Origin of the sequence: Comamonas endophytica (genome assembly GCF_023634805.2) — a bacterium.
GTDB lineage: Bacteria > Pseudomonadota > Gammaproteobacteria > Burkholderiales > Burkholderiaceae_C > Comamonas > Comamonas endophytica.
In genome coordinates this window covers 565,399-620,286 of sequence record NZ_CP106882.1, presented here as the reverse complement: position 1 = coordinate 620,286, position 54,888 = coordinate 565,399, and the positions used below count along the sequence as shown (strand labels likewise).

General features: G+C 67.6%; 52 protein-coding genes and 4 pseudogenes (1 of these 56 only partly in view). 31 read left to right on the top strand and 25 right to left on the bottom strand.

All coding sequences use genetic code 11. The features are described from left to right. The 6 genes in view from M9799_RS19745 to M9799_RS19720 are tightly spaced (at most 16 nt apart) and all read right to left on the bottom strand, a layout consistent with a single transcriptional unit that may run on beyond the window. A protein-coding gene (locus M9799_RS19745) for an ABC transporter ATP-binding protein (protein ID WP_231044824.1) crosses the window boundary here: on the bottom strand, positions 1-582 show its 5' portion. It extends 159 nt beyond the left edge of the window; the window shows 582 of its 741 coding nt (coding positions 1-582); its start codon is at positions 580-582; its stop codon lies off the left edge, out of view. Next, complete coding sequence (locus M9799_RS19740) at positions 566-1,414, bottom strand: ABC transporter ATP-binding protein (RefSeq protein WP_263726082.1); 849 nt, start codon at positions 1,412-1,414, stop codon at positions 566-568. The genes M9799_RS19745 and M9799_RS19740 overlap by 17 nt, the downstream gene beginning before the upstream one ends. Beyond that, positions 1,411-2,382, bottom strand: coding sequence for a branched-chain amino acid ABC transporter permease (locus M9799_RS19735; RefSeq protein WP_231044822.1), 972 nt, complete (start codon positions 2,380-2,382; stop codon positions 1,411-1,413). The genes M9799_RS19740 and M9799_RS19735 overlap by 4 nt, the downstream gene beginning before the upstream one ends. A gap of 9 nt (positions 2,383-2,391) precedes the next feature. Then, the gene (locus M9799_RS19730; protein WP_231044821.1) at positions 2,392-3,255 is read right to left on the bottom strand and encodes a branched-chain amino acid ABC transporter permease; all 864 of its coding nucleotides are present in this window, start codon (positions 3,253-3,255) and stop codon (positions 2,392-2,394) included. A 16-nt stretch (positions 3,256-3,271) separates the two neighbouring features. After that, positions 3,272-3,802 carry a 3-isopropylmalate dehydratase small subunit gene (locus M9799_RS19725; protein ID WP_231044820.1) on the bottom strand — a complete coding sequence of 177 codons (531 nt, stop codon included), beginning with the start codon at positions 3,800-3,802 and terminating at the stop codon, positions 3,272-3,274. Continuing rightward, positions 3,799-5,097: a 3-isopropylmalate dehydratase large subunit gene (locus M9799_RS19720; RefSeq protein ID WP_263726079.1), complete on the bottom strand. Its 1,299-nt coding sequence runs from the start codon at positions 5,095-5,097 to the stop codon at positions 3,799-3,801. Before M9799_RS19720 ends, M9799_RS19725 begins: the two co-directional genes overlap by 4 nt. Positions 5,098-5,233: 136 nt before the next feature. Here M9799_RS19720 and M9799_RS19715 point away from each other — a divergent pair, with 136 nt between their 5' ends. Then, on the top strand, positions 5,234-6,067 hold the full coding sequence (locus tag M9799_RS19715) for an IclR family transcriptional regulator (protein ID WP_231044818.1): 834 nt from the start codon (positions 5,234-5,236) through the stop codon (positions 6,065-6,067). 135 nt (positions 6,068-6,202) lie between these two features. Here the strand turns inward: M9799_RS19715 and M9799_RS19710 are convergent, their stop codons facing one another. Then, positions 6,203-6,496, bottom strand: a complete 294-nt coding sequence (locus M9799_RS19710; RefSeq protein ID WP_231044817.1) for an H-NS histone family protein — start codon at positions 6,494-6,496, stop codon at positions 6,203-6,205. A 72-nt stretch (positions 6,497-6,568) separates the two neighbouring features. After that, positions 6,569-7,033: a hypothetical protein gene (locus M9799_RS19705; RefSeq protein WP_250621347.1), complete on the bottom strand. Its 465-nt coding sequence runs from the start codon at positions 7,031-7,033 to the stop codon at positions 6,569-6,571. A gap of 171 nt (positions 7,034-7,204) precedes the next feature. On the opposite strand from M9799_RS19705, the pseudogene M9799_RS19700 reads away from it, so the two are divergent. After that, positions 7,205-8,049: pseudogene (locus tag M9799_RS19700) on the top strand (fumarylacetoacetate hydrolase family protein). A gap of 370 nt (positions 8,050-8,419) precedes the next feature. On the opposite strand, the gene M9799_RS19695 reads toward M9799_RS19700, so the two are convergent. Beyond that, positions 8,420-8,590: a hypothetical protein gene (locus M9799_RS19695; RefSeq protein ID WP_231044814.1), complete on the bottom strand. Its 171-nt coding sequence runs from the start codon at positions 8,588-8,590 to the stop codon at positions 8,420-8,422. Positions 8,591-8,725: 135 nt separating this feature from the next. Next, positions 8,726-9,943 carry an alpha-hydroxy acid oxidase gene (locus M9799_RS19690; protein ID WP_231044944.1) on the bottom strand — a complete coding sequence of 406 codons (1,218 nt, stop codon included), beginning with the start codon at positions 9,941-9,943 and terminating at the stop codon, positions 8,726-8,728. Between the two features lie 254 nt (positions 9,944-10,197). On the opposite strand from M9799_RS19690, the pseudogene M9799_RS19685 reads away from it, so the two are divergent. The 3 genes and pseudogenes from M9799_RS19685 (at position 10,198) to M9799_RS19675 (ending at position 14,179) form a co-directional block, all read left to right on the top strand. Beyond that, a pseudogene (locus M9799_RS19685) lies at positions 10,198-11,882 on the top strand (thiamine pyrophosphate-binding protein). Between the two features lie 147 nt (positions 11,883-12,029). Then, positions 12,030-13,052, top strand: coding sequence for a Bug family tripartite tricarboxylate transporter substrate binding protein (locus M9799_RS19680; protein WP_231044812.1), 1,023 nt, complete (start codon positions 12,030-12,032; stop codon positions 13,050-13,052). Between the two features lie 80 nt (positions 13,053-13,132). Then, the gene (locus tag M9799_RS19675; protein WP_263726075.1) at positions 13,133-14,179 is read left to right on the top strand and encodes a LysR family transcriptional regulator; all 1,047 of its coding nucleotides are present in this window, start codon (positions 13,133-13,135) and stop codon (positions 14,177-14,179) included. A gap of 173 nt (positions 14,180-14,352) precedes the next feature. Here the strand turns inward: M9799_RS19675 and M9799_RS19670 are convergent, their stop codons facing one another. Continuing rightward, entirely contained in the window at positions 14,353-16,107 is a 1,755-nt protein-coding gene (locus M9799_RS19670; protein WP_231044810.1) for a RecQ family ATP-dependent DNA helicase, read from the bottom strand. A gap of 171 nt (positions 16,108-16,278) precedes the next feature. On the opposite strand from M9799_RS19670, the gene M9799_RS19665 reads away from it, so the two are divergent. Then, entirely contained in the window at positions 16,279-16,776 is a 498-nt protein-coding gene (locus M9799_RS19665; RefSeq protein WP_231044809.1) for a hypothetical protein, read from the top strand. 26 nt (positions 16,777-16,802) lie between these two features. Here the strand turns inward: M9799_RS19665 and M9799_RS19660 are convergent, their stop codons facing one another. Next, positions 16,803-17,492, bottom strand: a complete 690-nt coding sequence (locus tag M9799_RS19660) for a GntR family transcriptional regulator (RefSeq protein ID WP_231044808.1) — start codon at positions 17,490-17,492, stop codon at positions 16,803-16,805. A 152-nt stretch (positions 17,493-17,644) separates the two neighbouring features. Between M9799_RS19660 and pcaC the strand changes: the two genes are divergently transcribed. The 3 genes from pcaC to M9799_RS19645 all read left to right on the top strand — a co-directional run bounded on the left by pcaC (position 17,645) and on the right by M9799_RS19645 (position 20,061). After that, the gene (gene pcaC / locus M9799_RS19655) at positions 17,645-18,043 is read left to right on the top strand and encodes a 4-carboxymuconolactone decarboxylase (RefSeq protein ID WP_231044807.1); all 399 of its coding nucleotides are present in this window, start codon (positions 17,645-17,647) and stop codon (positions 18,041-18,043) included. 10 nt (positions 18,044-18,053) lie between these two features. Continuing rightward, positions 18,054-18,917 (top strand): NAD(P)-dependent oxidoreductase, encoded by an 864-nt coding sequence (locus tag M9799_RS19650; RefSeq protein ID WP_231044806.1) that lies wholly within the window; start codon positions 18,054-18,056, stop codon positions 18,915-18,917. A 175-nt stretch (positions 18,918-19,092) separates the two neighbouring features. After that, entirely contained in the window at positions 19,093-20,061 is a 969-nt protein-coding gene (locus M9799_RS19645) for a tripartite tricarboxylate transporter substrate-binding protein (protein ID WP_231044805.1), read from the top strand. A gap of 16 nt (positions 20,062-20,077) precedes the next feature. On the opposite strand, the gene M9799_RS19640 is transcribed toward M9799_RS19645, so the two are convergent. Continuing rightward, complete coding sequence (locus M9799_RS19640; RefSeq protein ID WP_231044804.1) at positions 20,078-21,031, bottom strand: D-2-hydroxyacid dehydrogenase; 954 nt, start codon at positions 21,029-21,031, stop codon at positions 20,078-20,080. Positions 21,032-21,280: 249 nt separating this feature from the next. Between M9799_RS19640 and M9799_RS19635 the strand changes: the two are divergent. Both M9799_RS19635 and M9799_RS19630 read left to right on the top strand, forming a co-directional pair. Continuing rightward, positions 21,281-22,261: pseudogene (locus M9799_RS19635) on the top strand (acyl-CoA dehydrogenase family protein); the annotation flags it as partial. After that, a complete protein-coding gene (locus M9799_RS19630; protein WP_318530294.1) occupies positions 22,254-23,573 on the top strand; it encodes an acyl-CoA dehydrogenase family protein in 1,320 nt (439 codons plus the stop codon). The pseudogene M9799_RS19635 and the gene M9799_RS19630, both read left to right, overlap by 8 nt. Positions 23,574-23,945: 372 nt before the next feature. Here M9799_RS19630 and M9799_RS19625 read toward each other — a convergent pair whose 3' ends face one another. Then, on the bottom strand, positions 23,946-24,551 hold the full coding sequence (locus M9799_RS19625; protein ID WP_231044802.1) for a glutathione S-transferase family protein: 606 nt from the start codon (positions 24,549-24,551) through the stop codon (positions 23,946-23,948). Between the two features lie 82 nt (positions 24,552-24,633). Then, the gene (locus tag M9799_RS19620) at positions 24,634-25,872 is read right to left on the bottom strand and encodes a CaiB/BaiF CoA transferase family protein (RefSeq protein WP_231044801.1); all 1,239 of its coding nucleotides are present in this window, start codon (positions 25,870-25,872) and stop codon (positions 24,634-24,636) included. Between the two features lie 176 nt (positions 25,873-26,048). Between M9799_RS19620 and M9799_RS19615 the strand changes: the two genes are divergently transcribed. From M9799_RS19615 to M9799_RS19585, 7 genes are all read left to right on the top strand, one after another. Next, positions 26,049-27,017, top strand: coding sequence for a Bug family tripartite tricarboxylate transporter substrate binding protein (locus tag M9799_RS19615; RefSeq protein WP_231044800.1), 969 nt, complete (start codon positions 26,049-26,051; stop codon positions 27,015-27,017). A 4-nt stretch (positions 27,018-27,021) separates the two neighbouring features. Next, positions 27,022-28,089 carry a mandelate racemase/muconate lactonizing enzyme family protein gene (locus M9799_RS19610; protein WP_231044799.1) on the top strand — a complete coding sequence of 356 codons (1,068 nt, stop codon included), beginning with the start codon at positions 27,022-27,024 and terminating at the stop codon, positions 28,087-28,089. Positions 28,090-28,132: 43 nt separating this feature from the next. Then, on the top strand, positions 28,133-29,134 hold the full coding sequence (locus tag M9799_RS19605; RefSeq protein WP_231044798.1) for a Bug family tripartite tricarboxylate transporter substrate binding protein: 1,002 nt from the start codon (positions 28,133-28,135) through the stop codon (positions 29,132-29,134). A 12-nt stretch (positions 29,135-29,146) separates the two neighbouring features. Next, positions 29,147-29,980: an alpha/beta fold hydrolase gene (locus M9799_RS19600; protein ID WP_231044797.1), complete on the top strand. Its 834-nt coding sequence runs from the start codon at positions 29,147-29,149 to the stop codon at positions 29,978-29,980. A 105-nt stretch (positions 29,981-30,085) separates the two neighbouring features. Further along, positions 30,086-31,054 (top strand): LysR family transcriptional regulator, encoded by a 969-nt coding sequence (locus M9799_RS19595; protein WP_231044796.1) that lies wholly within the window; start codon positions 30,086-30,088, stop codon positions 31,052-31,054. 77 nt (positions 31,055-31,131) lie between these two features. Then, on the top strand, positions 31,132-31,707 hold the full coding sequence (locus M9799_RS19590; RefSeq protein WP_231044795.1) for a carboxymuconolactone decarboxylase family protein: 576 nt from the start codon (positions 31,132-31,134) through the stop codon (positions 31,705-31,707). After that, complete coding sequence (locus M9799_RS19585) at positions 31,704-32,522, top strand: amidohydrolase family protein (RefSeq protein ID WP_231044794.1); 819 nt, start codon at positions 31,704-31,706, stop codon at positions 32,520-32,522. The genes M9799_RS19590 and M9799_RS19585 overlap by 4 nt, the downstream gene beginning before the upstream one ends. A 349-nt stretch (positions 32,523-32,871) precedes the next feature. Here the strand turns inward: M9799_RS19585 and M9799_RS19580 are convergent, their stop codons facing one another. Continuing rightward, entirely contained in the window at positions 32,872-33,657 is a 786-nt protein-coding gene (locus M9799_RS19580) for an enoyl-CoA hydratase/isomerase family protein (RefSeq protein WP_231044793.1), read from the bottom strand. 227 nt (positions 33,658-33,884) lie between these two features. On the opposite strand from M9799_RS19580, the gene M9799_RS19575 reads away from it, so the two are divergent. Continuing rightward, positions 33,885-34,868 (top strand): Bug family tripartite tricarboxylate transporter substrate binding protein, encoded by a 984-nt coding sequence (locus M9799_RS19575; RefSeq protein ID WP_231044792.1) that lies wholly within the window; start codon positions 33,885-33,887, stop codon positions 34,866-34,868. A 6-nt stretch (positions 34,869-34,874) separates the two neighbouring features. Here M9799_RS19575 and M9799_RS19570 read toward each other — a convergent pair whose 3' ends face one another. From M9799_RS19570 to M9799_RS19550, 5 genes are all read right to left on the bottom strand, one after another. Then, entirely contained in the window at positions 34,875-35,828 is a 954-nt protein-coding gene (locus M9799_RS19570; RefSeq protein WP_231044791.1) for a D-2-hydroxyacid dehydrogenase family protein, read from the bottom strand. A 6-nt stretch (positions 35,829-35,834) separates the two neighbouring features. Then, complete coding sequence (locus M9799_RS19565; RefSeq protein WP_263726063.1) at positions 35,835-36,806, bottom strand: Bug family tripartite tricarboxylate transporter substrate binding protein; 972 nt, start codon at positions 36,804-36,806, stop codon at positions 35,835-35,837. Between the two features lie 36 nt (positions 36,807-36,842). Then, positions 36,843-37,307: a MaoC family dehydratase gene (locus tag M9799_RS19560; RefSeq protein WP_231044789.1), complete on the bottom strand. Its 465-nt coding sequence runs from the start codon at positions 37,305-37,307 to the stop codon at positions 36,843-36,845. A 1-nt stretch (position 37,308) separates the two neighbouring features. Then, positions 37,309-38,529, bottom strand: coding sequence for a CaiB/BaiF CoA transferase family protein (locus M9799_RS19555; RefSeq protein ID WP_231044788.1), 1,221 nt, complete (start codon positions 38,527-38,529; stop codon positions 37,309-37,311). 124 nt (positions 38,530-38,653) lie between these two features. Then, positions 38,654-39,847, bottom strand: a complete 1,194-nt coding sequence (locus tag M9799_RS19550) for a CaiB/BaiF CoA transferase family protein (protein WP_231044787.1) — start codon at positions 39,845-39,847, stop codon at positions 38,654-38,656. A 331-nt stretch (positions 39,848-40,178) separates the two neighbouring features. Here M9799_RS19550 and M9799_RS19545 point away from each other — a divergent pair, with 331 nt between their 5' ends. Both M9799_RS19545 and M9799_RS19540 read left to right on the top strand, forming a co-directional pair. Further along, positions 40,179-40,838 carry a flavin reductase family protein gene (locus M9799_RS19545; RefSeq protein ID WP_231044786.1) on the top strand — a complete coding sequence of 220 codons (660 nt, stop codon included), beginning with the start codon at positions 40,179-40,181 and terminating at the stop codon, positions 40,836-40,838. A gap of 30 nt (positions 40,839-40,868) precedes the next feature. Next, on the top strand, positions 40,869-41,846 hold the full coding sequence (locus tag M9799_RS19540) for a Bug family tripartite tricarboxylate transporter substrate binding protein (RefSeq protein ID WP_231044785.1): 978 nt from the start codon (positions 40,869-40,871) through the stop codon (positions 41,844-41,846). Positions 41,847-41,898: 52 nt separating this feature from the next. Here M9799_RS19540 and M9799_RS19535 read toward each other — a convergent pair whose 3' ends face one another. After that, positions 41,899-42,405, bottom strand: a complete 507-nt coding sequence (locus tag M9799_RS19535) for a YciE/YciF ferroxidase family protein (RefSeq protein WP_231044784.1) — start codon at positions 42,403-42,405, stop codon at positions 41,899-41,901. Positions 42,406-42,690: 285 nt separating this feature from the next. On the opposite strand from M9799_RS19535, the gene M9799_RS19530 reads away from it, so the two are divergent. Beyond that, positions 42,691-43,443, top strand: a complete 753-nt coding sequence (locus M9799_RS19530) for a glutathione peroxidase (protein ID WP_231044783.1) — start codon at positions 42,691-42,693, stop codon at positions 43,441-43,443. A 116-nt stretch (positions 43,444-43,559) separates the two neighbouring features. Continuing rightward, on the top strand, positions 43,560-43,796 hold the full coding sequence (locus M9799_RS19525; RefSeq protein WP_231044782.1) for a hypothetical protein: 237 nt from the start codon (positions 43,560-43,562) through the stop codon (positions 43,794-43,796). Position 43,797: 1 nt separating this feature from the next. Here the strand turns inward: M9799_RS19525 and phnX are convergent, their stop codons facing one another. Further along, positions 43,798-44,637, bottom strand: coding sequence for a phosphonoacetaldehyde hydrolase (gene phnX, locus M9799_RS19520; protein WP_231044781.1), 840 nt, complete (start codon positions 44,635-44,637; stop codon positions 43,798-43,800). Between the two features lie 23 nt (positions 44,638-44,660). Continuing rightward, the gene (locus M9799_RS19515) at positions 44,661-45,785 is read right to left on the bottom strand and encodes a TIGR03364 family FAD-dependent oxidoreductase (RefSeq protein WP_231044780.1); all 1,125 of its coding nucleotides are present in this window, start codon (positions 45,783-45,785) and stop codon (positions 44,661-44,663) included. A gap of 221 nt (positions 45,786-46,006) precedes the next feature. Between M9799_RS19515 and M9799_RS19510 the strand changes: the two genes are divergently transcribed. From M9799_RS19510 to M9799_RS19485, 6 genes and pseudogenes are all read left to right on the top strand, one after another. After that, a complete protein-coding gene (locus tag M9799_RS19510; protein ID WP_231044779.1) occupies positions 46,007-46,573 on the top strand; it encodes a phosphonate degradation HD-domain oxygenase in 567 nt (188 codons plus the stop codon). Further along, positions 46,564-47,430 carry an EamA family transporter gene (locus M9799_RS19505; protein ID WP_231044778.1) on the top strand — a complete coding sequence of 289 codons (867 nt, stop codon included), beginning with the start codon at positions 46,564-46,566 and terminating at the stop codon, positions 47,428-47,430. The genes M9799_RS19510 and M9799_RS19505 overlap by 10 nt, the downstream gene beginning before the upstream one ends. 93 nt (positions 47,431-47,523) lie before the next feature. Beyond that, a pseudogene (locus M9799_RS19500) lies at positions 47,524-47,655 on the top strand (YnfA family protein); the annotation flags it as partial. Between the two features lie 427 nt (positions 47,656-48,082). After that, positions 48,083-48,349 (top strand): hypothetical protein, encoded by a 267-nt coding sequence (locus tag M9799_RS19495; RefSeq protein ID WP_231044777.1) that lies wholly within the window; start codon positions 48,083-48,085, stop codon positions 48,347-48,349. A gap of 24 nt (positions 48,350-48,373) precedes the next feature. Next, entirely contained in the window at positions 48,374-48,667 is a 294-nt protein-coding gene (locus tag M9799_RS19490) for a hypothetical protein (RefSeq protein ID WP_231044776.1), read from the top strand. Positions 48,668-48,884: 217 nt separating this feature from the next. Next, positions 48,885-49,163 carry an EamA family transporter gene (locus M9799_RS19485; RefSeq protein ID WP_231044775.1) on the top strand — a complete coding sequence of 93 codons (279 nt, stop codon included), beginning with the start codon at positions 48,885-48,887 and terminating at the stop codon, positions 49,161-49,163. Between the two features lie 63 nt (positions 49,164-49,226). On the opposite strand, the gene M9799_RS19480 is transcribed toward M9799_RS19485, so the two are convergent. After that, positions 49,227-50,777 carry a GGDEF domain-containing protein gene (locus M9799_RS19480; protein WP_231044774.1) on the bottom strand — a complete coding sequence of 517 codons (1,551 nt, stop codon included), beginning with the start codon at positions 50,775-50,777 and terminating at the stop codon, positions 49,227-49,229. A 368-nt stretch (positions 50,778-51,145) separates the two neighbouring features. On the opposite strand from M9799_RS19480, the gene M9799_RS19475 reads away from it, so the two are divergent. Together M9799_RS19475 and M9799_RS19470 are read left to right on the top strand one after the other, a co-directional pair. Beyond that, on the top strand, positions 51,146-51,934 hold the full coding sequence (locus M9799_RS19475) for an SDR family NAD(P)-dependent oxidoreductase (RefSeq protein ID WP_231044773.1): 789 nt from the start codon (positions 51,146-51,148) through the stop codon (positions 51,932-51,934). Between the two features lie 915 nt (positions 51,935-52,849). Continuing rightward, a complete protein-coding gene (locus tag M9799_RS19470; RefSeq protein ID WP_231044772.1) occupies positions 52,850-54,382 on the top strand; it encodes a replication initiation protein in 1,533 nt (510 codons plus the stop codon). The last annotated feature ends 506 nt before the right edge of the window (positions 54,383-54,888 follow it).

The following is a 54,888-nucleotide window of genomic DNA, read 5'->3' as shown; positions in this document are numbered from 1 at the left end:
GCGGTCGCGGATGGCGCGCAGCGTCTCGAAGATCGCGTCCTTGAGGATCGGCGCCACGCCCATCGAGGGCTCGTCGAGCATCAGCAGCCGCGGCTTGGCCAGCAGCCCGCGGGCGATGGCCAGCATCTGCTGCTCGCCGCCCGAGAGCGTGCCGGCGCGCGAGGCGATGCGCTCCTTCAGGCGCGGGAAGTACTCCAGCACGCGGTCGATGTCGCCGCGCACCTCGGCCGCCGGGCGGGTGTAGCCGCCCAGCACCAGGTTGTCGCGCACGCTCAGCTGCGCAAAGACCATGCGGCCCTGCGGCACATGGGCGATGCCGCGGCGCACCAGCGCCTCGGCCGGCACGTTGGCGATGGACTGGCCGTCGAAGAGCAGCTGCCCCCCGCTCACCGGCAGCAGGCCCGAGAGGGCGCGCATCAGCGTGGTCTTGCCCGCGCCATTGGCGCCCAGCACGCAGACGATGCTCGCCTGGGGCACGCGCAGGCTCACGCCGTGCAGCGCGCGGATCTTGCCGTAGCCCGCAGTCAGGCCGTCGACGCTCAGCAGCGCCGCCGCCGTGGATGTTTCAACGCCGTTTGCCACTCTTGCCTCCTCCGAGATAGGCCTCGATCACTGCGGGATGGGTTTCGATTTCCCGGGGCGTGCCCTGGGCCAGGAAGGCGCCGTTGTGCATGACGGTGATGCGGTCCGAGATGGACATCACCAGCGGCATGCTGTGCTCGATCAGCAGCAGCGTGGCGCGGGCGCTGGCCTGCAGCCGCTTGAGCGTCTCGCCCAGCGCGTCGATCTCGCGGTTGTTCATGCCGGCGGCGGGCTCGTCCAGCAGCATCAGCCGCGGCTCCAGCGCCATCGCGCGCGCCAGCTCGACGAGCTTTTGCGTGCCGTAGGGCAGGTCGCGCACCACCGCATGGGCATGCGCCTGCAGATTCAGGTCTTCGAGCAGCCGCTGCACATGCTCGCGTTCGGCGCGCTCTTCGCGGCGCTGGCGCGGCAGGCCCAGCAGCGCCTCGGCCAGCGTCGCGCGCATGGCGATCGAGCGCGCGATCAGCACGTTGTCGAACACCGTCAGCTCGGCGAACAGCTCCAGGTTCTGGAAGGTGCGGGCAATGCCCAGCCGCGCCACCTGGTGCGCCTTGCGGTCCAGCAGCTCGACCTCGCCGTTGGCGGTGCGCAGGCGCATCGAGCCCTGCTGCGGCGTGTAGAAGCGGCTGATGCAGTTGAGCATCGTCGTCTTGCCGGCGCCGTTGGGGCCGATCAGCGCGTGCACCGTGCCGGGCATGACGTCGAAGCCCACGTCCTGCACGGCAACGATGCCGCCGAAGGCCATGCGCACGTTCCTGATGCTCAGCAGGGGGGCGGCGGCCTGCGCAGCCGCCGGAGCCGAAGAGGATCTCATCTGAACGACGGTGCTCATTTCGCCACCCCGCTGTCCGCGATATCCGCCGCGGGCAGGCGCCGGCGCTTGAACAGGCTGGCCAGCCCGTCGGGCAGGAACATCAGCGCCAGGATCATGGCCACGCCATACAGCGCGCGCTGGAACTGGTCGAAGCCCAGGTAGGTCAGCAGCTGCGGCGCGCCGATCACGAACACCGCGCCCAGCACCGAGCCCAGGATCGAGCCCAGCCCGCCGACGATGACCATCGAGACGAAGCTGATCGAGACCATGATGCCGAACAGCGAGGGGTCGATGAAGCGCACCAGCGGCGCGTAGAGCGCGCCCGACAGGCCGGTGTAGAAGGCGCACACGCCGAACGCCACCAGCTTCAGTGCCGTGGTGTTCAGGCCCAGGGCGCGCGCGGCGGTGTCGCTGCCCTTGATCGCCAGGAAGCCGCGCCCGAAGTGGCTGCGCGCCAGATTGCGCGCCACCCACAGCGCGCCCGCCAGCACGACGGCGGCAAACAGGTGATAGCCGCGTTCGTCCAGCGCCCAGCCGAACAGCGTGGGCCCGGGCGCGCCCATGCCGTTCTCGCCGCCCGAGAGCTCGCCGCCGGACTTGGCGATCTCCACCGAGATCATCACGAAGCCCAGCGTGGCGATCGCCAGGAACACCTCTTCCAGCCGCAGCACCGGCAACGCCAGCAGCAGGCCGACCACGGTGGCGATGGCCGCGGCAATGAACATCGACAGCACCAGCGGCACGCCGAAATGGGTGGTGAGGATGGCCGAGCCATAGGCGCCGATGCCGAAGAACACCGCGCCGGCCATCGAGATCAGGTTGGTGTAGCCCGTCAGGATGTTGGTGCCGAAGGACGCCAGCGTGTAGATGATCACCAGCGTGAAGATGTAGAGCACATAGCCGCCCGGCACCAGCGGCGCCAGCACGAACAGCAGCACGAAGAGCAGCGGCCCGAGCCAGGGGAATTGGTCGAAGACTTTGGTCATGGGGCCTCCTCAGACTTTCTTGACCTGGGCGCGCGCCAGCAGGCCGTGCGGCCGCAGGATCAGGATCAGCAGCATCACGATGAAGGGCACCGCGTCCTTCCACGCCGAGGACACATAGGCGCCCGTGAGGTTGGAGGTCACGCCGATGATCACGCCGCCCAGCAGCGCGCCGGGCATGCTGCCGATGCCGCCGAGCACCGCGGCGGCAAAGGCGAAGTGCAGGGCGTGCTGCATCATCGAGAAGTGCACGAAGGTCAGCGGCGCGATCAGCAGGCCGGCCAGCGCGGCGATCACATGCGACAGTGCCCAGGCCAGCGCGTAGATGCGCTTGATGGGAATGCCCATCAGCCGTGCGGCCGTCGGGTTCTCCATGGTGGCCTGCATGGCGATGCCCAGGCGCGTGAAGCGAAAGAACGCGAACAGCAGCGCCGCGAGCGTGGCGCAGACGGCAACGATGCCCAGGTCCAGCCCCGAGACGATCACGCCGCCGACATCGATGGGGGCGGAGGGGAAGATGCCGGGCAGCTCCTGCGTGTCCTTGCCCCAGACCCAGATCGCCAGGTCGCCGAACACCAGGAACAGCCCCAGCGTGCAGATGGCCGAGGACAGCAGCGCCTTGCCGATGAAGCGGCGGATGATGAAGCGCTCGATCGCCATGCCCAGCGCCGCGCCGAAGATGAGCGTCAGCGGCACCACCGCCCACAGCGGCAGGCCGAGCTTGAACAGCGTATAGGCGACGAAGGCCGACAGCATGGCGGCCTCGCCATGCGCGAAGTTGAGAATGCCGGTGGCCTTGAACACCATCACGATGCCCAGGGCGATCAGCCCGTAGATGGCGCCCAGGGCGACGCCGCTGACAATCATCTGCAACATGCTGTGCTCCTGCGCGTCATGCGGCGGCAGCGGCGCGCTCGCGCGCCAGCCGGGCCTTCAGATAGGGGGTGAAGCCGCCGGCCTCGATGGTCGCGCGCTCGGTGGACGACCAGGGCTCGAAGGGCAAGGCCGCGCCCGATTGCTGGTTGACCACCACGCCGCGCTCCCAATCCACCCGCAGCCGGTCCCAGCGCTGCGTGGCCGCGCGGATGCCGGGGCAGGTGATCAGCGGAAAACCCATGCTGATCTCGCCGCGGAAGAACCCTGGCGAGAAGGACTCGGCAATGACGCCCGCCACCCCCAGGTGGCGCATGGCGCGCATGGCCGGGTAGTGCGGATGGCCGTAGCCGAAGTTCGCGCCTCCGACCAGCAGGTCGCCGCGGGCGACGCTCCTGGCGAAATCCGGGTCGTAGCTGGTCATGGTGACGGCGGCCAGCTCGTTGATATCGGTGATCTTGATGTTCTTGATGCCGACGATCAGATCGATGTCGAAGTCGTCTTCGGTGAAGACCCAGGCCGCGCGGCCGTGCAGGGTGGGCAGTGTCATGCGGGGATTTCCTGTGCGGTGGCGACGGAGGTGACGGATGCGAGATAAGGCCGGGGGTCGGCAATGCAGCCTTCGAGCGCCGAGGCCGCGACCACGGCGGCGTTGCAGATGAAGATCTCGGAATCGGCGCTGCCCATGCGCCCGGGGGTGTTCAGCGTGCCGGTCGAGACCGCGCGCTGGCCGTCCGTCATCGTGGCGATGCGGCCGTAGCAGTAGTCGCAGCTCGACGAGCTGATGAACGCGCCGGCGTCCACCAGGGTGGAGATCAGCCCTTCGCTCGCGGCCTGCGACATGATGGCCTGCGAGGTCGGCACCACATGCAGCTGGAAGCCCGGCTTGATCCTGCGCCCCTTGAGCACCTCGGCGGCCACGCGCAGGTCCTCCAGCCGGCCGCTGGCGCAGCTGCCGAGGTAGCCCATCTGCACTTCCAGGCCCGCGTATTCGCTCAGGTCGCGCGTGTTGGCGGGGCTGGGCGGCGCCACCACGATCGGCGCCAGGTCGCTGATATCGATGCGGTGCACCTGGTCGTAATGCGCGTGCGCATCCGGGTACACGGGATCGAGCGCGATCTTGGCCCGGCCCTGGGCATGGGCCAGGGTCTTGGCGTCGGGGGCGATCAGCATCGTGGTGGCACCCAGGAACATCGCCTGGCCGCAGATCGTCTGGCGCCCCTCGATGCTCATCGCGTCGATGACCGGGCCGCACAGCTCCACCACCTTGAAGCGGCACGACGCCGGGCCCAGCACCCGCACCAGGTGGTGGAAGATGTCGCGCGCCATCACGCCCGGCTGCACCGTGCCCGTGACCTCGATCTTCACGGTGCCCGGCACCACCAGCGCCATGCGCTCGGACACGAAGGTCTCCAGCACGCTCTTGCGCGCGCCGATGGCCAGCGTGCCGAAGGCGCCGAGCTGGCTCACATGCCCGTCGAAGTGCACCGCGAAGGCCCCGGGCGTGGCATAGCCGAGCTCCGCCGACACCTGGTGGCCGATGCCCTCGCGCTCGTGCACCGGCACGCCCTGCTCCTTGCCCCAGGCGCGCGTGATCTTGTGCAGCTCCTCCTCCTTGGGCGCGGCCGCCGGAACCATGTGGTCGATGAACAGCACGAAGCGCTCCGGGCTGGGCACATGCGCCACGCCGAAATCCTCCTTCGCCTCCTTGAAGAACACGTCGGTGTACCCGGGGAAGTCATAGGCAATCACGAAATCCGGCCGCGCCAGGATTTCATCGCCCGCTCGCACCGCAGGCAGTCCCGCGACCCGGGCGAGGATTTTTTCGGTCATCGTGTATGGCATGAGGCGTTGTCCCTTTTATCCACAATGTGGTGGTTATTCGATGGGTTGATGACAGATTAAAAAATCAAAGCAGCGTCCGTATCGAGTGGGTTAACCCTAGATTGCCCACGATGTGGATTGGAATTAAAAAGACCACATGAGCAAAACTCTCGAGAACGATTTTCCCGATCCGAATAAACCACCACATGGTGAGAATGCGCGATCCGGCACGCAAAGCATCGAGCGTGTGGTTCTGATGCTCCGTATCGTGGCGTCGCGCGGGCGCGCAGGCATGCGCATCGGCGAGATCACGGCCACCAGCGGCCTGCCCCAGTCCACCTGCTTTCGCATGCTCCACCGGCTCGAAATCGAAGGCCTGGTGGCGCGCGATCCACGCACCCGCAAGTTCTACCTGGGGCCCCTCCTGCATGAGCTGGGGTTGCTGGCACGGCCGCGCTACCGGTTGTCTGAGCTGTGCGACGCGGCGCTGCAAAAGCTCGCCGAGGTCACGCAGGACACCATCTACCTGAGCGAGCGCAGCGGCCTGGAGGCCGTGTGCACGCACCGCGCGCTGGGCGATTACCCGATCAAGTCCCTGGCGCTCGATGTCGGCATCCGCCGCCCCCTGGGGGTGGGGGCCGGCGGGCTGGCGATCCTGTGCGCATTACCGCCCGAAGAAGCCGAATCCATCATCGACACCAATGCGCCCAAATACGAGAAATACGGATTCATCACGGCCGCCTACCTGCGCGAGGCCATCAAGGTGGGGCGCGAAAAAGGCTATGCCTTTCTGGACAGCGTGGTGACGCCAGGCACCGCCGCCATCGGCATCGCCTTTCCGCCGGACAACCCGATCGCGGCGCTCAGCGTGGCGGCGATTTCAGGGCGCCTCGAATCGCACCGGCGCGACGAAGTCGCCAGGCTGATGCGCCCGCAGATACGCGCCATCTGCGACGCCATGAGCAAGTCGGCGTTTGCAGCGGAAATGTAGGCATCGACTGCGTCAGGAATATGCGGCGTTGCGGGGTTGCCTGATAAGGCCGTTGCGAAGGCGCCTGGATCGATGACCGGAGTGAAAATAAAAAACGGCCCGCATATTGCATGCGGGCCGTTTCAACGGGAGCCATCAAATGGCGAACTTCTCGCGATCGGTTTCCTTGGCAATCCACTTGGGCGCCTTGCCACGGCCTGTCCAGGTCTCGCCCGTCTGCGGATTCTTGTATTTGGGCGCGACCTTGCTGCCTGCAGTGCCGGGCCGCTTGCTGCGCGCAGGCGGAAAAACATCCTGTTCGGTCAATTCGAACTCCGAAACCAGGGAACGCACCTGGTCGATGGCGTCGGCCAGCTCCTTATCCCGGGCCTCCTTGATCTGGTTTTCCAATTGATTGCGTTGCTCGAGCAGTTCCTTGTAGCTTGGCATGTTGCTTTCCTTTTTTGATGACGTGTCAATATAGCTTTTGCCACGCTGCGAAGCAATGAAAAAGGAGAGTTTTCAACGATTTAATATTCGGCTTACAGGTACTGTAGGCCCCAAGCTCAAAGTATCGAGATCATTTATCCATCCTGCGTTTGATTTCATGTCCACGACCGGACGCACTGCGATGCAATCCGGCATGCAACCCTTGATGGCGATGTTTGCCACGAAAACTTCCGTGAAGAAATTAAAACTGGAATTTGATAAATGAAAACTATCTTGGCTGGATAGAATTATTCCAAAGGCCTGATTCCAATGTGATATGCCGGAAGATACGGTGCGCCGTTTGCCGCATGCGTCCTTGTATTGTTTTTCATTCCATCGATGCGAAAGAATTCCATGGAACCCATGCGAGCCGTTTGCCACGCAAGCAGCAGCGCCGCTAAGCTGCTTGAAATCGGCACGCCTCGAAGAATCTCGAAAAAGCCTTTTCGAAATATACCGATGAACAGGAAGAAATCCCTCAGTGGATGAGATTTCCAATATGCAAGAGTATCCTGCCCATGGAAGCGCTGGATAAACTCCGGGCGCCGGGCAAGGCAGCTGAGGTCCGGGATGCGACATCGGTACGCAAGAGAATGCATCATTGGCATAAAAGCCGTGTTGGCAGCTTTTACACTGCACTCCATCCCAATGATCCCATGGAGACGAGAAATGAAGTTGCTGCGCTACGGCCTGCCGGGCCAGGAAAAACCCGGAGTCCTGGACCAGGACGGCCACATCCGGGACCTCTGCGGCCTGACCCCGGATATCGATGGCAGCTTCCTGGCCAGCGCCGCCTGGCTGCGGCTGCAGGCGCTGGACCTGTCCACGCTGCCGCGCGTCGAGGGCCAGCCGCGCCTGGGCGCCTGCGTGGGCCGCATCGGCAAGTTCGTCTGCATCGGCCTGAACTACGCCGATCACGCCGCCGAGTCGAACATGCCCATTCCCCAGGAGCCGGTGGTGTTCAACAAGTGGACCTCGGCGGTCGTGGGGCCGAACGATGACGTCCGGATCCCGCGCGGTTCGGAAAAGACCGACTGGGAGGTCGAGCTCGGGGTGGTCATCGGCCGGACCGCTTCCTATATCGAGGAGGACCAGGCCATGGACCATGTCGCGGGCTATTGCGTCGTCAACGACATCTCCGAGCGCGCCTACCAGCTCGAGCGCGGCGGCACCTGGGACAAGGGCAAGGGCTGCGACACCTTCGGCCCCACCGGTCCCTGGCTGGTCACCAGGATGAAATCCCGGATCCGCACCGGCTGCGGCTCTGGCTGGAAGTCGACGGCCGCCGCTACCAGGACGGCAACACCGCGACGATGATCTTCAGGGTGCCGCAGATCATTGCCTACCTCAGCCGCTTCATGACGCTGCACCCCGGGGATGTCATCTCCACCGGCACGCCGCCGGGCGTGGGCATGGGCATCAAGCCCGAGCCGGTCTACCTGCGTGCCGGGCAAACCATGCGCCTGGGCATCGACGGATTGGGGGAACAAAGGCAGCGCGTCGTGAACGCCTGAGTTGGCAATCTTCGCTGGCTTCGAGGCGGGCAGGGCGTCGAACCCGCGACCAGCTTTTCCTTGGTGATCATCGACGACCGGCAGCAGGTCGGCCACCGAATCGATCACACAGGGGCACCCGCTGCCCACCGTGGCGGCCGCGGCTTTGCGGCGCAGCTGCTGGTCGGCGTCGTTCAGCGCCTGCCATTCGTGCAGCTGCAGTCCCATGGCATTGCCGCTGACGGCCACTCCCACGGTCCAGGTGCCGGCCGTGCCCTGGCTCGGCTTGCCGCCGACCGCGGCCTGGCCCTCCATTGCGGCCTCGTCCCCGGTCCGCATCGCCTGCCAAGCGGCGCTTGCCGGGCCTACCACCACGGCGACCTGGCCCGACCTATCCGATCATGCGGGGATCGGCGCCCTGGCTGGTGGCGCAGGCCAGCGCGGTGCTGGGCGGGCACCTGCCACCGCAGGCCTGGTTTGGAGTGGTGATGCTGTCGGTGGGTGCGATGCTGGTGGGATTGGCCGCCTTGCGCGAGACCTGCGTGGTCTTTGCCGCGGTCATCTGCACTGAATTCTGGGCGACCGCTTCGGCTGGACACGCGCGGCAGGCACCGCGCGGGTCGTGGCCGGGGTCTTCATGCTGCGTCTGGGCTAGCCACCGGGCCGTCGAGAAGCTTCAGGATGCGCCGGTTGCCGTTCAAGCCGGCCCTCTGACAAACGATGGATCCAGTTCGTCGAGCCGATTGATGCCCAGCAATGCCATGTTGCGGTGGATCTCGGCGCGCAGGATGGAAATGGCATGGCAGACGCCGTCATGGCCGGCGACGGTGGCTGCATAGTTGAAGGATCGGCCGTTGAACACGCATCGCGCGCCCAGCGACAGGGCCTTGAGCACATCGCTGCCGCGGCGGATGCCGCTGTCCATCATCACCGTCAGTTTGGGGGCCGCAGCCACGATCTCGGGCAACACGCGCAGGGGCGAGATGGCGCCATCGACCTGGCGGCCGCCGTGGTTGGACACCACGATGCCATCGATGCCGAGGTTTTGCGCCTTGACGGCATCCTGCCAGCGCATGATGCCCTTCACGACCAGCGGCCCCTTCCAGAGCTCGCGCACCATGCCCAGGTGCAGCCAGTCGAGATGGTCGCGTGCCTGGAAATCGCGTTCCACCCGCGCCGAGAGAATGGGCGCGCCGCGCTCGGCGCGCCAATTCTCGAAGTGGGGCATGCCATGCCGGGCCAGCGTCTTGCCAAAGGTTCCCAGCAGCCAGCGCGGGTGGCTGATGCCGTCCCACGCCAGCCGCAGGCTCGGGCGCAGGGGCGTCGTGAACCCGTTTTTCAGGTAGCGCTCCGGATTGACCTGCACCGGCAGGTCCACGGTGACCACCAGGGTCTTGAAGCCCGCCTTGGCAATCCGCCCGATCAGGGCTTCGACGCGCGCCGCATCGCCGGGGATGTAAGCCTGGAACCAGGTGTCGGGCGCCCCTTGTGCCACCACCTCCATCGGCACCAGCGACGCGCCGCTCATCACGGCAGGAATCCCCATGGCCTGCGCCGCCCGCGCCAGAACCAGGTCGCCGCGATAGCACCACATCGCGGCCAGGCCGACCGGCGAGATGCCGAAAGGCGATTCGTACATCCGGCCGAAGATCTCGGTTTTCTGTGCCCGCTCGGCGACGCCCTCGAGCATGCGCGGCACGAAACCGTAGGCGTCGAATGCCGACCGGTTGGCGCGCAGGCTCACCTCGTCGTCCGCGCCGTTGCTGATGTAGCTGTAGAGCTGGCGGGGCAGCTTCCTGCGCGCCAGGGGCTGGAAGTCGTGCAGTGCATGGATGCCCCGGAGTGCAGGCGTCACCCGAAACGCTGCGGCACTGCCGGCGCTTGCCTCCGGGGTGGGGGGCGCCGGCTTGGTCATGGAGGCAGGGACTGGTTTTTCAGCGGTTGCAGAGGACATGGGCAGGCAGTCGTGGCCGCAGGCGTGCGGCCGTTGTGATCTATGGACAGTGGCATGGGCCAGTTGGCAGGGTCCATGCTAGGGAGCCTGCGGCCTTGCGGCAATGCAATTGCTACCTTGCTGACTCGTGATTTTGTGGGTGCTCCGGCGGCATCGGCCTTCTAGACTGCCCCATGCCCTGCGAGGGCGGCTCGCATCAAATTCCTTATCCGCACATGTCCACCAAAGCCCACCGATCCACGTCCCCGCACGCGCCGCAGACCGCCGGCCGCGTCCTTGTCGAATCCTTGCGCCTGCATGGCGTCGACCGCGTGTACTGCGTTCCCGGGGAAAGCTACCTGGAGGTGCTCGACGCGCTCTACGACGCCGCCGACTACATCGAGCTCATCGTTGCAAAGCACGAAGGCGGCGCGGCCAACATGGCGGAAGCCGACGGCAAGATGACGGGCCGTCCGGGCATCTGCATGGTCACCCGGGGCCCTGGCGCCACCCACGCCAGCATCGGCATCCACACGGCGCAGCAGGACTCCACGCCCCTGATCGTGTTCGTGGGGCAGATCGCGCGCGACCAGATGGGACGGGAGGCGTTCCAGGAAGTCGATTACTGCGCCATGTTCGGCAAGCTGGCCAAATGGGTCGTCGAAGTCACGGACGCCTCGCGCATGGCGGAAATCGTTGCCCGGGCCTTCCATACGGCGACGTCCGGGCGGCCGGGGCCAGTGGTCGTGTCCCTGCCGGAGGACATGTTGACGCAAACCACGCACCAGCTCGCCTTCGCCAGCACGCCGCTCGAGCCCAGGGCGCCCACACCCGCGGCCATGCAGCGGATTGCAGCGCTTCTCGCCTCTGCCCAGCGCCCGCTGGTGGTGGTCGGCGGCAGCGGCTGGACACAGGAAGCTTCCAGCGATCTGGCGCGCTTTGCCGCCGCCTGGAGCCTTCCGGTCGCCTGCGCGTTCCGGCGCCAGGATGTTCTCGACAATCGGCATCCGCAGTATGTGGGGCACATGAGCCTGGGCATGAATGCGGCGCTCAAGGAACTCATCCAGGACGCGGATGTGATCCTTGCGCTGGGCACCCGCCTGGGCGATGTGTCCACAGACTCCTATACCCTGCTGGAAGTGCCGGTGCCGCGCCAAAAGCTCATCCACGTGCATGTCGATTCGGCCGAGATCGGCCGGGTCTATCGGCCCACGATCGGCCTGAATGCCGATACCGCCCCCACCCTCGAGGCGCTTGCGGGGCTGGCGCCGCCGCAGTCCGTTGGCTGGTCGGACTGGGCAGGCAACGCCAGGAAGGCGCACGAGCGTTTCAGCCAGCTGCCCGAGCGCCCTGCCGAGGTCAGGGCGTGGACCTGGGGCGCGCGATCCAGCATGCCAGTGCCCAGCTTCCCGACGACACCCTGGTCACGAACGGCGCGGGGAACTATTCGGTGTGGCTGCACCGCTTCTACACATACCGCAATGTGCGCACCGAGCTGGCCACGACCTGCGGCGCGATGGGGTATGGCGTGCCCGCGGCTGTGGCCGCGGCGCTGCGCCACCGGGACCGGGAAGTGCTGTGCGTGGCGGGCGACGGCTGCTTCCTCATGTATCCGCAGGAGCTCGCCACCGCGGCGGAGCACGGGCTTCGCCTCATCGTGCTCGTGGTCAACAACGGCATGTACGGAACGATCCGCATGCACCAGGAAAAGCACTACCCGGGACGCGTCAGCGGCACCCGCCTGGCGGGGCCGGATTACGTGGGCCTGGCGCGCGCGCTGGGCGCCGCCCATGCCGAGCAGGTGCTGGACACCGACCAGTTTCCTGCCGCCTTTGCCCGCGCCCGCGCGGCGGGTGGCTTCGCCTTGCTGGAGCTGGTCACGGACCCCAAGCAGATCACGCCCACGATGCGTCTGGATTGAGCACAGGTCGCCGGGAAAGCGTGAACGCGGCAGACCCGGCGCGGCGCTTTGCGCCGATGGCAATGCAATTGCTGCACAGCAGCTTCGCGCCTGAGCGCTATCTGGCGCCCCGTTCGATGTCTACATTGGTTCCAGTCCATCACTGCAATGGACATTCGCACAAAGGAGACAACACAAATGCATGCAAACCAGCAGCGGCGATTTTTTCTCGCGCCCATCGTGGCCATGGTGGGTGCCCTCGCCATCCCAGGAGCGGCCTGGAGTGCGCAAGAAGCCTGGCCTTCACGCACCATCACCTACACGGTGCCATTCACGCCCGGAGGCGCCACGGACATCATCGGCCGCCTCTACAGCGTTCATCTCGCGAAAATGCTGGATGTTCCGGTCGTCGTGGAGAATATCGGCGGTACCGGCGGAAGCATCGGTTCTGCAAAGGTGGCGCGCGCGAAACCGGATGGATACAGCATTGTCGGCGGAACCATCAGCTCGCATTCGATCAACGCCAGCATCTATCCAAACACCGGGTACGACCCGGTGAAGTCGTTCTCGCCCATCATCATGACCGGCAGCTTGCCGAACGTTCTGGTGGTCCGTGCCGACAGCCCCCACAAAAGTGTGCAGGATCTGATCAACGCCGCTAGAAAAACCGATGCCAAGCTGGCGTTTGGATCTGCCGGGGTCGGAAGCTCCCAGCATCTGACGGGGGAACTCTTCAATAATTCCAGCGGCACGAAAATGCTCCATGTGCCCTACAAGGGAAGCGGCCCCGCGCTGCAGGCCCTCATGGGCGGGGAAATCGACCTGTTGTTCGACAACATAACGGCAGCCGCGCCATTGGTCAAAGCCGGCACCCTGCGGGCACTGGCGGTGACATCGAAGAAGGAATCTGCGACGCTTCCTGGTGTGAAGCCATTGGACCAGCTGGGCCTGCCGGGCTTCGAAGTCATCTCGTGGCAGGCGGTGTTTGCGCCGGCAGGCACTCCCCGCGCCACCATCGACAAGCTCTACCAGGCGATGAGCGAAACGCTCAGGATACCGGCGGTCAGGAGCCAGCTGGAAGGCCTGGGCATCGAGGTTTCGGGAGAAGGGCCGGACGCATTGGCCGCCTTCCAGAAGAAGGAAGTCGATAAATGGGCCGCCATCGCCAAAACAGCGAATATCAAGCCTTGACCACATCCGCCCCCTGAACGGCTGCGGCTGCAGATGCGCCGCTTGCATAACCGGCCGGGGCGCAGGGCGGAGCAGGCCGCGTGTCCTGGGCCGGCTGGCACCGGCCCCGCCGTAGAATCCAGCCTCACAAGCGGGCAGCAGATCCCGTGCAGGAGGAGCAAGGCGTGGATGCAGGGGCAATCGAATACTTCGTGCTGGTGGCGCGTACCGGGAGCATTGCCAGGGCCGCGGCGGAAATCGGTATCGAGCCGTCCACGCTGGCACGCCACATCGGCCGCATGGAGACCGATTCCGGCCTCAAGCTTTTCCACCGCAGTGGAAGAGGCATGGTGCTGACCGACGCGGGGTCTCTTTTTCTGCAGGAGGCCGGCAGTGTCGTGGATGCACTGGCACATGCCCGCCGCGCCATTGCCGATCTGTCGGCGGACGGTCCGTCGCAGATCGTCATTGCCGCTCAACCGACGATTGCCCAGGTCGTCTATCCGCAGCTCGGCCATGCCCTGCGCGGGAAATTCCCGAAGGCGCACATCCGCCTGATCGAAGGGCTGGGCAATCAGGTGGTCGGATGGCTGCAGGAGGGAAAGACGGATGTCGCCATCATGTATGTGCCGTCGAACCCGCAGATCGTCGATTACGACCTGCTCGTGCAAGAGCCGCTGTACGCGTTCCTGCCTCCCGGCCATTCGATGCCGCACAGGGAGTTGGCCGTCGAGGACTTCCTGGACTTCGCGTTGATCCTGCCGAGCACGCCCCACGGCATCCGCGGTCAGGTCGAGGCATGGGCCAAGCGCCATGGGAAGCGCCTGCGCATTGCGCTCGAGCACGACGGGTCGACCTTCGTCACCCGCAGGCTTGTCCAGGCGGGGCACGGCTGCAGCGTCGGCCCGCTGGCCGCGGTCTACGAGGAAGAAAAACGCGGGCTGCTGCAGTCGGTCCGCCTCGTCGGTGCCGATACGCTCAGAACGGTTGCCGTGGCCACCGCGCAGAACCGGCCACCGGTCAAGGGCCTGCACGACATCAGAACCATGATCCGCCAGGTCACGGCCGAGCTGGTGATGTCCGGGCAGTGGCATGGCGTGCAGCAGCATCTGCATGCAAGCACGCTGCCGGGCAGGCCTGCGCGCTGAAGCGCGGCCTGATGCCCGGCCATTGACCGCTCTACTGCTTGACGCCGGGCCATGGCCGGCAGACAACGCAGCTTTCGCAAGCTGTTGGCCGAAGACGGCGCCACGGCTCGTGCGCCGATCAACAGGCGAAGAATCGCCGCCGACGGGAGGGCCGGCGCATGCCGCGTGCCACGTCAGCGATGCGCGCCGCCCGCCTGCGCCACTACCCGCGCCTGCCGCGCCACGCGCACGAATTCCGGCAGGAAGGTTCGGCGCTCGCCGTTGGGAAACTCCACGGTCACCGAATTCATGTCGGCCTCGACGACCTGGCCGGCGCCGTAGCGTTTGGCGCGCACCGTCTCGCCACCGGCAAAGCGGGGCTTGGCGGGCGCAGCAGGGGGCACCTCGATGGGCTGCGGGGGCGGGGCTACTGCGGCGGGCGCGGTGCGCGCCAGCGCCGCCAGCCGCTGGCAGTTGTCGCAGTGACCGCAGGTGTCGAAGGCAGCGGATTCGCCCAGCGCCCCCAGCACCGCCTGCCAGCGGCAGCGCCCGCCCTGGGCATAGGCCACCATCGCCTCCAGCGTGGCACCATCCTGCTCGCGCCGCGCGCGGTACCCGGTCAGCAGGGATTCGAGGGCGGCGTCATCCAGATCACGGACCGTATCGAAGCGGCCGGCACGCGTGCGCCGCACCACCTTGTGGCTGCGCAGCAGGCTCAGGGCCACCAGCAGCTTCGCGCGCGGCCGCTCGACGGCTTCGACGATGGCGTCGGCGGTCCAGCCGCCGGACGGCGCCGGCTGGTGCAGCAGTGCCATCACCGCCTGCAGGTCGTTCAGCGAAGGGTAGCGGCCGGACAGGAAGAAGCTCTGCAGCGCGCGGTCCTGCTGCACATAGAGCAGGGTGCAGGTCGCGTCCTCGCCGTCGCGGCCCGCGCGGCCGGCCTCCTGGTAGTAGGCGTCCACGCTGGCGGGCATCTGATAGTGCAGCACGAAGCGGATGTCCGGCTTGTCGATGCCCAGGCCGAAGGCATTGGTGGCGACCATCACGCGCACGCGGCCCTCCATGAAATCGTCCTGCGCCTGCGCGCGCTGGGTGGCGTTGAGCCGGCCGTGGTAGAGGCCCACGGACTCGCCGGCGGCGGCCAGCTTGGCGTGCACTTCCTCGGCGCACTTGACGGTGGCGGTGTAGACGATGCCCGTACCTTCGTGGGCTGCCACCAGGTCCAGCGCCCGCGGCAGCCGGTCCGCGGTGCGCGCCAGCGGCTCCACGGCAAAGCGCAGGTTGGGGCGGTAGGCACCGGCCTGCACCACATCCTTGGACGCAATGCCCAGCAGCGTCACGATCTCGCGCATCACCGAGGGCTTGGCCGTGGCGGTGAGCGCCAGCACCGCAGGCCCGCCCAATGCCTTCACCGCCGGCGCGATCTCCAGGAATGCCGGGCGGAAGTCATGGCCCCATTCTGAAATGCAGTGGGCCTCGTCCACCACCAGCAGGCTCACGGGATGGCGCGCCAGCGCCGCCGTCAGCGCCGGGTCGGCAATCTGCTCGGGAGTTGTGAGCACGATGCGCGCGCTGCCGCTCTCCACCGCTTCGCGTGCGGCGGCCAGTTCCTCGCTGCCGATGGCGCTGTTGATCTGCACGGCGGACACGCCGAGCGCGCGCAACGCATCGCACTGGTCCTTCATCAGCGCCACCAGTGGCGAGACCACCACGGTGGTGCCCGGCAGCAGCACGGCGGGCAGCTGGTAGCACAGCGACTTGCCGGCGCCGGTCGGCATCACCGCCAGCGTGTTCGTTCCCTGCAGCACGCGCTCCATCACCTCCAGCTGGCCGGGCCGCAGCCGTTTCAGGCCGAAGACCTTGCGCAGCGTGGTGTCGATGGGATTGCGGCGGGCGGCGCTGGAGGCGCGGCGCGCGCGGGCCGGCGTGGCGCGGGGGGCTGTGCTCATGGATGTGGCAGTGCGGTGGTGAGGAAGAAGTGCTGTCCCGATGATGGGCCGGCAGGTCAAAACCAGGCGCGGGACTCGCGCCCTCGACCTTGTCGGACGGAAGGCAGGACCTGACCTGCTTCGCGTTTTCAGCCTACATCGGTACGAGACTCGCGCGCGGAGACTCCGGCAATGACGCATTTCCGCCATTCCATATTCACTGGCGCGCTCATTGCGGGCAGCCTCGCCAGCTTCCTTTCCACTGCTGCGCTGATGCAAGCGGGGGCGCGCCGGGCGCGTGCGCTGGCGCCGGTCAATGCCATCAGCCATTGGTATTGGGGCGACAGCGCGCTGCACCGGACCCGGGCGGACCTGGGCCATACCCTGCTGGGCTATGTGACGCACCACGTGGCCTCCGTCTTCTGGAGTACGCTGCTGATGCACAGGCTGCACAGAGCCAGTGCGCCTCCCACGGCGGCCCGGATCGCCGCCGCCAGCGCCGGCACCGGCGCGCTGGCCTGCGTGGTGGATTTCAAGTTCACGCCCGAGCGCTTCACGCCCGGCTTCGAGCATGAGATCGGCAAGCCTGCGCTGGCAGGCGTCTATGTTGCGTTTGCCGCGGGAATGGCTTTGGGTGCGTTGCTTTTGCGCGCGCCCGAAGGCTCCGAGGACGGCGGCAACGCTGCATGAGCCGCTGCCATGGCGGCCGCCGCAGCTCAGTCTGCAGGCCCCGGCTGTACTGATGCAGCCATGCTGCGCAGCAAGTTCTCGCCGGCCTTTTGCACATGCGCGCCGCACAGCGCGGCGGCGGTCTGCGCATCGCCTTTTTCTATCGCCGTCACGATGGCGTCGAGCTCCGCCAGCGTCTGCGGCATGCGCCCGGGCTGGGACATGGAGATGCGGCGCAGCACGGTGACGCGGTTGTTGAGCTGCTTGAGCATCTGGCCTGCCACCAGGTTGCCGCAGCCTTCGATCAGGATGTCGTAGAACTGGTTCTTCAGCGTCAGCAGCGCTGCCTTGTCCTGCGCCAGGTCCAGGCGGCCGAGCTCGTCGAGCTTGGCGCGCAGCGCCTGGCGCTGCGCCGGCGTGGCGTTCAGGGCAAAACCCCGGCCCGCCAGGCTTTCCAGGCTGGTGCGTACCTCGTAGATGTCGCGCACCTCCTGCACCGAGATGCTGGTGACCTCGGGCCCCTTGTGCGGAATGATGGTGATCAGGCCCTCGGCCTGCAGGTGCTGCAGCGACTCGCGCAGGCACGAGCGGCTGACGTCGAGGCTCTCGCACAGCTCGCGTTCGGAGAGTTTCTGGCCCGCGGCGAGGACGCCATCGAGGATCGCGGTGCGCAGGGCATTGGTGGTCCGCTGGCGCAGGGAAGTGTCTTCACGGGGAACACGCAGCATCGGGGTCATGGGGGCATCCTACTGTTTCTCATGCAATCCGATTGTCATACACAGATATCCAGCGCGGCGCAATGGGCGTTTTCATTATGTCGGATTGTCTGACAATCTGAATAATCAACACCATCCACCGCCGATTGCGGTTCACCCACCGAGGACTGTCCATGACCCGTGCCTACGCCCCCAAGAACCAAGCCCTTTTCGACCAGGGCCTCGCCACCCGCCGCGAGGTGCTGGGCGCCGAATATGTCGATGCATCGATCAGCAACGCCACCGACTTCAATATCGACATGCAGGAGCTGGTCACCCAGTACTGCTGGGGCGATGTCTGGAACCGTCCAGGCCTGGAGCGCAAGACCCGCTCCTTCCTGAACCTGGCGATGATCACCGCGCTGAACCGCCCGCATGAGCTCAAGCTGCATGTGCGCGGCGCCATCAACAACGGCCTGACCAAGGACGAGATCAAGGAAGTGTTCCTGCAGGCCGCCATCTACTGCGGCGTGCCCGCGGCCATCGACTCCTTCCGCGTGGCATCGGAAGTGTTCAAAGAGATGGATATCTGAGGAGATGCACATGAGCCGCATTGGATTCATCGGTCTCGGAATGATGGGCCGGCCCATGGCCCATCTGCTGCATGCTGCCGGACACACCCTGGTGGTCCAGGACGCCAACCAGGAGGTGGCGGCAGGCTTTGCCGCGGAGCACCCGCAGACCCTGGTGGCGAACGCCGCCCAGGAGTTCGCCGGCTGCGACGCCGTCATCACCATGCTGCCGAACTCGGACATCGTCGATGCCGTGGTGCAAGGCCTGCAGCCGCACCTGCGGCGCGGCGCCTGCGTGATCGAGATGAGCTCCGCCGACCCCAACCGCACGCGCGCGCTGGCGGCGCGGCTGCAGGAGCAGGGCGTGGCGCTGATCGATGCGCCGGTGTCGGGCGGGGTCAAGAAGGCCGTTGCCGGCACCCTGGCCATCATGGTCGGCGGCGATGCGCAGGTGTTTGCGCAGCAAAAACCGGTGCTGGAATGCCTGGGCAAAGCCATCACCTACGTCGGCCCCGTCGGCGCGGGCCACGCGCTCAAGGCGCTGAACAACTATGTCTCGGCGGCGGCGCTGCTGGCCACGGCCGAGGCCATCCATGTCGGCGCGGCCTTCGGCATCGAGGCGGCAACGATCGTCGATGTGATCAATGCCTCCACGGGCAGGAACAACACCACCGAGAACAAGGCGCACCAGTTCATGCTCAACGGCGCCTTCGACTCCGGTTTCTCCCTGGCCTTGCAAGCCAAGGACGTGGGTATCGCGGCGGCGCTGGGCAGCTCGGTGCAGCTGCCCATGGAGCTGGCGCAGAAGGTCCATGCCATGACTGCCGATGCATCCCAGGCCCTGGGGCCCAAGGCGGACCACACCGAACTCTACAAGTTTGTAGGGCGTGCCTGAGCCATCCGCGCCTGAGCCGGCCGCGCCTGGCCGGCCGCGCCTGGCCGGCCGCGCCTAGCCGGCCGCGCCTGGCCGGCCGCGCCTAGCCGGCCGCGCCACCTCGGCCTTGGTGGCGTTCGGCAGCACTGACGAGCACTGATGCGAATTACATACCCATAACCAGGAGACATTCATCATGCGTTCTTTCCCCCGGACCCTTCTCGCCGCCGTCTTGGCCGCCGCCGGCACTGCCGCGCTGGCGTTTCCCACCAAGCCGGTCACCATCGTCGTGCCCTACGCCGCAGGCGGCTCCACGGATGTGCTGGCGCGGGTGCTGGCCGAGGCGATGACGCGCGATCTGGGGCAGCAGGTCATCGTGGAGAACGCCGGCGGCGCGGGCGGCACCATCGGCACGGCGCGCGTGGCGCGGGCGCAGAACGACGGCCACACGCTGCTGCTGCACAACATGGGCATTGCAACGGCCCCGGCGCTCTACAACAAGCTCAGCTTCGACGCCAAAAAGGACCTGGAGCCGATCGCGCTGGCGGGCGATGTGCCGATGATCCTGGTGCGCAACAAGAGCTTCGCGCCCGCCACGCTGGCCGATCTGGTGAAGAAGATGAAAGCGCAGCCCGGCACCGTGAAGTTCGCGCATGCCGGCGTGGGCGCCACCTCTCACCTGTGCGCCATGCTGATCAACCAGACGCTGGGCACCAGCGTGACCATGGTGCCGTACCGCGGCACCGGCCCGGCGCTGCAGGATCTGATTGCGGGCAATGTGGATGTCACCTGCGATCAGCCGGTGGCCACGGGCCCGCATATCCAGGCCGGCATGCTCAAGCCCTATGCGATGGCGACCAGGGAACGGCTGGCCACCATGCCCGAGGTGCCGACCTTCACCGAGGCCAGCATGCCCGGATTCGAGCTGGCGGTGTGGCATGGGCTGTATGCGCCCAAGGGCACGCCCGCGGAAGTGCTCGAGCGTTTGAACCAGGCCGCGCGCGTGGCTTTGGCCGAGCCGGCGCTGGTCAAGCGCTTTGGCGACATGGGCGTGGTCATCCCCCAGGGCGAGCGCCTCAGGCCCGAGGCCCTGCGCCAGCACACCACGGCGGAAATCCAGCGCTGGGATCCGGTGATCAAGGCCGCTGGCGCCAAGGCCGAATAGTGATGGGGCACGGCGTTCAGGCCACCACGTTGACCGCGCGCCCGGCGGCAAAGGCCTCGATATTGTCGACGAGCTGGTCCGCAAGCCCCTGGATCGCTTCCTGCGAAGCCCAGGCCACGTGCGGCGTCAGGATGAAGTTCGGCAGCTCCAGCAGCGCCATGAAGGGGTGGTCGGCCGCGGGCGGCTCGGCCGAGACCACGTCGAAGCCGGCGCCCGCGATCCGGCCGCTGCGCAGGGCCGCGGCAAGCGCGGCTTCATCGACCAGCCCGCCGCGTGCGGTGTTGATCAGCAGCGGCTTGCGCGCCATCTGCGCGAACTCCGCGGCGCCGATCATGTGGCGGGTGCGGGGCGTGAGCGGGCAGTGCAGCGTGAGGATGTCCGCACGCGCCAGCACCTCCTCGAAGGGCGTGTAGAGCCGGCCCATGCCCGCACGCCCCTTGTGCGCCGCCATCAGCACCTGCATGCCCAGCGCCCGCGCGATCGCCGCCACGGCGCTGCCCAGCGCGCCATCGCCGATGATTCCCAGCGTGGAGCCCGCAAGGTCGCGTATGGGGTAATCGAAATAGCAGAATTGCCCGGATTCCTGCCAGCGCCCGGCCTTGACCGAGTCGCGGTAGGCACAGATGCTGCGGCGCAGCGCGAAGATCAGCGCGAAGGTGTGTTCCGGCACGGTATGGGCCGCGTAGTTGCGCACGTTGCTCACGGTGATGCCGCGTGCGGCGCAGGCCTCGAGGTCGATGCAGTCCGTGCCGGTGGCCGCCACGGCCACCAGCTTCAGGCGCGCGGCCCGCTGCAGCGCCTCGGCGCCGATCTTCACCTTGTTGACGATGACGATATCGGCGTCGGCGATGCGCTCGGCGACCTCGCTTGGCGCCGTGCCCTCGTGGCACACCAGTTCATGCGCGAAGCCCGGGCGCCGCAGCGTGGTTTCGGGGGACAGCGTCGCGCGGTCCAGGAAAACGATTTTCATAGGTGATCTCAAGCTTGCCAGGAAGAGTCATTGTGCCGGCCCCGCGGCCGCGGCTTTCCACATTTGCATAGCTGATGTGCGCATGCGGGGGGCCACAGCCTGGCCGGGCGGTGCTTCAATGAAGCATTCCAACTTGCTCGACGCCATTGCGCCACCGTGTCGGGCCCCAAGCCAAGAGAATGCCCATGCTTCGAATCACACCCAGCTCCTGCGGCCAAGGCACCCGCGCCCCGATGGGCGGAGGATGCCATGTCTGAATCCTCCCAACTGTTTGCCGACAGCGCCGCCGACTACCTTGGCGCCACGGACCAGCGCCAACGCGTGCGCCGGCTGGAGGACGAGGGTGGCGGCTTCGATCGCGCCGTATGGCAGGAGATCGCCGGGCTGGGGTGGCTGTCGATTCCGGTCGCCGAAGAGGATGGCGGCCTGGGGCTGGGCATTGCCGAGGTGGCGGCCATTGCCGAACAGGTCGGGCGCCACCTGCTGCCCGAGCCTTTTGTCGATGCGGGCGTGCAGCCGATCGCGCTGCTCGCGCAGCTGCCCTCCAGCCCGGAGCGCGACGCGCTGCTGGCGCGCCTGCTGGGCGGCGAGACCATCGCCGGCGTGGCCTGGCAGGAAGCGGCGGGCACGCTGGAGGCCGGCGCCCGCCAGACGACGTCTTTCGATGCCGATGCCGGCACACTCAGCGGCTGCAAGCGCTTCGTGCGGCCCGGGCCGGGCGCCGATGGCTGGCTGGTCCTTGCGCGCCAGGGCGAAGAGGCGGCCCTGGTCTGGGCCGAGGCCGCAAGCGCGGGCGTCGCCTTGGAAGCCCATCTCGGCGTGGATGGCAGTGCGCTGTCCGAGCTGCGCTTCGAGCGGTCCAGCGCGGTCCGCATTGCCCAGGGCGAGGCGGTCATCGCCGCGCTGCGCCAGGCCACTGAAATCGCCCGCATCGCGCAGTCCGCCGAGCTGGCCGGCATGGCGCGCCGCAGCCTGGAGCTCACGCGCGACTACCTCACGACGCGGGTGCAGTTCGGCAAGCCCATCGGCAGCTTCCAGGCGCTGCAGCACCGGCTGGTCGACGGCCTGATCCAGGTCGAGCTGGCATCGGCCTGCCTGCGCGATGCGGTCGCTGCCGCGGCGAACGGCCCTGCGCCCGAGGCGCTGGCCGCGATCGCCAGCCGCGCCAAGGCGCGCTGCGCGCACGCGGCGCTGGAGATGGCGCGCATGGCGATCCAGCTGCATGGCGCGATCGGCACCACCAACGAATACGACATCGGCCTGTACTTCAAGCGCGCTGCTGCTGGGCAGCCGCTGGGGCACGGCCAGTGCGCACCGCCAGCGCTACGCGCAGCTGCAGGCGCCTGCCGCGGCAGCCGCTGCGCCGGCGGGGGCGCAGGAGGACTTCTCGGCCGGCCAGGACTGGGATGCCATGCCGGAGGCGGATTTCCGCCGCAAGGTGCGCGCGCTGTTCGCCGCGCATTACCCCGAGGCGCGGCGCCACATGCCCTACCGCCAGTCGTGGGCCGAATCGCGCGACTGGTACCTGACGCTGTCGCGCCTGGGCTGGATCGCTCCGGCATGGCCCCGGGAGCATGGCGGCATGGGGCTGCCGGCCGACAAGCTGATCGCCTATATCGAGGAAACCGAGGCCTGGGGCGTGGCGCGCTCGCCCGACCAGGGCCTGGTGATGGTCGGCCCGATCCTGATGCGCTTCGGCAATGACGAGCAGCGCGCGCGCTTCCTGCCGCCGATCCTGGCCGGCGAACATGTATGGACCCAGGGCTATTCCGAGCCCAATGCCGGCTCCGACCTGGCATCGGTGCGCTGCGAGGCGGTGATCGACGGCGACGACTTCATCGTCAACGGCCAGAAGACCTGGACCACCTGGGGCGCGGACGGCACGCACATGTTCATGCTGGTGCGCACCGACAAGAGCGTCAAGAAGCAGGCCGGCATCAGCTTCCTGCTGCTGGACCTGAAGACGCCCGGCGTGACGGTGCGGCCGATACGCAACATCGCCGGCGAGCGCGAGTTCTGCGAGGTGTTCTTCGACAACGTGCGCGTGCCGCGCGCGAACCTGGTGGGCGGGCTCAACCAGGGCTGGACCGTGGCCAAGGCGCTGCTGGGCTTCGAGCGGCTGTTCACCGGCAGCCCCAAGCATTCGCAGCACACGCTGGTGCAGGTGGAAAAGCTCGCGCGCCAGCGCGGCCTGCTGGAGGATCCGGTTTTCCGTGCGCGTTTCACCGAGCTGCAGCTCGACACCGCCGACCTGGGCGCGGCCTATGCGGGCTTTGCCGAGATCGCCAAGCGCGGGGAGCCGATCCCGGCGAGCATCTCGATGCTCAAGATCTGGTCCACCGAGACCTGGGAGCGGCTGGCGCTGCTGCTGGTGGAGATCGCGGACGAATACGGCGGGCTGCGCGACCACACCCGCAATGGCGAGATCGACATGCAGGTCGTGGCGCCGCTGTTCAACTGCCTGGGGGCGAAGATCTTCGCGGGGAGCAACGAGATCCAGCGCGGGATATTGGCGAAGCAGGTGCTGGAGTTGCCGGTTTGATTTTGGGCTTGCCTTGAGCCTTGAAGGCTGTCTTCGATGGGGCGCCCAGGCTCGAGTAGCTGTGAAAATCGTTCGTGGTGATCCTGAGCTTGCCTGGGCGGCCCCATCGAACCATGGACGGCCTGTCCTTAAAATTGAGCACAGGCCCGTCATCCTTCGACGCGGCCGGCTAGGCAGGCTCAGGACGAACGGTTTCAAAGCCCGTCATCCTATGACAAGTTCAGGACGAACGGTTTATCGGTGCAGCTGAGCAACTGCAAACCGTTCGTGGTGAGCCTGTCGAACCATGGACGGCCTGTCCTTAAAATTGAGCACAGCCCCGTCATCCTTCGACGCGGCCGCCCAGGCAATCCCAGGACGAACGGATTCCCATCACCCGTCCACCGGCTCCGTAGCCATCACTGACGGCCGCTGCTGCATCCGCACGAACCACGCCGCCAGCTGCGGCGCCTGTCCGCGCCAGCCCAGGTCGCCGAAACGGTAGTCGATATAGCCCAGCGCGCAGACCAGCGTCAGATGGCCGATGCCGAAGTCGCTGGCTTCGAGCGCCTGCACCTCGCCCTCGAGCACCTCCAGGCTGGCGCGCGTCTTGAGCTCGAAGGCCGCGAGCAAGGCGGCCAGCGGCGCCTCGCGCTCGCGTTCGTTGCGCCACAGGATCAGCGCGTCGAGCAGGCCGTCGCCCAGCGCGTGCCAGCGCAGCGCCGCCCAGCGCGCCGCGCCCTCCCTGGGGAACAGCGCGCCGCCGGCCAGGCTGTCGAGGTATTCGCAGATGACCGCGGAGTCGAACAGCGTCCGGCCGTCGTCCAGCACCAGCGTCGGGATCTTCGACAGCGGGTTGTCCCGCATCAGCGCGGCGTTGGGCTTGAGCATGGCGGCGACGGAGCGCACCAGGGTGAGCTGCTGCGCCAGCTGCAGCTCGTGGGCGCAGATCATCACTTTGCGCACATAGGGCGATTTGGGGGACCAGTGCAGTTGCATGTGAAGAATCCAGGAAGGTGGCAAAAAGGAAAAGCCGGTACCGGTTTGGTACCGGCTCGGGGCACCGGAGGCAAATGGAGGCTCAGACCACGCCGCTGGCCAGCAGGCCGTCGATGCGCTCGGCGGAATAGCCCAGCTCCTCGAGCACCTGGCGCGAGTGCTGGCCCAGCAGCGGCGGGGCCGCCTGCTCCTGCAGCGGGGTCTCGCTGAAGCGGATCGGGCTCGTCACCTGCGGCACCTGCACGCCGCTGGGGTGGGGCACGTATCTGAGCATGCCACGGGCCTTGACCTGCGGATCCTCGAACACCTCGGGCACCGAGTTGATCGCGCCGCAGGGCACGCCGGCGCCGTCGAGCGCGGCGATCAGCTCGGCGCGCGGGCGCTGCGCGAACTCGTGGCGCAGCATGGCCGACAGCACCTGGATATTGCGCACCCGCTGGGCGTTGGTGGCGAAGCGCTCGTCCTGGGCCCATTCGGGGTGGCCGAGCACGGTGCAGAGCTTGGCGAACTGGCCGTCGTTGCCTACGACCAGGATCGCGTCGCCATCGGCGCAGGCATAGACGTCCTGCGGCTGGATGTTCGGGTGCGCGTTGCCATTGCGCTTGGGAACCTTGTCGGACACCAGGTAGTTCATCGCCTGGTTGGCCAGCGTCGCCACCTGCACGTCGAGCATGGCGATGTCGATGGACTCGCCCACGCCGCTCTGGTCGCGTCGGGCCACGGCGGCGAGCACCGCCACCGCGGTGTACATGCCGGTCATCAGGTCGACGATGGGCACGCCCACTTTCTGCGGGCCGCCGCCGGGCTGGCCATCGCGCTCGCCGGTCACGCTCATCAGGCCGCCCATCGCCTGGATCAGGAAGTCATAGGCCGGCTGGTCGCGGCGCGGGCCGGTCTGGCCGAAGCCGGTGACCGAGCAGTAGATGAGCCGGGGATTGATCCGGCGCAGGCTGGCCTCGTCCAGGCCGTAGCGCGCGAGCGTGCCGGCCTTGTAGTTCTCCAGCACGATGTCGGACTGCAGCGCCAGGTCGCGCACGATCTGCTGGCCCTCGGGCGTGTCCAGGCTCACGGTGATCGAGCGCTTGCCGCGGTTCACCGCCAGGTAGTAGCCGGCTTCCCGGGTGTCGTTGCCCTCGGCATCCTTCAGGAACGGGGGGCCCCAGGACCGCGTGTCGTCGCCGGCGCCCGGGCGCTCGACCTTGGTGACCGTGGCCCCGAGGTCGGCCAGGATCTGTCCGGCCCAGGGCGCGGCGAGGATGCGGCTCAGGTCCAGCACCCGCAGATGGGACAGCGGGCCCGAAGCCCCTTTGGCATTGGTCATCAGAAAGACTCCAGTCAGCTTTGGCAATGGCTGGACTTTAGGCCTGGCCGGGGAGGGCGCCTAGCCGTGGCGCGCGCAATGCTGAGATGCGCCAGGGCGCATAGCAGGCTTGCGAGGCGGGGGCCTTACCGCGCGGGGGGGTGCTGCCTAGACTTGGCAGCAAAGGAGACCGAGACATGGATAGACGTAGCTTCGCCACCCTCATTGCCACCGTCGGCCCGCTGCTGGCCAGCGGCTGCGCCCTGGCCGACAACTGGCCCGCCAAGCCCCTGAAGCTGATCGTGCCCTATGCCGCGGGCGGCCCCACGGACGCCATCGCGCGCATAATCGGCACGAAGATGGCGGCCTCGCTGGGCCAGGCGGTCGTCGTGGACAACCGCGCCGGCGCCGGCGGCACCATCGGAGTGGACGCCACCGCCAAGGCCGCGGCCGACGGCTACAGCTTCGCGCTAGTCGCGCCCGGCCCGCTGGCCGGCATGCCGAACCTGACGAAGGTGCCCTACACGCTGGACGAGCTGGAATTCCTCACGCTCGCGGCGCGCATCCCGAGCGTGATCGTGGTCAACCGCAAGTCGGGCATCACCTCGATCGAGCAGCTGATCGCCAAGGCCAAGGCCGCCCCCGATACGCTGAACTACAGCTCGGCCGGCGCGGGCACCACGCCGCACATCGGCTTCGAGCTGTTCAAGCGCGAGACCGGCGCCGCCATCGTGCACGTGCCCTACAAGGGCGCGGCGCCGGCCATCAGCGCGGTGCTCTCGGGCGAGGTGCAGATGACCATGGTCGACCTGCTGCCGATTCTGCCCTTCGCCGCCAACGGCAACCTGGTGGTGCTGGCGGTGGCGGGCAAGACGCGCGCGCCGCAGCTGCCCGACGTGCCGACAACGGTGGAGCTGGGGCTGTCGAACGTGCAGATGGAAACCACCTACGGGCTGGTCGCGCCCAAGGGCATTCCCGCCGCGGTGCAGGCCAAGCTGCGCGACGCGGCCGTGAAGGCCATCGGTTCGCCCGAGATGAAGGCGCAGTTCCTCAAGCAGGGCGCGCTGGCCGCGACCTCGACGGGCGCGGAGTACCGCAGCCTGATGCAGGCCGAGTCCGATAAATGGCGCGGCGTGATCGCCAGCGCCAAGATCAAGCTGGATTGATGCCATGAAGATCACCCACGCCACGGTCAAGCCCTGCATCCAGGGGCTGGCGGACCCGCAATGGAAATTCGCGCGCGCGCAGGTGCCGCGCCTGGAAGGGGCGGTGCTGCAGCTGCAGGACGAGGACGGCCACACCGGCCTGGGCTATGTGCATGCGATTCCCGCGATCTCCACGCATGGCGCCGGCGCGCTGGCCGCGCTCGAGTTCCTCGCGCCGCGGCTGGTCGGGCGGCGCGCCGACGACATCGCTGCGGTGATGGAGGAGATCGATGCCACGCTGGCCTTCAACCCCACGGTGAAAGCCGGCATCGACATGGCGCTGCACGACCTGCTGGCGCGCCGCCTGGGCGTGCCGGTGCATGTGCTGCTGGGCGGCAAGCTGCGCGATGGCGTGGCGCTGTCGCGCATCCTGCCGATCAAGGCGCCCGACGAGATGGCGGCAATGGCCGCGCGGCTCGCGGGCGAGGGCTACGGCCAGCTCAAGCTCAAGCTGGCTGGCGACACCGAGACCGACATCCAGCGCATCGCCGCGGTGCGCGCCTCGGTGGGGCCGGAGGTGGCGCTGACGCTGGACCCGAACCAGTCCTATAACGCCAAGCAGCTGATCGGCGCATTCGGCCGCATGGAGCGCTTCGGCATCACGCTGATCGAGCAGCCCGTGCCCGCGGCCGACGTGGCCGGGCTGGCGCTGCTCACGCGCACGCTGCCCGTGGCCATCGAGGCCGACGAGAGCGCGCAGAGCGTGCGCGATGTGTTCAGGCTGGTGTCCGAGCGCATGGTCGACGTGATCAACCTCAAGGTCACGAACCTGGGCGGCCTGCGCCGCTTCATGGAGGCCGTGCGCATCTGCGAGGCCGGCCAGGTGGCCTGCCGCGTGGGCGCGGCCTTCGGGCCGGCGCTGATGCAGGCGATGGCGCTGCAGGCGGCGTGCGTTCCGAAGGCGCTGCCCTATGCCTGCGAGCTGTCGGAGCATCTGCACCTGCAGGACGATCCGTTCACGCCGCTGCCGGTGCATGCGGGCCGGCTGGCGCTGCCCGAGGGGCCGGGCTGCGGGGTGGGCTGGCGCGACTGACGCATTGGCGCGCCCGGATTTCAATAACAAGTAGACAAACGCCATGACAGTTTTTCAAAGCTTTCCCTACAGTCGCCGGCAACTCCTGGCACTGGGACTGGCCGCCACTGCGCTGGCCATGGCGCCCGGCATGTCCCGGGCCCAGAGCTACCCCGACAAGCCGCTGCGCCTGATCGTGCCTTTCCCTGCGGGCGGCGCCGCCGACATGATGGCGCGCGGCATGGCGCTGCGTCTGGGCACCGAGCTCGGGCAGCAGGTGGTGATCGAGAACCGCGGCGGCGCGGGCGGCACCACCGCGGCCGAGGCCGTGGCGCGCGCGCCGGCCGACGGCTACACGCTGTTCTTCGCCACCATGGGCACGCAGGCCATCAACCCGGCGCTGTATGCCAAGCTGCGCTACGACCCGGTCAAGGATTTCGCGCCGGTGGCGCTCACCCACACCACGCCGCGCGTGCTGGTGGTGGGCGCGGCGGTGCCGGCGCGCAATGTCGGGGAGCTGATCGCGCTGGCCAGGCGAAAGCCTGGGACGCTGACCTATGGCTCGGCCGGCAACGGCAGCTCCAGCCATCTGTCGGGCGCGCTGTTCGAGGCGCTGGCGGGCGTGCAGATGATGCACGTGCCCTACAAGGGCAGTGCCCCGCTGCTCACCGATGTGCTGGCCGGCCGGGTGGACATGACCTTCGACTCCTATACCGTCTATGAGGAACACATCCGCTCCGGGCGTGCCCGTGCGCTGGGTGTGACCTCGCGCACCCGGCTGGGCGCGCTGCCGGACGTCCCCACCCTCGCCGAGTCGGGGCTGGCCGGCTATGACGTCTCCAACTGGCTGGGCGTATTGGCGCCGGCCGGCACGCCCAAGCCGGTCATCGACAAGCTCAACGCGGCCCTGGTGCGCGCGATGGCCACGCCCGAGTTGCGCCGGCAGCTGATCGCGCTGGGCATCGAGCCGGCCTCGAGCAGCCCGGAGGAGTTCGCGCAGCTGGTGCGCAGCGAGATCGCCAAATGGCGCGGCATCGTCAGGCAGTCGGGCGCCAAGGTGGATTGAGCGGTGGCGGCCATGCATGCAAGCCCGGTGAAGACCTTCGGCCCCTCGGCGGTGCTCCGGCGCCGCGAGCTGGTACGCGTCGAAGGCGGCGCGATCGATGTGGTGGTCGACGCGCCCCGCGACGGCAGCGGCGCCGCCGTCGCGCTGCTGCCCTCGTCGCAGCGCGATTCGCTGGATTTCGACGCCGTGGCGCAGGAGCTGGCGCTGCACGGCCTGCGCGTGCTGCGGCCGCAGCCGCGCGGCATGGGGCGCACCACGCTGCCGGTGGAGCAGCTCACACTGCATGTGCTGGCGCAGGATGTGATCGACTGCGTGCAGGCGCTGGGCGGCGGCCGCGCGGTGCTGGTCGGCCATGCCTTTGGCCATTTCATCGCGCGCGTCGCCGACCTGGACCATCCCCAGTGCGTGCGCGGCGTGGTGGTGGCGGGGGCCGCGGCGCGCGTGTTTCCGGCGGGCATGGCCGACTCGCTGGATATTGCCTCCGATGCCAGCCAGCCGCGCGCGTTGCGCCTGGAACATCTGCAGCGTGCTTTCTTTGCGCCGGGCAACGACCCCACGGATTGGCTCGAAGGCTGGCACCCCGAGCTGCGCGCCATCTACCGTGCGGCGGGAGCCGTGCCGCCCAAGGAGCGCTGGTGGACGGTGGCCCACGCGCCGCTGCTGGACCTGCAGGGCGCCCAGGACCCCTGGCGCCCGCCATCGAGCCGCGCCGAGCTGCAGGAACTGCTGGGCGCGCAGAAGGTGGCGGTGGAGCTGATCGCGCAGGCCAGCCATGCGCTGGTGGTGGAGCAGCCGCTGGCGGTGGCCGAGGCCATCGCGCGCTGGGTGGCGCGGCTGCCGGACTGAGAGGGCCGCGCTGCGCCGCGCCGGCCTTGTGGCTAACCCGGGCTGGCCGCGGCGCCGGGCATGCGGTCTAATCATGCATTGCCCCGATGCGTCTTCCCTTTTTCAATGCACAGCGCCAAAGCCACCACTCTCCAGCTCGACATCGCCTCCAACCTGCAGAAATGGCGCACCTTCCTGGCGATCGCCGAGCTGGGCAGCCTGACGCGCGCCGCGCTGTTCCTCGACAGCAACCAGTCCCTGCTGAGCCGCCAGCTCAACGCGCTCGAGCGCGACTGCGGCGCGCGGCTGTTCAACCGCACCGGGCGCGGCGTGACGCTGTCCGATGTGGGCGAGCGCATCTTCCCGCACGTGAAGAACCTGCTGGCCGATGCCGAGCAGCTGGAAGTCGAGATCCGCGGCGAGGCGCGCGAGCCCGCCGGGCGCGTCACGGTGGGCTCGCTGCCCTCGATCTCCGGGCCCATCGTCGGTCGGCTGTTCCAGCAGGTGCGCGCGCAGTACCCGGGCGTGCACCTGAAGATCCTCGAGGGCTCGAGCGGCCAGGTCGAGGAATGGCTGGCCGACGCGCGCGTGGACATCGCCATCCTCTACCGCTACAGCCACGCGGTGCCGGAGCACGAACAGGCGCTGGCCAGCGTCGAGAGCTTCCTGATCGGCCCGGCGGGCGATGCGCTGACTTCGCAGCCCGAGGTGCCGTTCTCGGCGCTGCACGATCTGCCCTTCATCCTGCCGGGCGCCCCGAACGGCTTGCGCACGACGCTCGATGCGCTGGCGCGCCAGGAGCATCTGAACCTGGTGCCGGTCATCGAGGCCGATTCGCTGCCGCTGATGCGCTCGCTGGTGGCGCAGGAGCGGCTCTACACCGTGCTGCCGATCCACGCCGTCTGGAGCGAGGTGCGCGAGGGCACGCTGAGCGCGGCGCGCATCGTCAACCCGCCGCTGCAGCGCATCGTGTCGATGGCCTTCGCGAAGAACAAGGGCCCGGGCCGCGCGGCCTCGGCCGTGGCGCGGCAGATCGCGCAGATCGTCGACGAACAGGCGCAGGCCGGCATGTGGCGCTCCACGCTGCAGGCATAACAGCTTTGCCGCAGCCTGGAGGGTGTGGCGGCGCATGCGCGTGGTGAAATCCACAGCCTGAAACCCGAAGGAGACCCATGCCCCGCATTTCTTTACCCGCCCCCGAAAGCATGTCGCCCGCGCAGCGCCAGGTCTATGACAAGGTGGTCTCCGGCCCACGCGGCAAGATCGAGGGCCCGCTGCGCGCCGCGCTGCACAACGCCGAGCTCGCCGACTGCTGGCAGGCGCTCGGCGCGCTGCTGCGCTACCGCACCAGCTTCACGCCGCGCCTGTCGGAGATCGCCATCCTGGTCACGGGCCGCGCCTGCCAGTCGCCCTTCGAGTGGTATGCGCACCGCCGCGAGTCGGAGAAGATCGGCATCGAGGCCGACATCCTCGAGGCGCTGCTGGCCCAGACGCCGCCGCCGTTCCGCGCCCCCGAGGAGCAGCTGGTGTACCAGTTCGCGCTGGAGCTCAACCAGCAGCGCTCGGTCTCCGACGCGACCTACGCCGCAGCGGTGCAGGCCTTTGGCGAGCGCGCGGTGGTCGAACTCACGGCGCTGGTCGGCTACTACACCATGGTGGCCATGACGCTCAACGCCCACGAGATCCCTCTGCCCGAGGGCCAGCAGCCGGCATTTCCGCTGCCGCAGCACCAGGGGACGGCAGCATGAGCACTTTGGTCACCCAGGGCTGGGACTGCCACGCCCATCTGTTCGGCCCCTACGCGCAGTATCCGCTGGGCGAGGACCGCAGCTATACGCCGCCCGAAGCGGTGCAGGCCGACTATCTGGCGCTGCTGCAGCGCCTGGGCCTGTCCCACGGCGTGCTGGTGCATCCCAGCGCCTATGGCGAGGACCACAGCCTGCTGCTGGACACGCTCGCCGCGCTGCCGCAGCTGCGCGGCGTGGTGGTGCTGCGCGCCGAGGCCGCCGGGCGCCTTGCCGGCCTGCGCGCGCGCGGCGTGCGTGCGGCGCGCTTCAGCCAGCGCAGTGCCGCGGGCGGCAACTTCGCCGGCAGTGCCTCGCTGCAGGACCTGGAGCAGATGGCCGGCGCGCTGGCCGAGGAAGGCCTGCATGCCGAACTGTGGACCGATTGCCAGGCGCTGCCGGAGATCGCGCCGCGCCTGCGCGCGCTGCCCGTGCCGCTGGTCATCGACCACATGGGTGGCTTCGATGCCGCCGCCGGTGTGAACGAGCCGGGCTTTCGCCAGCTGCTGGCGCTGCTGGAGCAGGGCAAGGCCTGGGTCAAGCTGTGCGCCTACCGCAACGTGCTGGGCGATGCCGACCTGGAGCGCGCGCGGCCCTTCCATGAACTGATGCTGCAGGCCAATCCCGAGCAGCTGGTCTGGGGCAGCGACTGGCCGCATCTGCGCGTCAATCCTGTGCCCGATGCGCTGCAGCTGCTCGATAGCTTCAAGGAATGGGCTGGCAGCGAGGCGCTGGTGCGCAAGGTGCTGCAGGACAATCCGGGGCGGCTGTACGGCTGATCGCTTGCGCTGGAACGGCCCTGCTGGATATTTCAGTGGGGCCGTCAACCTTCGACGGACCCGCCCAGGCAGGCTCAGGGCGAACGGGGAAAAACCGTTCTTGCTGAGCCGGTCGAAGCATGGCAGGTTCAGGGCGAACAGGGGGAAAACCGTTCGTGCTGAGCCTGTCGAAGCATGAGCGGCCTGCCCGAGATATCCGGCAGGGCGGTTCCAACGCAAGCGATTCAGGCGATAGGACAGGCCATCCACCCTTCGGCAAGCTCAGGGCGAACGGATCAACCCACCCTTCGATCCTTCGGCAAGCTCAGGATCAGGGCGAACGGGGGAGGGTGGGAGCTAAGCCTCGCGCTCAGCGCCCCGTGAACACCGGCGCCCGCTTCTCCCTGAACGCCGCCTGCGCTTCCTTGGCATCGTCCGTCTTGGCGATCTGCGCCGTCATGTCCTGCTCGTAGCGGTAGCCGTCGCGCAGGCTCATGTCCTCGATCACGTTCATGGTGTGCTTGCCCATGCGCGTGGACACCGGGCTCTTGGAGGCAATGGTCGCAGCGAGCTTCATCGCCTCGGGCATCAGCGCCTCGGGCGCGGTGCAGGCCAGCACGATGCCCAGGCGGTACAGCTCGGCGCCGGGCATGCGGTAGCCGGTCAGCATCATGTGGCGCAGCTGCGTGTGGCTGAACAGGCGCATCGCGTGGCGGCAGCCGCCGAGCAGGCCGACGTCGACCTCGGGCAGGCCCAGCGAGGCCTTGTCCGAGCACAGCAGGATATCGGAGGAGGCGGCCATCGCCAGGCCCGAGCCCAGCGCCGCGCCGTTGATCGCGCAGATCACGGGCTTGGCGCATTCGCGGATGGCGTGGAAGCACTCGCGCGTGCGCCGCGAGTGCGCCAGCAGATCGCCCGGGCCCTTGATGACCTCGGCGCGGCCCTTCAAGTCGGCGCCCGCGCAGAACACCTTGCCGGCGCCCGTGAGCACCACGACGCGGACCTCGTCCATCTCCGACACGCGGTCCAGCGCCCAGGTCAGCTCGTCGTTCAGCGTGCGCGTCAGCGCGTTCACCGGCGGGCTGTCGAGGGTCATCACGGCAATGTGATCGCCGACTTCCACCTTCAATTGGGTCAAATCTTTCCAGTCGCTCATGTCTCTGCTCTTTTGGTGACAAAGACCCAGTCTATCGAGCGAAGCGGTGTCCGAGCCAGCTCTGCAGCATCACTTCTGCTATGCGGATCCGGCCGCAGCCATGACCCGGGATGCATGCCAGCCTTGCCGCTGCCCGACTCCAACGCGGACTGCTTGCTGCCTACACTTGGCGCAACGCGATCCGGAACGTCGGGAGCCGGCGCAGCACAAAAAGGGAGACATATCGCATGCAACGCATGAAACTCATCGCCGGACTCGCTCTGGCCACCGCCGCAATGGCCGCCGCGCACGCGGGCGAGGGCCCGGGCGGCTACCCCAACAAGCCGCTGCGCCTGATCGTGCCCTTCCTGGCGGGCGGCGCCACCGACCAGATGGCGCGCGGCATGGCGCAGAAGCTCGCCGAGGCCCTGGGTCAGCCGGTGGTAGTGGACAACCGCGCCGGCGCGGGCGGCGGCATCGGCGCCGAGGCCGTGGCCAGCGCCGCGAAGGACGGCTACACGCTGCTGTACTCGACCATGGGCGTGCTGACCATCAACCCCAGCCTCTACCCGAATCTCAAATACGACCCGGCCACCAGCTTCGCGCCCGTGGGCCTGACCCATGTCACCGCCAATCTGCTGGTGGTGAACCCGCAGGTGCCGGCGAAATCGGTGGCGGAACTGGTGGCGCTGGCACGCAGCAAGCCGGGGGCGCTGACCTTCAGCTCGGCCGGCAACGGCACCAGCAGCCATCTGTCGGGCGAGCTGTTCAAGTCCATTGCCGGCGTGGACATGCAGCATGTGCCCTACAAGGGCAGCTCGGCCGGGTTGCCCGACCTGATCGCGGGGCGCATCGACATGACTTTCGACACCGCCTCGCTGTTTGGCGAGTACACGAAGAACGGCAAGCTGAGGCCGCTGGCGGTGACCTCGCGCACGCGCATGCCGGCCATGCCGGAGGTGCCGGCCATGGCGCAGGCGCCGGGCTTCTCGGACTACGACGTATCGCTGTGGCTGGGCGTGCTGGCGCCGGCCGGCACTGCGCCGGAAATCGTCCAGTACCTCAACCGCACGCTGGTGAAAGTGATGCGCGAGCCCTCGATGGAGGTCGCGCTCAAGCCCTATGGCATCCAGCCGCTGCACAGCAGCCCCGAGGAGTTTGCCAAGGTCATCGAACGGGACCGCAGGAAATGGGCGGCGGTGGTCAAGTCGGCCCATGTCAAGGCCGACTGAGGCGCCTCAGGCCAGCAGCTGCGGCGCGCCGCCGTCCATCCACAGGCGGATGCCGCGCACGACGTTGCGGTAGAAGGCCGAGAGGTTTTCCTCCGTGGCATAGCCCAGGTGCGGCGTGAGCACCACATTGGGCAGCGTGCACAGCGCATGGGCCGCCGGCAGCGGCTCCTGCCAGAACACATCCAGCCCGGCGCCGCCGATGCGCCCGGCTGCGAGGGCATCGATCAGCGCCGCTTCATCGACCAGCCCGGCACGCGCCGTGTTGACCAGAAAGGCCTGCGGCCGCATCGCTGCCAGTTCGGCGGCGCCCACGACCCCCGCCGTTTCGGCCGACAGCACCAGGTGCAGCGACACCGCATCGGCAGCGGCAAAAAGTTCCTGCTTGTCCACACGGCTGACGCCGGCCTGCGCCGCGCGTTCGTCGGTCAGGTGCGGGCTCCAGGCAATGACCTGCATGCCGAAGGCCTGGCCCACGCGCGCCATGTGCAGTCCCACATTGCCCAGGCCAACCAGGCCCAGCACGCGGCCCTGCAGCGGCAGCGCGAGTTCCGGCTGCCAGCGGCCCTGCGTGGTGGCGAGGTGCGAGGGCAGCAGCCGCTTGTGCAGCGCCAGGATCAGCGCCCAGGCGGTCTCGGCCGTTGCCGCCAGGCCGTGGCTTGCGCCGCGCGCGCCGGTCACGGTGATGCCCGCGCGCCGGCAGGCTTCGAGATCGATGGCCGCGTTGCGCAGCCCGGTGCTGGCGATCAGCCGCAGGCGCGGCAGCTGCGCGATCAGCTCCGCGGTGAAGGCCGTGCGCTCGCGCATCGCCACCACCACGTCGAAATCCGCCAGCGCCCGGGCCAGCGCCGGGCCCGCGAGCGCCTGCGCGAAGCTGACCACCTCGGCGCCCGGCAGCGAGGCCCAGTCGGCCATGTCCAGCGCCCGGCGCTGGTAGTCGTCGAGAATGGCGATGCGCGTCATCGTCGGTCACTCCAGGGTGATGTTGCCCTTTTTCAGCACGCCGGCCCATTTCGCGGACTCCTGCTGCATCAGCTTGCGGTATTCCTCGGGCGTGCTGGACATGGCAAGTGCGCCCTGCGCCGCGATCTGCGCCTTGACGGCCGGCATCTCCAGCACCGCGACCAGTGCCTCGCGCAGCTTCCGACTGATCGCCGGCGGCATGCCCGCCGGCTCGATGATGCCGTAGTTGGACTCGACATGCACTGCCGGCAGGCCCAGCTCGGTGGTCGTGGGCACGCCGGGCAGCACCTCGATGCGCTGCGGCCCCGACACGGCGATGATCCTGATACCGCGGCCCTGGAAGGGCAGCAGCCCGGACAGGTCGGCGGTCAGCACCTGCACCTCGCCCGCCAACAAGGCCGTCACGGCCGGTGCCGCCCCCTTGTAGGCCACATGCATCATCTTCAGGCCGGCTTCCTGCGCCAGCAGCTCGGCGCCCAGATGCGGCGTGGTGGCGTTGCCGGCCGAGCCATAGTTGATCCTGCCCGGCTCCTTCTTCGCCAGTGCGATGAGTTCGGGCAGGGTGTCGATGCCCAGCTTCTGGTTGACGGCAATGACCTGCGGCACGCGCGCCACCAGCGAGACGTAATGGATGCCCTCGACCGCATAGGGCATCTTGCGCAGGTGCGGCAGCACGGTGATGCCGCCCGGCGCGCCGAAGCCGAAGGTGTAGCCGTCGGGCTCGGCCTTCACCGCCGCGTCGATGCCGATGGTGCCGCTGGCGCCGGCGCGGTTGTCGATGACGATCGGCTGGCCGAGCTTCTCGCCCAGCTTGGGCGCGATGGTCCGGGCGAGCTGGTCGACCGGGCCGCCCGCGGGGTAGGGCACGATCAGGCGCACCGGCCGGTTGGGCCAGTTCGGCTGGGCCAGCGCGGGGCTGGCGAAGGCGCCAAGGGCGGCGGCCAGCAGGCTGGCGGCGAAGAGGCGGCGTTGCATCATGCTGTCTCCTGGTTGTGAAAATGGTCCACGCGCGCCTCAGGCGGGCGCGTCCTCGAGGTGCAGGATGAACTCGGCCACCAGCGCCGGGCGCTCGCTGCCCTCGATCTCGAACTCGCAGCGCGTGACGATGCGCGTGGCCGGGCCGGCGCGCTCGGCGCTGGCCAGCGTCTGATGCAGCCGCACGCGCGCGCCCACCGGCACCGGCGCGGTGTAGCGCACCTTGTTCGAGCCGTAGTTCAGCCCGCGCCCGCGCTGCTCGATGCGGAAGATGTCGCGCTGCAGCAGCGGCACCAGCGACAGCGTGAAGATGCCGTGGGCGATGGTCTTGCCGCCCGGCATCTCGCGCGCCGCGCGCTCGGTGTCGACGTGGATCCAGAAGTCGTCGCCGGTGACGCGCGCGAAGTCGCTGATGTGCTCCTGGGTGATGGTGAACCAGCCGCTGGTGCCGAGCTTCTCGCCGACCATGCCGAGGAAATCCCGGGGGGTTTGCAGCACGCGCATCTCAGACCACCTTCGCGCCGTGCAGCGCGGCAATGGCTTCGGGCGCGAGGCCGAGCACTTCGCCCAGCACCTCGTCGGTATGCTCGCCCAGCACCGGCGGGCCGCGCCGGTAGTCCACCGGCGTGGCCGAGAACTTCACTGGGTTCGCCACCTGCGGCACGCTGCCGGCCGTGGCATGCGGCAGCCGCAGCAGCATCTCGCGGTGCACGATCTGCGGGTCGTCAAACACTTCCTTGAAGCCATTGATCGGCCCGCTGGGCACGCTGGCGGCATCGAAATCGGCGTACCAGTGCGCTACCTTGCGGGTCTTGAGGATCTCGGCCAGCCGAGGCACGAGCACCAGCCGGTTCTTCGCGCGCAGCGGGTTGGTGGCAAAGCGCTCGTCGGTGGCCAGTTCGGGCGCGCCCAGCACCTGGCAGAAAGCCGCGAACTGCGTGTCGTTGCCCACCGCCACGACGATCTCGCCGTCCAGGCAGTCGAAGGACTGCCAGGGGCAGGTGATCGGCGAGGCATTGCCCAGGCGCGGCGGCTGCTGGCCCGAGGTCAGGTACATCATCGCCACATGCGAGATCGCGGCGACCTGCGAATCCAGCAGCGACAGGTCGATGTGCTGGCCTTCGCCCGAGACCACGTCGCGGTGGCGCAGCGCCGCCAGGATGGCGCTGACCGCGTAGAAGCCGGCCGTGATGTCGCCCACCGAGAAGCCCACGCGCATCGGCCCGCCGCCGGGCTGGTCGTCGCCATGGCCGGTGATGCTCATCAGCCCGCTCATCGACTGGAAGATCGGGTCGTAGCCGGGCAGGTGGCTGTAGGGCCCGGTCTGGCCGAAGCCGCTGATCGAGCAATAGACGAGGCGCGGGTTGACGGCCCGCAGCGCGGCGTAGTCCAGGCCGTAGCGCGCCAGGTCCCCGGCCTTGAAGTTCTCGATCACGATGTCGCAGTGCTGCGCCAGCTCGCGGATCAGCTGCTGGCCCGCGGGCTGCGCCATGTCCACCGTGATCGAGCGCTTGCCGCGGTTCATGGCGATGAAGGAGGAGGTCTCCTTCGTGTCCGCACCCGCGCCGTCCTTGACGCGCAGCCCCTGGTGGCGCACGTCGTCGCCGCGCCCCGGGCGCTCCACCTTGATCACGTCGGCGCCGAAGTCGGCCAGCATCTGCGCGGCCCAGGGGCCTGAAAAAACGCGGCTCAGGTCAAGCACGCGCACACCGGATAAAGCACTCATCGTCAATGTCTCCTCGAGGGTTCCCGCACGCGCGGCGCGGATCTTTTCAATCTAGGGAAAAACGCCCTGCGAGCCACCCCCCTGGGGGGCATAGCTGCTATGAGGGTGGGCGCTGCGTGCGCCTTCAGTCCAGCGCCGTGGCCTCGCCTGCGGCAAAGCGCAAGATGGCTTCGCGGTGCGCGTCCAGTGCGGGCACCGGCGGCAGCTGCGCCGGGTAGGGCCGGCCCGACAGCACGATCGGCGTGACGGGCGCGCGCTGCCCGGCGCCGCCCTCGATGGGCGGCAGCACGCCGCGGCTGGCGACCTGCGGGTCCCGCATCATGGTGGCGACGTCGTTGAGCGGCCCGGCCGGCACGCCCGCGCGCTCGAGCTGGCCCAGCCAGTGCGCGACGGGCTGCTGCGCCAGGCGCTGTTCGATCACGGCCTTGAGCTCAGCGTGGTTGGCGACGCGCAGCGCGCGCGTGGAGAACTGCGGCATGTCGGTCAGCCCGGCGCTGCCCAGCACCGAGGCCAGAGCGGCGAAGAGATGGTCCGATCCGGCGGCAATGACCAGATGGCCGTCGCCGGCCCGGAAGGCATCGAAGGGCGCCGCGCCCGAATGCCGCGCGCCGATCGGACCGGGCGAGGCGCCGCTGCAGAACAGCTCCGGGATCGCTCCTTCGAGCAAGGCGATCTGCGCGTCGAACATCGCCACGTCCACATGGGCGCCCAGCCCGGTGCGCGCGCGCTGCAGCAGCGCCGACTGGATGCCGCTGCACATGAACATCGCCGCGGCCAGGTCGCCGATGGAGGAGCCGGTGCGCGTGGGCGCGCCGCCGGGGTGGCCGGTGATGCTCATCATGCCGCTCATGGCCTGCACCACGACGTCGTAGGCGGCGCGCGTGCGGTAGGGTCCGGTCTGGCCGAAGCCGGAGATCGAGGCATAGACCAGGCGCGGATGCCGCGCCGACAGCGCCGCATGGCCCAGGCCCAGCTTGTCGAGCACGCCCGGGCGGAAGTTCTCGACCATCACGTCGGCGCGGGCGATGAGCTGGTCGAGCACGCGCCGGTCGGTCTCGTCCTTGAGGTCCAGCGCGATGGATTTCTTGCCGCGGTTGATGGCCGCGAAATAGGCCGAGCGGCCGTCGGGCGCGATGGGCAGGAAATGGCGCGCCTCGTCGCCCACCAGCGGCTGCTCGACCTTGATGACGGTCGCCCCCAGGTCGCGCAGCATCATCGTGCAATACGGCCCCGAGAGCACGCGGCTCAGGTCGAGAACGACAAAGCCGGCCAATGGTCCGTCTTGTTGGCTGCCCGCGGGCGCGGCCGGTGCTTGCATGCTGTCTCCTTGGCCCGTGGCGGGCTGATTCTTGTGGGACCAGTCTAGGCAGGCGGCGCGCCGCAGGCTATGCCGCCGCCGGCAAAGCTGTCAGGCGGCGGTGTGCATAACGCGCGGCGCGGGCGGCACCGCCGTTTCATAGCAGCTATGCGCCGCCAGGCAATGGCCGCGCGGCGGCGCAGCTTCCACAATGCAGCAAAGCAGCCCCGGACCACGCGGGCAGGAAATACGGAAGGAGACCGGCTTGAAGCAGGCAGACACGCGCCTTTCGGCCCAAGGCATTTCGGCGGCGTGGTGCACGCCGCCCACTCCAAGCTGACCGATTGATCCCATGACACATCCACAACACAGCGACTTCACCTGCGTCGACCGCGACGCGCTCGACACCGAGACCGCCTACCGCCTGCTGGTCGGCTGCGTGGTGCCCCGGCCGATCGCCTGGATCACCACCGTCGATGACGCGGGGCGCGTCAACGTCGCGCCCTTCAGCTCCTACAACTACGTCGCCACCAGCCCGCCGATGCTGGCCGTCAACATCGCGCTGCGCGCCGGCGACGGCGCGATCAAGGACTCGGCGCGCAACATCCTCGACAGCCGCGAATTCGTCGTCAACGTGGCGACCGAGGCCACCATGGACGAGATGCACCGCAGCGCCTGGGAATACCCGCCGGATGTCAGCGAGGCCGAGGTGCTGGGCCTGCCGCTGCTGCCCAGCCGCCATGTGCGCGCGCCGCGCATCGCCTCGTCGCCGGTGCAGATGGAATGCCGGCTCGACCAGGCCGTGACGCTGGGGCGCGGGGTGAACACGCTCTATATCGGTGAGGTGGTGGCCTTCCACCTGTCCAGCGAGGTCTATGACGGCCGCCGCGTCGACGCCCAGAAGATGCGCCCGGTGGCCCGGCTGGGCGGGCCGTTCTACAGCGGCCTGGGGGAGGTGTTCCACCGCCCGATGCTGCAAAAGCCACCCGGTGGCGAAGGCTCGGCCAGCTGATCCGTTCCTTCAGAAGAAAGAGAAAGAGACATGCCCACTTCACGCTTCACCCGCCGCTGCGCGCTGGCCCTTGCTGCCGTGCTCACCTGCAGCCTCGCCGCTGCCCAGGACGGCTGGCCCGCACGCGCCATCACCCTCGTCAATCCCTATGCCGCGGGCGGCCCGGCCGACAACCTGGCACGCACCCTCGCGCGCCAGCTCGAGAGCCGGCTCAAGACCCCGGTCATCGTCGAGAACAAGGCCGGCGGCGGCGCCACCATCGGCACCGGCGCCGTGGCGCGCGCCAAGCCCGATGGCCACACCCTGCTGATCAGCACCTCGGCCGGCCATGTGGTCACGCCGCTGATGCAGAAGATTCCCTATGACGGCGTGGCCGACTTCGACTTCATCGGCGTGGTGGCCAACCAGCCCAACGTGCTGGTCGCCAACCCGGCGCTGAAGGCGGGCAGCGTGGCCGAGCTGCTGGCGCTGGCGAAGAAGGAACCCGGCGCGCTCAACTACGCCTCGGCCGGCACTGGCGGCGCGACCCACCTGGGCGGCGTGATGCTGCAGCAGCGCGCCGGCATCCAGCTCACCCATGTGCCCTATGCGGGCGCGGCCCCGGCGCTCAAGGAGGTGCTGGGCGGCCAGGTGCAGCTGGGCATGCTGAACCTGGCGGCGGTACTGCCCTTCGTCAAGGAAGGCAGGCTCAAGGCCCTGGCCTATTCCTCGCGCCAGCGCTCCGAGCTGCTGCCCGAGGTGCCCACGCTGGCCGAAGCCGGCATCGCCAACGCCGAGTCCTCCACCTGGTACACGCTGTCGGCGCCGCGCGGCACTCCCGCGCCCGTGCTGCAGAAGCTGGCCCAGGCGCTGGACGCGACGCTGGCCGACGAAAGCTTCAGGCAGTTCCTGCTGTCGCAGGGCTCCGAGCGCATGGTGCTGTCGCCCGCGGCCACCACGGCCTTCGTGCGCGAGGACCGGCGGCAGATGGCGCAGCTGCTCGGCGCGATGGGCTCGCTGGCGAAATAGCCGCCTCGGGCGCCAGGCGGCGCATCGGCTCCGGGGCGGGGCCGTTGCCGCCTTACTTCTTCTTTCCGACCATGGCCGCGTCGTCGATGGCCATCGCCTGGCCCATCTTGCCCAGCTTCTCGTCCGTGGCCTTTTCTTCGGCCAGCGAGGCTTCCAGCAGCGGCAGCGCCGCGGTGTAGCCGAGCTTGGTGGCCAGCGTGATCAAGGTGGTGTAGCTGGCGATCTCGTAGTGCTCGACCTTCTGCGCGGCGCCGATCAGCGCCACGTCGAGTACGGGGCCCTTGTCGATTTCATCGATCAGGTCCTTGCCTTCCTCCACCAGGCCTTCCATGGCCGCGCATTTGATGCGCTTGAGCTTGAGGTTCAGCAGCTCGACGATCTCGTCGATGCGCTCCACCTGGCCGCGCGTCTCTTCCAGATGGTCGAGAAATGCCTGGGCCAGCTGTTCGTCGGCAGCCGCGCGCGCCATCTTGGGCAGGGAGCGGGTCATCTGCTTTTCCGCGCTGTAGGTGTCCGAAATCTCATGCAGGAACAGGTCGGCAACGGTCTTCACGGGCATGGCGAACTCCTTGGTTGAGAGTTGCGATGCTGAAGCCCGGCGCTTGGCAAAAATGTCGGACAACATGCTGTCTTGCAGGGCACGGGCCGGCCCGGACGCCCATCCCATGGCCGCATGCCAGCCGTAGGAATGCCCCCGACGGTGATAAAGCGCCTGGACCTGCATGACTGACCGCGATAAAGGCTGAAGGTAGGCTTTTTCCCCAGGCCACTCCCATGGGTGGCGCCCACAACACCCGCGGGCCGGCGCACGCCGCGCCGGGCCTGCAGAAAAACAGAGGATTCCATGCAGAAATTCCAGTCCAGAGAAGGCCAGCCCGTGCCTGACGTCACGTTCCGCTACCGCGAGAACGGCGAGTGGAAGGAAACGAACACCGAGCAGCTGTTCAAAGGCAAGACGGTGGCCGTGTTTTCACTCCCGGGCGCATTCACCCCGACATGCTCGTCCACGCATCTGCCGCGTTTCAACGAACTGGCCGAAACCTTCCGCGCCAACGGGGTGGACGACATCATCTGCCTGGCGGTCAACGACCCCTTCGTCATGGAAAGCTGGGGCAAGGACCAGGGCTGCGACAACGTGTTCCTGCTGCCCGACGGCAACGGCTGCTTCACCGAGCAGATGGGCATGCTGGTCGACAAGACCGAGCTGAACTTCGGCAAGCGCTCGTGGCGCTACTCGATGCTGGTGCGCGACGGCATCATCGAGAAGATGTTCATCGAGGAGCAGGGCGCGGACGACGATCCCTTCGAGGTGTCCGACGCCGATACGCTGCTGCACTACCTCAACAAGGACGCCCAGGCGCCCGATCTGGTGGCGATGCTCAGCCGCGAGGGCTGCCCGTTCTGCCACAAGGCCAAGCAACTGCTCGACGATGCCGGCATTGCCTATGCCGACATTCCCCTTCCCGACAGCATCCGCAACCGCGCGCTGGGGGCGATCGCCAAGGCCCAGACGGTGCCGCAGCTTTTCGTCAACGGGAAATTGATAGGGGACAGCGAGGCCATTGCGCAGTGGGTCGCCGAACGCAAGGCAGCCTAGCCAGGCGCCAAGAGGGCAGCAGATGGCCAGCGCATTGCCTTGGCCTGCTCTCCGACAGACGCTGGCCTGGGTGCCTGCCTAACATGGCAGCCGGCAACCCACCTTCAGGAGTCCCCATGAAAGACACCTCCGCCTCCGATACATCCAGGCAATCCGGCGCCAGCGACCAGCCCGCCGGCCCGCAGGCCGGGCCCTCGGCCCCGATGGCACCGGGCGACGAAGCGCCCCAAGGCACGCCCGGCACCGGGGAGAACATCTGCCGCGACTGCGGTGGCTCCGGCCGGCAGGGCGGCGCCACATGCCAGACCTGCCAGGGAAGCGGCACGGTGACGGTGGGTATCGGGGGCGCGTAGGCTAGGCGCGGTTCGGACCGCAGGGCTTGCAACCCGCCGCCAGCTTCTGCGCGATGTCATCCATGACGGGCAGCAGATCGGCCACCGTATCGATCACATAGTGCGCCCCCGCGGCACGCAGCTGGCCGGCTGCGGCCTCGCGGCGGACCTGCTGCTCGGCGGCATCCAGCGCCTGCCATTCATGCAGTTGCAGCCCCATCGCATTGCCGCTGACGGCCACGCCCACGGTCCAGGTGCCGGCGTGGATGCCTTCCAGGATGCCGACCTCGGTGTCGTCGACCTTCACCACCGTGGCCGGCCACCACACGCCCAGCTCGGCAAAGCAGCGGTACATCATCAGCGGCGCGGGCCGGCCTGCGCTCAGATCGCCGGCGCAGACCAGGTTGTCGGGCACATAGCCTGCGGCGGCGGCGATGGGCGAGACGATCCCCATGATCGCGCGGTTGTAGCCCGTGGTCGATCCGATCTTCAGGCCGCGTGCGCGGAGCAGGGCAACCGTGTCCAGCGCCCCCGGAATGAAGTCCGCGAAATCGGCCACCACCGCGGCATTCATCGGCGTGAACACCTCGTAGAGTTGATCGATGTCCGCATCGCGGAAGGGCCGGCCGCGCTGGCGCTGCCACTGCGCCGCCACCTCGGGCAGCAGGCTCAATGCCTTGATATGGTCCCACTTGGCAACGCCCATCGGGCCGCGGGCCTGCGCGATGCTGATCTCGATGCCGAACTGCTCGAACAGCCGTACGAAGGCGCCCATCGGGGCGCAGGAGCCGAAGTCGAGGATGGTGCCGGCCCAGTCGAAGATGACGGCGCTGAGTGCGGTGGCGGAGGGTTGCTGGCGCATGTGTTTTTCTTGGAAGTGGGGGCTTACCAGCTGGCAAAGGTGTCTTCGGCAATGCCGAAGGCGGTGCTGGCGCCGGTGCCGCTGGTGACGATTACCAGCCGGGTCGCGTCGTCGGGTTGGTCGATCAGGCAGTCGGTGCGGGCGGACGAGGGGTAGATGCCGACCCAGCGCTCGGTGACGGCGCAGGCCTCGAGCTTGAGCGTGCCATGCAGGTGCCGCAGGATCAGATCGTCCACGCGCTGGTCGGCAAAGGGCTCGGGCGCGGCGCTGTAGTGGTGCGAGTCGCCCACCACCAGCGAGCCGTCGGCGCTTTGCACCACGATCAGGTGGATGCCGTTGGCCAGCGATTCGGCTTCCTCGCGCTGCAGCTGCTCGAGCAGGGCCGCGGCCGCGGGCAGCTTGCTGTAGCCGTGGTAGCGCACCAGGCTGAGGTCGGCCATCACCGAGCCCGGCAGCTGGAAGCCCGGCTCGGGCATGACGCGCAGCATGTGCAGCAGGCACAGCCGCAGGTCGTGCGGCGCCAGGCGCTCGGCAAACAGGCCGTTGATAGCGGTGTTGGTGCAGACGGCGACGCGCTCGGCGTGCAGCACGCCGCGCGCGGTGCGCACGCGCGGGGTGGCGACTTCCAGCACCGCTTCACCGAAGCGGAACACCACGCCATGGGCCTCGGCCAGCCAGCGCGTCAAAAGGCCAATCGCGGTGCGCGACTCCACGCGCATCTCGTGCGGGCTGTAGAGCACGCCCTGGGCGCCATCCAACTGCAGCACCGGCGCACGCCGCGCGGCTTCCCGCACATCGAGCAGTTCGCAGGCCTCGCCCATCTCGGTGGCCATGAATTCCTCCAGCACCTTGAGCGCCTGGGGGCGCGAGGCCGTCAGGTACAGGCCATGGTGCAGCGCCGCGATGCCGGCCTGCGGCGCGATTTCGCCCCAGACCTCGCGCGCGCGCCGCGCGCGCCGCCAGGTGTCGCCCGCGCCCTGGCCGGTGACGGTGATGAAGCCGAAGTTGCGTATCGAGGCGCCGACGCAGGCCGCGTCGCGCTCGACCACGCAGACCTTGAGCCTGCGCTTTGCCGCGGTATAGGCATGGGCCAGACCGACGATGCCGGCGCCGACGACGATCAGGTCGAATGCAGGGGATCGGGCCATGGTGCTGCAAGCGTTCGTCCAGGCGCGAACGGGTGCGCCTCGATGCAGTGTCCGACACAATGGCTGCGGGCGCCGAATGGGCTTCACCGCGTGCTTGTCTTGACTGCCCGGAGCGCGCATCTTGCCGATAATCGACAGGGCAGTGCCGGCCCTGCAGAAGCTGAACGGCGGGGCGGGCGGCAGGTTCATGGATCGGGTGGCAAAACCGAGGAGGGCCGAGCATGGCGCTGGCATTCGACGACATCGCCGCGTTGTTCGCAAGCCGCGGCGGCGCCCGATACGGCGGCGAGCGCGTGACCCAGACCGCGCATGCGCTGCAGGCCGCCTGGCTTGCCGAGCGGTCCGGTGCCGACGGCGAGCTGATCACCGCGGCACTCCTGCATGACCTCGGGCACCTGCTGCACGAGTGGGGCGGGACACCCACGGCGCGCGGCATCGACGACCGGCACCAGTTCGGCGCGCTGCCCTTCCTGCGCGGGCTGTTCGGCGCGCGCGTGCTCGATGCCATCCGCTGGCATGTCGATGCCAAGCGCTATCTCTGCGCCACGCGACCGGGCTACCAGGCCGCGCTGTCGCCCGACTCGCGGCGCAGCCTGGTGCTGCAAGGCGGCGTGTTCTCGCCCGCCCAGGCGCGGGCCTTCGTTGCCCGGCCGCATGCGCGCGAGGCGCTGCGCCTGCGCCTGTGGGACGACCAGGCGAAGATCGACGCCCTGCCCACGCCGGGCATGGACCACTATCTGGGCATTGCCGCCCGCTGCCGGCTCGGGCGCGCACAGCGATGGGCGTGAGCCTCCTGCTGGTCTCGGCCCTCCTGTTCGCGGCGCTGCTGCACGCCGGCTGGAACGCGCTGATCAAGTCCGGCGGCGAGAAGTCGCTGGACACTGCGCTGATCCCGAGCCTCGGCGTGTTCCTTGCGGTGCCTGCCGTCTTCTATCTCGGCCTGCCGCCGCCCGCGGCCTGGCCCTTCATCGCGGCCTCGTCCCTGGTGCGCATTGCCTACTACGCGGCGCTTGCCGGGGCCTACCGCCATGGCGACCTGGGCCTGACCTATCCCATCATGCGCGGATCGGCCCCCCTGCTGGTGGCGCTGGCCAGCGCGGCGCTGGGCGCGCCTCTGTCGCGGCAGGCCTGGCTGGGCGTGGTGCTGCTGTCGGCGGGCGTGCTGCTGGTGGGCCTGGCGCGCACGGGCCTCGATACGGCGGGAGCCGGCAACCACCGCAAGGCGCTGGGTTTCGCGCTGGCCAATGCCTGCATCATCGCCAGCTATACCGTCATCGACAGCCTGGGCGTGCGCGCCGCGGGCGATGCGTTCTCCTATGCCGCGGCGCTTTTCCTGTTCGACGGATTGCCCTTTATGGCGCTGGTGCTGTGGCGCGCCGGCCCGCGGCGCGCCGAGGCCCTGGCCTATCTGCGTGCCCGCGCTGCGCTGGCCCTGATCGGCACGGCGGCTTCGATCGGCAGCTACTCCATTGCGCTGTGGGCCATGCTGCACGCGCCGGTGGCGCTGGTGGCGGCGCTGCGCGAGACCTCGGTGGTCTTTGCCGCGCTGATCGGCACCTGGGTGCTGCGCGAACGCTTCGGTTGGGGGCGCGCCGCAGGCACCGTGCTGGTGGTCGCTGGCGTGGCGGCCCTGCGCTTGAGCTAGCCGCCCGGGGCCGCGAGGGAGGGCTGCCATCGCTGCCTGCGGCGCAGCCGCTTGCCGAACCTGCGCCGCAAGGCCCGACAATCGGGCCATGAAATCCTTAAAACTGTAGCCTTGTGCGTAGCCACGGCTCTGGCCGAAATCATGGGCTGCTACCTGCCCTGCCTGTGGCCGAAACAGGACAATTCGGCCTGGCTGCTGCTTCCCGCGGCGCTCAGCCTGGCGCTGTAAAAAAAAGATGGTGGGTTTTGGAATCTATCACCTTTGATTGGAACGCAAATAAGCATTATTATTTGCCCGCAGCACCTCGTTTGCCAAGGTCAAGTTGAACGGCAAATATATATGGCGGTTTTATAATGTGCGGGCATCCCCTGGTTGGGGAAATGATGCTGTCGATCCGGATTTGATTGAGTACCTTAAGAAAAATCCGGAAATCACTCACTATATAAACAACAGGAAATGGTTGAGATCGGCGCGTGCAGGACATCCTTCATTTTTTTAATACATAACCCCCCATGAATGGGGGGTGTAAAACAGGATGAATTTTTTGGCTCGGGAGAACATCGGTATTTTAATCCGCGTGCGAATTCTCATGGTTTTTGGGTTATTTCCATGCAAAGGATTGCAATTTAAATGATTTCAACTGGATCGATCGATGAATTATCTATCTAAATTGATGGTTTTATTATTTTTTCCGCTTGTTGCAATGGGCGCCATGCCGGATGCGGTGAAAAATGGACGTCCTGTTGCAATTGAACTTCCATCCAAATTTCTTCATTCAATAGATGCATTGGAAAAACATGCGCGGAACCCTTCCAGTCATGGAAGGCTCCTTTTGCCTGCCATTGAATTTTGCGATTGCACGCTGGTGAAGGTTTTGTATGAGTCTGATAATAGACAGACCCTGTTTTTCGAGCCCTAGAAGCCAACCGTGACAAGGTTGATGATGGTTACGGTCTGGAAGTATAAAAAAGATGGTGCCCAGCTGGATTTCTCGCACGCTTTCAATAATGCGATGGGCAATGATAAAAAAGCCATTTTTTCCGTGACGCGCAGCCCTGGATCCAAAGAGGCGATGCTGACTGTCGAATGGCTGATTGGCGAGGACTTGCCGGGAGCTACATTGATTGAAATGATGGCGAAAATCGATGTATATTCTGACGAGAATTTGAAGGAAATGTCGAAAATTCTCGGTAGAAGCGCGAATTCAATAGATAAAAATATCGTGTTGGAGAAATGATTCTGCAGGTGATCTCGTGCGGGGATTTCTCGCCAGCTTCCAATCTGTCGCGTGGCGAGACCCACAGGGCTGCTTTATGCAGCTTTGCCGCACGCAAGCTCATCCATGTGCGCTGGCCACCTGCGCAGTTGCCCGCGCCGGCCGCGCCATTCGCACGAACTCCGGCAGGAACGTGCGCCGCTCGCCGCCGGCAAACTCCACAGTCACGGAATTGAGGTTGGACTCGACGACCTGGCTTGCGCCGTGCGCAGGCCATGGCCTATATGCGCGCGCGCCGCGGGCGCTGGCCGGCACCGCCGCATTGCTGGGCAGCTACGCCATCGCGCTCTGGGCCATGCTGCACGCGCCGGTGGCCCTGGTCGCCGCCCTGCGCGAGACCTCGATGATCTTTGCCGCGCTGATCGGCACCGTCTTCCTGGGCGAACGCTTCGGCTGGGAGCGCGCAGCAGGCACGGCGCTGGTGGCGGCCGGGGTGGTCAGGCTGCGTTTCGGCTAGCCGGCATGCGGCGGGCGGCTGCAGCCTGCGCACGGTCCGGCCGGGCCGTCGAAGGCGGGGGCGCTACCCTCCCGCCACGACCACCCGGTTGCGCCCCTGGTCCTTGGCGCGATAGAGGGCCTTGTCCGCCTGCTCGATCAAGGCACCCGTCGTCGGATCGAGCAGGCCCCTGAAGGCTGACGCGACCCCGCAGGAGACGGTGACGATGCCTTGCACGCTCGCGCCGTGGGGCAGCTTCAGCCGCTCGACTTCCTCCCGGGCCGCGTTGCCGACTGCCAGCGCGCCATCGGCGTCGGTGTCCGGCAGCACGGCGATGAATTCCTCGCCGCCATAGCGCGCGAGCACATCTCCCGGGCGGCGGATGGCCTGGGACAGCGCGGCCGCGACACGGCGCAGGCACTCGTCCCCCGCGGGATGGCCGTACCGGTCGTTATAGGCCTTGAAGTGATCGACGTCGAAAAGCAGCACCGCCACCGGGCGGCCGTGCCGCCGGCCCAGCAGCAGGATGTCCTCGAAGCGCTGGTCGAAAGCGCGTCGGTTCAGCATCCCGGTGAGGCCGTCGCGCTCGGCCAGTTCCGCCAGCTGCGCGTTCTTCTGCACGATCTGCTCGTGCGCGGCGCGCAGGGCGCGGTCGGACGCCCGGCGAAGTCTCAGGCTCTTGATGATGTAGCGCCCGGAAAAGCCGATGACCAAGACCACCAGAAGCACGCATGCGAGCTGCACCTGCGCGGCGCTGCGCCACTGCGAAAGAATCTCCTTCTCGGACAGCGCGATGGTCACGAAGAGCGGGTTGTTGGGCAGATGCTCGAACACCACGAGGCGCTTGACGCCGTCGATCGGCGAGGTGAGCCGGGCGATCCCGGCGCGCGCGCTGTTGACCGCCTGCATCAGCGGATTGTCCGGGATGAGCCGGCCCAGATCCTCGACGGCATAGGGGCGCCGCAGGACGTTCGTGCCGTCCGCCAGGCCCAGTGAGATGGCGCCGCCCTCGCCGATATCGAAACGGTTGAGCAGCTGGAGGATGTGGTCGACGCGCACGGTGGCCAGCAGGACCCCGGCGAAGCGTCCTTCCGCATCGTCGATCCGCTTCGAGACCGGGATGATCCAATCCCCTGTGGAACGGCTTTGCACCGGCTTGCTGATCAGGACGCGCGTGCTACGGCTCTCGCGGTGCCGGATGAAATACTCCCGGTCGGAGTTGTTGGCCTGGCGCGCCTGGGTGGGTTGGGTGTGCACCAGCCACCGCCCATCGGCGCCGTAGACGAAGAGCCCGTGGAGGTACTCGGCCTGGCTGATCTGCGTCACCATGATCGGCTGCAGGGACTCCAGCGCTGCGGGCGTCATCTCGTTGCGCTCCAGGGTGTAGCTCAGCGTATTGAGCAACCTGTCCACTTCGCTGAAAACGCTGTCCAGCTGGTTGGCCACCGAATGGCCGAGGTTCCTGGAGGTCGTGGTCGCCTGCGACCAGGCAGCGTCATAGCTTCTCCATGCGAGCCATACGTTGGTGGCGATCAAAACGACCGTGAGCAGCACTAGGAAGAATCCGGCCGCGAGGAACGGGCGTCCTGCCGGGTCGGGCAATTTCCGCTCGTCTTGCTCGACAGCTGAATTCATGGATGTCATCGTGGAAGCTGCATGGAATAGTGAATCACCTTGGGTTTCCTGGAGGTGGATTGGTTCAATCGGGCTGCCACCGCGAGGCCTGAAGCATTGCGAGCGCGGGACGCGGCGCCTTTGCACCCTACCTGCGCATCCCGTTGCTTGCCGTGCCATGGCACCATACACCCTAAAGCAGCTATCACAGCAAAGCGACCCGGTCGCCGCAAGGGAGCGCCCGCCGCCGCTTTTCCCCGCCTGCCGCGCTGCCGAAGAGGCCAAGAGGGATGGCGCCGGTGTAGGAAAGTCTCCGTCCAGGAACGCGCCCTGCGCCGACGAACCTGCCGAGGTCGAGCTTCCAGAATGAAGCCCTTTGGGAGCCCGCCATGCAAAGCAATCGCCCTCTTGCCGTAGTGACCGGTGCATCGTCCGGAATCGGTTACCACCTCGCGCGCTGCTGTGCGGAAAACGGCTTCGACCTGGTGGTCGCGGCAGACCGTCCCCTGGAGGACGCGGCCCGCGACCTCGAGGCCCTGGGCGCCAGCGTGACCTGTGTCCAGGCCGATCTGGCGAAGCGCGAAGGGGTTGACCAGCTGTACGCCACCATCGGCGGGCGCAAGGTGGATGCCTTGCTGGCCAACGCCGGGCATGGCTTGGGCAAGGGCTTCCTGGAGCAGGACTTCGCGGATGTGCAGCATGTCATCGACACGAACATCACCGGCACGCTTTACCTGCTGCACAAGGTGGCGGCCGACATGCGCGCCAGCGGCCAGGGCCGGATCCTGATCACCGGCTCCATTGCCGGCTTCATGCCCGGTTCGTTCCAGGCCGTCTACAACGGCAGCAAGGCCTTCATCGATTCGTTTGCCGCGGCCTTGCGCAATGAGCTCAAGGATACCGGGGTGACCGTGAGCTGCCTGATGCCCGGCCCGACCGACACGGATTTCTTTGCCCGCGCCGACATGCTCGACACCCAGGTCGGTGCGGACGACAGCAAGGCCAAGCCGGCCGATGTCGCCAAGGTGGGGTTCGAGGCCATGATGGATGGCGAGGCGGACGTGGTGGCGGGGTTCAAGAACAAGCTCCAGGCCATCATGGCCAAGGTCACGCCTTCGCAGGCGCTGGCGGCGCAGCACCGGAAGATGGCGGAACCGGGCTCCGCGCAAGACAGCTGATTGGAACCGGCGCCGAGGGTGGGCGGCATGGCCGCCTGGTCCAGGCGCAGGATTGGCAAGGCTGCGGAATTCCACCGCAGCCTTGCTTCGTATCGGCCGGCAGCCAAGCCGCGATGAAATCCGCCCTGTGGGAAGGCGGCCTTGGCCATCCGGAAGGGGGCCTTCCATACCCCCGCGTGCGGACCGGCAGTCCCGCACCGCATCGCCTGCCATCAGGGCGCGGTGCCGCCGGGCAGCAGCCATCGGCAAGAATGCCGGGAGCATGGTCATCCGCTGCGATGCCCCGGCCTCGCAGCGCCTTCACCCCCAGCTTGTGCAGGCCCCGCAATGGGGTAATCCCGCAGTGGCGCTCCCTCCTGCAAATCTTCACAAGATGGGGGTGCATTGCCTGCGGAACACTGCGGAGCCAGCTGGCCGGGCGTGCCGCGTTCCCGCTGCGGCAGGATGTTTGCACAAGATGGGGGTGACCCTTCCCGCAGGCACCGGCAGGATGCATGGCTTGCGCGCTCCAGAATGCGGCAGATTGCACAAGACAGGGGTGACCCCGCGGGGTCGGACCTGTCCGCCAGGCGGGGCGATGCCGCCTCGCCGGGTTGCAGCCCTGCGCCGCGGACCCGCCCCGGCCGCAGCCAGCCGTGTTTTGGATTGCAGCGGTGGCCCGCTCCCCCCTATCTTGTGAATGCACGGGTGCGGGCGGCCGGCACAAACCAAGGGGCAGCCGATCACAATCGAAGGGGCAGGTCTGCACAAATCCAGGGAGATTGCTTCACAATATACGGGTGAACGCTTCACAAGGCAGGGGCGGCGACCAGTTCGCGGGCCTTGCCAGCCTTGGCTTTGCGCTGCTTAAAGTAGGAAACTACTTAAAGTAGTATTGAAAATAAAGAAACGCAGCAGCGTTGTGGGTCCACCAAAGTGACAAAACCAACCCGGCGCAAAGCCAGCCAAAGCGCCATCGACGTCGACGCGAAGGAACTCGTGCAAGGCGACGGGGCGGGCACGCAGATCATCCCCCTGGCGCTGCTGCCGCCCGATCCTGCCGACGGCGCCGACAAGCCCTTCGCCACCTTCTTCATCCAGCGCAAGAACCAGGGCTCCAACTTCAAGAAGCCCAATCCCCTGGTCCACAACAAGCCGCATGCCGTCATGACGGTCATGCAGCAAAAGCTCACCAACATCATGCTGCGGCACGCGCAGCAGAACCAGCCCGTGGAGCCGGCCACCTGGAAGATCTCGGTGGAAGAGATGCTGCGCCTGCTGAACGTCAGGACGCGCAACTACGAGCACATCGAGAAAACCATCGATGAACTCATGTCGATCAAGCTGCGGCTCGATGTGTTCGAGGAAAAGGGGCTGGCCAAGCACTTCGCCGTGGTGTTCCCCTACGCCAAGCTCTATGCCGGCGAGATCACCTTCAAGATCGAGTCCAAGGCCTTGCTGCTGCTGGGCGACAGCCCCTCGTACACCAGCCTCGACCTGCTCGAGCTCAGCGCGCTGTCGAAGGTCTGCTCGGTGCCGCTGTTCGAGTTCTGCTCGCGCTACCTGGGCATTGGCTCGACCCGCCGCGTGCCTTGGCAGGACCTGCGCGACATGCTGGTCGCCTCCAAGAGCATTCCCAACAAGGCCCAGCAATGGAGCACCTTCAAGGAGCGCTACCTGGATCCTGCGATCAAGGACATCAACGCCTCGACCAAGCTGTACATCGAGGTCGAGACCGAGCGCTACAAGACCAAGGTGACGAACCTGCGCTTCCACGTCAGCCGGCAGAAGCTGGCCCTGGAGATGTCGGCGGCCAACAGCAACTCCGAGACCAAGAAGCACCTGGTGGATGCCATGCAGGCGCTGGGTCTGGTCGACAAGGCCATCTACAAGCTGCTGAGCACCTACAGCGAGGAGCAGATCGAGGGAGCGCTCAAGCACACGAAGTGGCGCGTCACCGAGTCCAAGCTGCGCAAGCTGACGTACCCCAGCCGGTACTTCCTCTCCTCGCTGAAATCGGGCCACTACCAGGACTTCCTGGACGGCAGGGCCACGCCAGCGACCGCAGAGCTGTTTCCCGTGGCGGACGGCCTGCACCGCATGCCCCCCGCGAGCGTGCAGGAAGCCGAAGCTGCGCCACCCGCCGCCAGGAAACCCAGGGCCGCGACCACGAAATCCGAGGCCAGGAACGGCCTCAACAAGGGCCGTGCCAAGCTCATCGCCGCCGTGGAGAAGCAGCGCATCCTGGATCTGAAGGTGATTCTCGGGGAGCTGGAAAAGCCGGCGCTGCAGGCGATCTACGACGAATACAACGCCACCCTCGGCGTCGAGGCCAACAGGATCAAGATCGGGCGCAACCGCGCCGGCGTCCTGCCCTCGTTCCACGCCTGGTACGCCAGGAAGCTCTGGGGCGAAGAGGTCACCGACGCCGAGATCGTCGCCATGATGGAGCGCATGCTCAGCGCTTGACCCGATCCTGCACAAACCAGGGGGTGGCAGTCCGGCCGCAGGGAGGATCAGCGCCTGTGCCTGTTCACCCCTGTCTTGTGCATCCATACGCTGGAAGCGGCACCGCGACGCAGCGATGTTCGAACGCCGGGGCACCAGCCTGCATGCTTGCCGACCCACCCCTGGCTTGTGCAGCGCACGGTTCGAGACGGGCGCGGCGGGGACCTTCAGGGAGCGGGGCCATGGATTGACGGGTTCTTCCAGCGGGCTGCCGCACAAAAGGCAGGAACTTGCACAAGAAAGGGGTGGGCTCTGGAAACCCGCCCGCACGCTGGCTGCGGCTGCATCCAAGGCACGCGGTGCAGGCTTGCAGGATATGGGCGTGGCGTCGAGAGATGCACTGGCGCCTTCACCCCCATCTTGTGAAGCTATGGACGCACAAGTGCCCCGCCTGCCGCATCGGCGCACGCGTGGGCTCCGGGCGGGGCGTTGCGGATGAATGGCTTGTGTCTGACCACCGCGGGCTC

Bases quoted from the DNA above. Each gene is read 5' to 3' on its own strand.
- M9799_RS19740 (WP_263726082.1), bottom strand. From the start codon at position 1,414: ATGAGCACCGTCGTTCAGATGAGATCCTCTTCGGCTCCGGCGGCTGCG.
- M9799_RS19735 (WP_231044822.1), bottom strand. From the start codon at position 2,382: ATGACCAAAGTCTTCGACCAATTCCCCTGGCTCGGGCCGCTGCTCTTC.
- M9799_RS19730 (WP_231044821.1), bottom strand. From the start codon at position 3,255: ATGTTGCAGATGATTGTCAGCGGCGTCGCCCTGGGCGCCATCTACGGG.
- M9799_RS19725 (WP_231044820.1), bottom strand. From the start codon at position 3,802: ATGACACTGCCCACCCTGCACGGCCGCGCGGCCTGGGTCTTCACCGAA.
- M9799_RS19720 (WP_263726079.1), bottom strand. From the start codon at position 5,097: ATGCCATACACGATGACCGAAAAAATCCTCGCCCGGGTCGCGGGACTG.
- M9799_RS19715 (WP_231044818.1), top strand. From the start codon at position 5,234: ATGAGCAAAACTCTCGAGAACGATTTTCCCGATCCGAATAAACCACCA.
- M9799_RS19710 (WP_231044817.1), bottom strand. From the start codon at position 6,496: ATGCCAAGCTACAAGGAACTGCTCGAGCAACGCAATCAATTGGAAAAC.
- M9799_RS19695 (WP_231044814.1), bottom strand. From the start codon at position 8,590: ATGACCGCGGCAAAGACCACGCAGGTCTCGCGCAAGGCGGCCAATCCC.
- M9799_RS19690 (WP_231044944.1), bottom strand. From the start codon at position 9,943: ATGACCAAGCCGGCGCCCCCCACCCCGGAGGCAAGCGCCGGCAGTGCC.
- M9799_RS19680 (WP_231044812.1), top strand. From the start codon at position 12,030: ATGGACATTCGCACAAAGGAGACAACACAAATGCATGCAAACCAGCAG.
- M9799_RS19670 (WP_231044810.1), bottom strand. From the start codon at position 16,107: ATGAGCACAGCCCCCCGCGCCACGCCGGCCCGCGCGCGCCGCGCCTCC.
- M9799_RS19665 (WP_231044809.1), top strand. From the start codon at position 16,279: ATGACGCATTTCCGCCATTCCATATTCACTGGCGCGCTCATTGCGGGC.
- M9799_RS19660 (WP_231044808.1), bottom strand. From the start codon at position 17,492: ATGACCCCGATGCTGCGTGTTCCCCGTGAAGACACTTCCCTGCGCCAG.
- pcaC (WP_231044807.1), top strand. From the start codon at position 17,645: ATGACCCGTGCCTACGCCCCCAAGAACCAAGCCCTTTTCGACCAGGGC.
- M9799_RS19650 (WP_231044806.1), top strand. From the start codon at position 18,054: ATGAGCCGCATTGGATTCATCGGTCTCGGAATGATGGGCCGGCCCATG.
- M9799_RS19645 (WP_231044805.1), top strand. From the start codon at position 19,093: ATGCGTTCTTTCCCCCGGACCCTTCTCGCCGCCGTCTTGGCCGCCGCC.
- M9799_RS19640 (WP_231044804.1), bottom strand. From the start codon at position 21,031: ATGAAAATCGTTTTCCTGGACCGCGCGACGCTGTCCCCCGAAACCACG.
- M9799_RS19630 (WP_318530294.1), top strand. From the start codon at position 22,254: ATGGCGCGATCGGCACCACCAACGAATACGACATCGGCCTGTACTTCA.
- M9799_RS19625 (WP_231044802.1), bottom strand. From the start codon at position 24,551: ATGCAACTGCACTGGTCCCCCAAATCGCCCTATGTGCGCAAAGTGATG.
- M9799_RS19620 (WP_231044801.1), bottom strand. From the start codon at position 25,872: ATGACCAATGCCAAAGGGGCTTCGGGCCCGCTGTCCCATCTGCGGGTG.
- M9799_RS19615 (WP_231044800.1), top strand. From the start codon at position 26,049: ATGGATAGACGTAGCTTCGCCACCCTCATTGCCACCGTCGGCCCGCTG.
- M9799_RS19610 (WP_231044799.1), top strand. From the start codon at position 27,022: ATGAAGATCACCCACGCCACGGTCAAGCCCTGCATCCAGGGGCTGGCG.
- M9799_RS19605 (WP_231044798.1), top strand. From the start codon at position 28,133: ATGACAGTTTTTCAAAGCTTTCCCTACAGTCGCCGGCAACTCCTGGCA.
- M9799_RS19600 (WP_231044797.1), top strand. From the start codon at position 29,147: ATGCATGCAAGCCCGGTGAAGACCTTCGGCCCCTCGGCGGTGCTCCGG.
- M9799_RS19595 (WP_231044796.1), top strand. From the start codon at position 30,086: ATGCACAGCGCCAAAGCCACCACTCTCCAGCTCGACATCGCCTCCAAC.
- M9799_RS19590 (WP_231044795.1), top strand. From the start codon at position 31,132: ATGCCCCGCATTTCTTTACCCGCCCCCGAAAGCATGTCGCCCGCGCAG.
- M9799_RS19585 (WP_231044794.1), top strand. From the start codon at position 31,704: ATGAGCACTTTGGTCACCCAGGGCTGGGACTGCCACGCCCATCTGTTC.
- M9799_RS19580 (WP_231044793.1), bottom strand. From the start codon at position 33,657: ATGAGCGACTGGAAAGATTTGACCCAATTGAAGGTGGAAGTCGGCGAT.
- M9799_RS19575 (WP_231044792.1), top strand. From the start codon at position 33,885: ATGCAACGCATGAAACTCATCGCCGGACTCGCTCTGGCCACCGCCGCA.
- M9799_RS19570 (WP_231044791.1), bottom strand. From the start codon at position 35,828: ATGACGCGCATCGCCATTCTCGACGACTACCAGCGCCGGGCGCTGGAC.
- M9799_RS19565 (WP_263726063.1), bottom strand. From the start codon at position 36,806: ATGATGCAACGCCGCCTCTTCGCCGCCAGCCTGCTGGCCGCCGCCCTT.
- M9799_RS19560 (WP_231044789.1), bottom strand. From the start codon at position 37,307: ATGCGCGTGCTGCAAACCCCCCGGGATTTCCTCGGCATGGTCGGCGAG.
- M9799_RS19555 (WP_231044788.1), bottom strand. From the start codon at position 38,529: ATGAGTGCTTTATCCGGTGTGCGCGTGCTTGACCTGAGCCGCGTTTTT.
- M9799_RS19550 (WP_231044787.1), bottom strand. From the start codon at position 39,847: ATGCAAGCACCGGCCGCGCCCGCGGGCAGCCAACAAGACGGACCATTG.
- M9799_RS19545 (WP_231044786.1), top strand. From the start codon at position 40,179: ATGACACATCCACAACACAGCGACTTCACCTGCGTCGACCGCGACGCG.
- M9799_RS19540 (WP_231044785.1), top strand. From the start codon at position 40,869: ATGCCCACTTCACGCTTCACCCGCCGCTGCGCGCTGGCCCTTGCTGCC.
- M9799_RS19535 (WP_231044784.1), bottom strand. From the start codon at position 42,405: ATGCCCGTGAAGACCGTTGCCGACCTGTTCCTGCATGAGATTTCGGAC.
- M9799_RS19530 (WP_231044783.1), top strand. From the start codon at position 42,691: ATGCAGAAATTCCAGTCCAGAGAAGGCCAGCCCGTGCCTGACGTCACG.
- M9799_RS19525 (WP_231044782.1), top strand. From the start codon at position 43,560: ATGAAAGACACCTCCGCCTCCGATACATCCAGGCAATCCGGCGCCAGC.
- phnX (WP_231044781.1), bottom strand. From the start codon at position 44,637: ATGCGCCAGCAACCCTCCGCCACCGCACTCAGCGCCGTCATCTTCGAC.
- M9799_RS19515 (WP_231044780.1), bottom strand. From the start codon at position 45,785: ATGGCCCGATCCCCTGCATTCGACCTGATCGTCGTCGGCGCCGGCATC.
- M9799_RS19510 (WP_231044779.1), top strand. From the start codon at position 46,007: ATGGCGCTGGCATTCGACGACATCGCCGCGTTGTTCGCAAGCCGCGGC.
- M9799_RS19505 (WP_231044778.1), top strand. From the start codon at position 46,564: ATGGGCGTGAGCCTCCTGCTGGTCTCGGCCCTCCTGTTCGCGGCGCTG.
- M9799_RS19495 (WP_231044777.1), top strand. From the start codon at position 48,083: ATGAATTATCTATCTAAATTGATGGTTTTATTATTTTTTCCGCTTGTT.
- M9799_RS19490 (WP_231044776.1), top strand. From the start codon at position 48,374: ATGGTTACGGTCTGGAAGTATAAAAAAGATGGTGCCCAGCTGGATTTC.
- M9799_RS19480 (WP_231044774.1), bottom strand. From the start codon at position 50,777: ATGAATTCAGCTGTCGAGCAAGACGAGCGGAAATTGCCCGACCCGGCA.
- M9799_RS19475 (WP_231044773.1), top strand. From the start codon at position 51,146: ATGCAAAGCAATCGCCCTCTTGCCGTAGTGACCGGTGCATCGTCCGGA.